We start from the raw sequence: 56,311 nt of genomic DNA on the forward strand, positions 1-56,311 counted from the left end.
CGGGTCGTCAAGCTAACCCACTGATACCACTCAACTTAGTTTCGGATCGGGCTCTAAGGTCCGCCGACAGGCCGTTGGGGAATGAGAGCGGCATGGCCGCGAGCAGCCCCATGACCTGGAGGTAGCGCTCGTCGATGAGGTCCCACCCGCACGCCTTGTAGACCGACTTCACCATGCGCTCGTTGACGTCGCCCTTGCCGAGCGGCGAGAGCGCGCCAACCCCGTAATAGACCTGCGCGAGCTTTCGGCCCTGCCGCATCTGTCCTTGCACATACTGCCACTCGTCGCGCTGCTCGGAGAGCTGGGGCAGGAACCTGGCCGAGCGGCTGTCGGCAAGGCTGGTCGTGCGCATGACCTTTAGCCCGGCGCGCGAGCTCGCCGCCTCCTCATCCTGGAAGACGAGGCCAAGTACGGTCATGACGTTGCAGCCGAAGCGCAGCTTGTCGTTGATGACGTCGCCGATGATCTTCTGAACGTCCCAGGGCGCCCATTGCTTGGGCAGGTTGCGGACCGAGAAGAAGCGCCAGTCGAACTTGTCGGGGACGACCTCGCCGATCACCGGCGCGCCGTCTTGGTTTTCGCCCGTCGGGCGGAACCGCTCGGTCTGAAGCACGATGCGATCGGGCGTGACCTGGGTCTCGAGGTCGTGGCGCACGCACTGGATGTTGATCGGATCGAGTTCGGAATAGTGCTCGGGCCGGTCGGCATTGTCGACCGCGGGGCAAAGGAAATCGTCGAGGAAGGCGATCAGTTCGACCGGGCCGACGTCGCGCGCCGGGATCGAGAGCGCCTGGAGCGTGCCGTGCAGGCTCTCGCGAACTGAGCCCAGCGCGTCGGCGCCGATTCCGCCGCTGAGCCGTGCGCCGACCGAGAGGATCACGCGGGTGTTGCGCAGGTAAAAGGGCGCATCGCGCGATATCGACATCCAGGCCGCCCGGCGCAGCCAGCGCGCGCGGTGGGTCGCGGCGCGGCCGTAGACGCCCTTGGCGACGACGCGGGGCATGACCCAGTCGGCGATACGTTCCCCGATCGAGGGGCTTTGCCAGTGGATCAGCTGGATTTCGCAGCCGGGGGGCACGGCGTCGGAAAGGAACTGGGTCAGGATCTCGCCGCTGCGCTCATCCGCCCCCATCATCGGCGCGAGTTCGAGGATGAACCCGAGCGATTCCGTGTTGATGAACATTCGGCTTTTCTTGTCGTAGCTGCGATAAGGCAGCCAGTTCGAAAGCATCGGCGCGCCGAGGACGGGCCGTGTCGCCTCGGGATGGGCACTTTCGCCGAACACCATGTCAAGGAACCGGTCCCAGAACCCGCGCGAAGCCATCGGCCCTACTCCCCGACCTTGGCTGGGAAAGCAGCGGGCCCGTTGACAGGCGCTGCGGTGACAGGAGCGGGTTTGACCGCGTCGGCAGGTACCGCACCTTGTGCCGCGTTAGGCGTCAGGGCGGCTACCGGCGTCACGGCACCAGGGGCCTTCGCCGTTTGCGCGAGGCGGCTTTGCACCTCGGCGCGGATCGCATCGATAGCGCTCCCTGCCTTCAGCGCTGCGCCCTTGGCCCGCGCGGCCTCTACGGCTTCGGGACTTGGCGGTCCAGCAGGTGCGGGCTTGGCCTCCGGCGCGGGTGACATGTCACTCGGCAGGATCGCCGCATCCGGCAAGGACGGCGGGGTGAAAGCCGCACTGGCAAGGCTCGCCGTGCGGCCCTCGATCTGGTCGATCGCCGTGGGTTCGCTGCCTGAGAGCTGCATCCAGGCCCCATCATCGACCACCGCATGCACGATCCGCGGCTCATGGAGATTGCCGCCGCCATCGACGAACGACGGGAACACCACGCGGAGAACCCGGCGTTCGCGGTGGGCCATGCCGCCCTGCGCCGGCGTGATGCGGCCCATTCCGGTCGGTACGTAGGCGGCGGTTGTTGGCCGCGCCGCAGTGGGCGAGCGCATATAGGGGCCCGCTGGCGATTGTCCTGGGGTCATCGGCCGCGCGTTCTGGATCACCGACAGCGCCTGGTCGTCGATCACTGTCGAGGGCGCGCAGGTGCCGTTCGGCGCGCTGCACGCGAAGCTGCCCTTGATGTTGCCGCCGAACAGGCTGGTGCAGGCCGCAAGCTGGGTGGCGGCGAGACCGAGCGCAGCGACCGATGCTGCCCGCGCGAGGCCGCCTGCCTTGCGCCGCTCGGCGAGCTTGCCGAGGCGCAAGGCGAGGCGCCAGAAGGCAAGGCCCGTTTCGAGGCTGAGGCTGGTTTCGCTAAGCGCTGCAAGCCCATGCGAGACCTGCCAGGCCCGGCGGCGGAGCCGATCGAGATCGTGCGCCGCAAGTAGCCGGCCTTCGGGCTTGCCGAAGCTCGATGCGACCTCGTGCCACAGCGCGATCGCCTCGGCCCGGTCGATCGCGACCGGCGGCAGCGCGACCTGCCCACGCGACTTGCGCGCCACCGCTCGCTCGAGGCTGCACAGCTGTTTCGGGGTCAGAGCGGTCACGAGCGGGCGCCCTTGAGCCACTGTTCGAGCACCTCGCGCGGACGGAAGCCCTCGATGACGGCCCCGTCCGAGCGGACGATCACCGGCGTGCCGGCGAGGCCCTGCTCGCGGGCGAAACGTTCATTGGCATCGAGCGGCGAGGTGTCGCAGGCATGGCTGTCGGTGATCGGCGCGCCCGCATAGGCAGCCTTGACCGCCTTGCGCCGGTCACGCGCGCAGAACACCTGGTTGGCAAGGTCGCGGCTGCCGAGCACCGAGATCGGGCGCTCGATAACCCGCACATTCATCGTCTCGAGAACGCCCGAGAGCGCGCGGCAATAGCCGCAGCGAAAATCGCTGAAGACGGTGACGGTCGGGCCCGAGCTTGCTCCCCAGACAATGCCGCCCGCCTCGGGCAGTGCGGCGAGCGACATCATCCGGGGGGCACCGCTCGCCGATGGCGTGCTGACGCCGCGGCGGGGGGTCTCGACTTCCTGGGCTTCCTGCCTGCTTCCGGCAGCTCCGCCGACCAGCAGGTCGGGGTTGACCTCGAGCAGCCGCACGGCGGTCAGGTCCTGGCGGGTCTGCATGTCGTAGACGCGCCCGATCAGGAGGTATCGCGCGGTCCTGTCGACGTAGAACAGCTGCGATCCCGCCGTAACCTCGCAGACTCCGTCAACCACCTGGCAATTGACCCTGCTCACCTGCGTGCGCGGCAGGCGCTCCTTGAGCGCGGCGGTCACCGCAAGATCGGTTTCCGATGGGGCGTTCGGCGCATTGGCATTGGCATTCGCCCAGACCAGCGAGCCCCCGCTGCCAAGCGCAATCGCCGCGAGCGGCATCGCCAGTTTGCGAAGGGCGCCGGGGCCCCAGTGCAGTGACTTCAAGCTCAGTGACTTCAACTTCATGATTTCCTCCTCATCCGTTGATGAACACGCCCTCGAGGAACACGATTTCGACATCGATCCCGGTCGGCATCTCGATCACGGGCTGGTACTGTTCGGCCCGCTCGATCAGGTATTTGGAGACGGTGTCGGCCGAGGTCGCGACGCCTTCGCCAAGCCCGCCCTGGAGGATCTCTCCGGCGCCAAGCTTCTGCCGCTGGCCGTTCACATTGACGTTGGTGCCCTGAAGGATCGAATTGGTGTTGGCCGAGAACCCGCGGCCGAACCCGCCAGCGAGCCCCGCAAGGAACGCCTGGCCGATGAGCGAGCCTTCGCGGCTCACCACGCGCCCCCTCACCCCGGTCTTGCCGCCAAAAGCGATGAAGCCCTTCACGTCCGAGACCGCGTAGCGGCCGTTCGGTTGCGGGCAGGTCATTCGCTGCAGCTTGACGTAGACCTTCTCGGAAGAAAGATCGCCGCGCGCCGCCCCGTTGACCAGGCATCCAGCAATATTGGTGGTGAGGAGGCGGCCATTGTCATAGACCGAGCGCGCCGGGCCGGTGATGCGCAGGACCACGGGAAGTGGATCGGTTTGGCTCTGCACGCCGGCGGCCGCATCGACCCCGACGATGACCTTGGCGACCGCGATCGAGTTCGGCGGCAGGTAGTTGGCGCTGTCGGTGTAGACCGTGTTGCCCTTGGGCACGGGACTGCCGGTCCCGCTCGCGCCCTCACTAAACGAGACGAGGCTGACCTCGCTGCTCCGCCCGCTCGGTAGGCCCGCAGCGGCCGCCGCGGCTTGCCCCGCCGGGGTTGCCTGCGCGCTCTGGTAGCTTGGCGGACTGGTGCGCCCGTACATGGCGTTGGGTCCGACCGGGGTCGCGCCCGGACCCACCACGGGTTGGCCCATGACCGGCGACTGCCGCGCCGCCGCGAGCGCCGCTTTCAGTTGCTCGTTCTCGTTCTGGTAGGCGGAGAGAACCCGCTCGGTGTCCGGCGACACCCCACTTCCTTGCGCTTGGCTCTGAGCCATTTGCGCTTCGAGCTGGTCGGCGCGCTGCGCGCGGGCAGCGAGAGCGCGCATGTTATTGTCCATTGCCATCATCTGTGCTTCGGACTGGGCGCGCCACTCCTTCTCGGCCATGTTCTTGTTGACCATCTCGTCGACCGAGACGTCGCCGACTTCCTTTTTGACGTGTGCGTCGCTGCTCTTGCCGTCGCCCGAGAAGATGTAGGTCGAGCCGATCAGCAGCGCGGCGAGCCCGCCAGCACCGAGCAGCAGCATCTGCTTCTTCTTGACCGCTTCGTTGGCGACGATCGCATCGCCGAGCGGCGAGGCATCACTTCCTTCCATGTCGCCGGCAGACCCATCGAGCGCCTTGGGCCCTTTGCGGAACGGGTTCTTCCAATCCATCAGCGGTCTCCATTCGACTGGATGAGGTAGACGGCGGCGGCTTGGCCCGGCGCGAGCTCGCTGACCGGGGTCATGAAGGCGACCGCGCCCTTGGCAGCGAGCATGTTCTCGTCGAGGGCCAGCGCGTCGCGGCCGGTGTTGCGGACGCGCAGGACCAGGCCCTTGAGGTCGGCGCCGCGGTATTCACCGACCTGCTGGACCTCGAGCTTTCCGACCGTCACCGGCTCGAGCACGTCCTGGCGCACCTCGAAGCCCTCGATGGTCTCGCTGCGGTACATCGCCTGGGCAAGGCGGACCGCGCTGTCCTCGGGCGAACTTCGCACTTCCCAGTCGCGTGCGGCTTCCGCCTTGATCGCGGTATTGGTGACGAAGACCTGCTCGGCGTCATTCCCGCGAACCTGGCAGACGAACTTGTAGACGTAGCCCTTGCGGGTCGTGCCGAAGAACGAGAGGTTGCTCCTCGCAAAGCCGTCGGGGACCGAGAGGTAGATGTCGCCGCGCACCGGCTCGTTGACGATCTTGAAGTCCTCGGCCGGGTTGCCCGTGCTGATCTTCGAGACTGCGGCGAACTGGTTGCCGGCAAGGCTGATCCGGGTCAAATCCTTCGCCGAGGCGACGCAGGCAACCGTGCCGTTGTCAGCGGCAGGAATGCTCTGGTCGGCCATGGCGGGAGCAGCAAGGCACAGCGCGCCAAGGCAGATGAGCGCCGCGCCCACCGGGCGCCCGGTAATCGCATAGGGCCTGCCGGCAAGCACTGCGCCCACCCCAATCGCGCCCCATCCAAGCTGGGCCATCACCCCTCTCCCCCATCGATTTTGTTGCTGGTCTTGCCGCTCTCGGCACCCGCGCCATCCTTGGTGACGCGCCCGAACCCGGCGAGCTTGAGGCTGACGCCCGAGTAGCTCCACACGAAGCGGAAGGTCCGCGCCTCGGCGGTCACTTCCTTGGAGCCGGCATCCGGATCGACGCTCAGCTGCTCGATGGTAAAATACTGCGAGACGCTCGAGCCGTTCTGCTCATTGAATATCTTCATGAGCTCGGCCTTCATCCGGCCGTGGGTCCTGGGATCGGTGATGGCGAGGATCGAATCCATCCAGTACTGGAGGTTGGACGGCGAGCGGTTGAGCGTGAGGAGCGCGGCATCGCGCGTCACCAGCTCGAGATAGTCCTTGTCGACGTGGCTGGAGGATAGCGTCAGCGGCTTTGCCAGCACCGGCTGCAGCACCACCTCGCGGTCGCGGTGCGCCGCGGTCAGGGTCAGCAGCACGCTCAGGCCGAACAGCCCAGTTGCCGTGATCGCCAAGAGGTTGCGCTGCTTCAAAAGCCGCTGCGCCTGGCCGTGGGAAATCGAGAGGTCCATATCAGCCCGCCATCAGTCGAAGATGGGAGGGCGGGGTCGCCTTGAGGCCCATGAAGGCACCAGGCAGGTACCAGTAGGCCGAATGAATGATCCACGAGACGGCGCGTCCCGCCTTCAACTTGCGCAATCCCCACCAGGCCAGCACGCTTGCTGAAATCCCAATCAGAATATGTTGAGACAGGATCCCCCACGCGAAGGGCAAGATCATCGCGAGAAACTCATCGAGCGTCCAAAAGCCGATGAGCTCGGGATCATCGAGATGCGCGGGAACCGTATAGCGATTCATGAGACGACACCGCCCTCCAGTTTGTCCGACCAGTCCTCGTTTCGAGAGCGAGGCCGGAGGGGGACCGCTTGGGGTCAGATCGTTGCGGTGACTGCGGCGGTGACGATCGGCACGCCGGTTCCCGCGCCGACACCGACACCGACCGGAATGGCGACCTGCGCCAGGCTGAAGCGGCCCGAAGCAAGGCCGACGATGCCGCCAGCAAGGCTGAGCACGGTGATGATCTTGCCGCCCGAGCCTTCGAGGAAGCCGGTGAAGGCGGTAAGCGCCGTGTTGAAGGTTGCGTCAGCGCCGGCCATCGCGACCTCGCTGCCGAAAACGGCCGCGACGGCGACGACCGCCGCGCCCTGGAGCAGGGTCTGCCCCTTCCCTTGTGTGGTGCGTTTCATCTCTCGTCCTTTTTCCAAAAGCCGCGTCATTCACGGCCTTCAGAATGAACAGAGGTGCGCAGATGGGAGCAATTAACAGGTGGTTGAGGCCGCCGTACGAATCGAAAGATTTCCGGAAGCGGCAATCAGGGGCCGTGTTTGTTTCCCTGTTGGGGAAACGGAATTCCCTTTGCGGGAACTGCTTTTCCCGCTGCGGGAATTGTTTTTGCCCGAGAAGGAATTGGAATTCCCGGTGGAGGAAACAAGCGCTGCGACTCGGTCCGCAGTCGCCGGATTCGCAAAATTTACGATTCCGGGCCATTATGCGGGGCAAGACATGTCCTGGATGATCCACCTATGGCCGCAGGCAACCGCAATGTCAGGATTCACCTGAGCCAGCAGTGCTTCGATCTGCTGGCCGATGTGATGTGCGCCTACTCCAAGCGGACCGGGCGCTTCCAGACGATGCGAATGACGGTGCAAAGGGCCTGTGAACGCCTTAAATCCCACGGGATTTCTAGGGAGGAGGTGGACCTCTTCCTCAGCGAATTCGCTATCGACGGCGACATCGCCGTGTGGCTTGAGGTCACGCCGAAGTGGTCGGCCGACTACGATGCACTGCGCGTTAAGGTGAAGAGGATCAGAGAGAAACAGGGCATTGATAAGATCCTCGTGCCATTCGCGGCTTACCTCGCCGAACGCCACAAACTGATCTAGGTAGAGCTCCGGAGCAAAGTTACGCGCTTCTTAAGACTCTTGACAGGCTATGCCATCCCATAGACGTTTTGCTTTGGGAGGGATGGAACATGCCTCACAGGAACTTGACGCCTGAGACGGTCTTTAAGCCGAGCACTGATCCGGAGACGGAACCGGTCTTTCTCTTTGCCAATCCGAACCCGGCGCTTGGGGAACAGGACCAATACAAGCAGTTGATCAACGCCGAACTCGCCCGGCAGGGCATTCCGCCCGCGCATCTTGCAGACCGGATGCGGATGCCTCGGCCCAGGCTGCACAAGATCCTGAAAAAGACCAATCCGCTTCCGGAAGGCTTGCGCGACCGGATATTCAACGAACTCGGGATGGATCACGTTAGAGCCAAGATCAGCGTAGCCTTGCTGCACGATCCTGACGCCTACGCCAACCAGGCCGTGTTCCTCGCCACCGAAAGTCTCAAGAGCTTCTATCTTGAGGTCATGACCTGCCGACGCGGCTCGATCGAGGTCGACCTGCGGCCGGCGATCATCCACGAGGCCGCTCGTCGTGCCTATGATCTGCTTCTTTCGCATCAGGAGCGGGTCATGCAAAACGACCAGACCCTGCAAGCCTGAGTGCGAATGACGCCAGAGACCATTCTTGCGTGGCAAAAGCTATACAGTGCCGTGGCCCTGCTCGCCGCGATCTGCTCGGCCTGTGCCGCGCTCAAGACGTGCTACGATGTTCGAACGGGGGTGCTCGCTCCACCGCGCAAGTCGGTAGCCGGGTGGATCCTATGGTCGCCGCGCGCGTGGTTGCACTTCCAGCTTGCGTACTTCCTGGGGTTTCCGAGTATTCTGGCGATCGCAGTGTTGTACGCTCATTATATCGGGTTTGCGGCATTCATTCCGCTGTAAATGGACAGATCGACCTCCCGGTACCCGGCCGTTCTCATCGCGAGAGTCGCGGCGCTGGCTCTGGCCTCTGCACTCATATCGACAGGCGTATCGGCAGCAAGCCTTGCCCAGTTCGTTGTTATCGTGCGCACGTAGCCCAGCGTTTCCGGGATTGCAGGAATGTAACCTGCATTGAGCGACTTCCGTTCAGGTCCCGCGTTGTAGGCCGCTAAAGCCAAGTCCATGCGTCCAAACCGGTCCTTCTGATCTCGCAGATAGCGAGCGCCAGCGCGAATGTTCGCGATTGGATCCCACGGATATACGAGCCCCAATGAACGGGCGGTACCGGGCATGATTTGCATCATGCCCATTGCACCCGCAGAGCTTATGGCTCTGGGGTTATATCCGGATTCCTGGGCGACGACGACGTCCAACAGGCGGGCCGGGAGGCCGAACTCACAAGCTATTGCGACTACGAACGGAAGATAGATAGCGCGGCGGCGCTCGGTTTTGGTGGAGAGCCAATATGTGGGCGTGTAGCTATAGTCCTCGCACGCATTCCCTGATGCGAAGAGAGGTGCAACCGATCGGTTCGATTCGACGGGAGTGCGGACTACATTTTCCATCTGCTGCACAATGGCGAGCGGGGGAACCCCCGGCATTTGTGGCTCCAGGCCGATAGGCGCATCTGGAAAGCGCAAGAGCTCAGCCTCTCGGGCCGAACTCTTCGACGAATCCAAGCAAAGCCCAATGGCGCAAATGGCAAGAATTGTGGTTCGCATCTCACGTCTCCCGTGACGTGCTTGGCGGTGTGAATTGCGCCTGATCAGGACATCAGAAGCGACTTCGGCTGTCAATCCGCCGTGTTGGTCCCGTTTCGGAAGAACCGCATCGCCTTGTCCGATAAAGCGCTCCAGCGCTCAGACTCGCGGTAGTTCCTTTAACGGACGGCTGGCATTGGCCAGATCTTCGGGCGCGATTGCCGCGTCTTCTTCAATCAGCTTGCCCTGCTTGATATAGAGCACCCAAAAGCTGCGCTGCGCCGGATCGCCGCGCAGCACCGTGGCATCATGACCCGATGACAGCCCGACGGTCTACAGCTTAAGGCCGTACCGGTTCGACCAGAACCACCGGTCGCTGAGGTGGTCCCGCCTTCTTGGACAGGTTTACGGCTAAGTTAAGCTAATCCCGGTTGTCGTACATGCCCCCAATTATCTAATTGCACGATCCGCCGATAGGCATCCAACTTATTAGACTGTGTGGCGGTGGAGAGGCGACCGGCATCGAACCTCATCTGATCCATAACTCATTGAATATTATGTTATAGTGATGAGTTCAAAACCCTGTTCGGCTGGTTGTTGGAGGTTGGAATGCGGCGCTGAGCAGCGTCAGATTTCGATCCATCAAGCGTTTCTAAATGCTAATGCTTCGCATTGACGGAGGCCCTGTCACCACTTAGCTGCGTAATTCATGAGAGCAGAAAGAATCAGATCGTGGGCATGGGCTCACAAGTGGAGCAGTCTCGTCTGCACACTGTTTCTGTTCCTACTATGCATCACCGGCCTGCCGTTGATTTTCCATGATGAAATCGATGCGCTGGGGGGTGAGCGAAAATTGGTCGGCGCCCCCTCTGCGCGGGCAGGCAAACCCATTGATGCCATGGTTGCGCACGCGCTGGATGATTATCGGCAGGCGGCAGGCGAGCAAGGTGTGCCGCTGTTCATCGGCTTCAGCCCGGACAACCCGGTGATAACCGTCACCGTCGGTCCACGCGCAGCCGCAACCTCTAACGAAATGCGGCTCTTCTCCTATGATCGGGCTACCGGACAAGCCGTGGGTGAAGTGCGCGACGATGGCGTGATGAGCCTGCTGCTGAAACTCCACACCGATATGCTGCTCGGCCTGCCGGGGATGCTGTTTCTAGGCCTGATGGGGCTGATCTTCATCGTCGCGATTGTCTCCGGAGTGGTCCTCTACGCGCCGTTCATGCGTCGGCTGGAATTCGGGACGCTACGGCGTGACCGCTCTGCACGCGTGCGCCTGCTGGATGAACACAACTTGCTGGGCGTGGTCACGCTTGGCTGGGCGTTTGCCATCGGCCTGACCGGTGCGATCAACGCGTTTGCCGATCCGCTCACCTTGATGTGGCGGCAGGGCGAACTGAGCCAAATGGTCGTGGGCTATCGCGGGCAGCCGCCGCTGGAGCCGTCTCGCTACGGCTCCAGCGACCGCGCGGTGGCGGTTGCACAGGCTACTGAGCCAGGCCTCATGCCCCAGTTCATCGGTTTCCCCGGTGGGGCGTGGTCATCTCCGCACCATTACGCGATTTTCTTTCAGGGCGACACGCCGCTGACAAAGCACATCCTGTCCCCCGTATTGGTTGATGCGTCGAGCGGGCAACTGACGCAGGTGGGCACGATGCCCTTGTTTATGCAGGCATTGATGCTGTCGCGCCCGCTGCACTTTGGCGACTACGGCGGATTGGGCCTCAAGCTGGCCTGGGCCTTACTCGATCTGGCAACGATCCGCGCGCTGTGGTCCGGCCTGGTGCTGTGGTGGGGCAAGCGCGGGAGGCGCGCATGAAGCGACAGCAACCACGCAGTGCGCTGTCTGTGCTGGCAAAGCCTCTGGCCCTTGCCGTGCTGTCCATCGCCGGACTGCTTCTGGGACTTACCGGCGATGGCTGGCGCGATGTGTTTGCCGTGCTGCTGCTCGCTCTGCCCCTGATCCTTTTTCTAACCCACTGGGCGCGCCGCTCATGACGCGCGCCTCTCGTGAGAAGGTGAAGATATGAAACGCTCTTTCCTCCTTGCAGCCACCGCGCTGGCGGGTGCTCCCTTCAGTTCGGCAATTGCCCAGACCGCACCGGGAGAGATCGTGGTGACAGCACAGCGCACCAACGCCACCGCCGTTACCGGCGAAGGCGACCTTGGCGCGCTCGGCAATCAGAAGGCCGAGAACGTGCCGTTCACGGTGCGCTCGTACAACGAGGCGATCATCCTCAACCAGCAGCCGCAGACGCTGGGACAAGTGCTGGAGAACGATCCCACCGTCCGCACCAGCTATGGCTTCGGCAATGCGGCGGAGCAGTTCGTGATTCGCGGCTTCGCACTTTACGGCGACGACGTCGGGTTGAACGGGCTTTATGGCATTGCACCGCGTCAGCTTATCGCGCCCGAACTGTTCGAGAGCGTCCAGGTACTCAACGGTGCTTCGGCTTTTCTCAATGGTGCCGCACCGGGCGGTTCATCGGTCGGTGGCGCCGTTAATCTGCAGCTCAAGCGGGCGCATGGCAAACCGCTCAACCGCGTCACCTTGGGCTATACGTCTGACGCGCATTTCGGCGGCAGCGTGGACATCTCGCGCCGCTTTGGTGAAGGCGACGCGTTTGGCGTTCGTATCAACGGTGCATTTCGCAGCGGAGACGTTTCGGTAGACGGCGAGTTTCGTCGGACTGCGGCTCTTGGTGCTGCATTCGACTGGCGCGATGACAACACCCGGCTGTTCCTGGATCTCGGCTACCAGAAAGTGGAGGTCAAGGGACTGCGCCCCAAGGTAACGCTCGGCACCACAACCAAACCCGCAGTTCCGGCTGCGGATGCCAATTATGCGCAACCCTGGACCTACACGACCTTGCGCGACGTGTTCGGCGTCGTCCGCTTCGAACAGGACCTTGGCGAGCATGCGATGTTCTACGCAACCGGCGGCGCGCGCGACGGCAGCGAAGAGGGAATCTATGGCGGCATCACCGTGACCAATGCGTCGACCGGTGCGGCTAATGGCAATGCGCTCTATGTGCCGCGCACCGACAACAATGAGGCCGTCGAGGCCGGCCTGCGCGTAAAGCTGGGCAGCGCGGTGACGCAGGAGATCAACTTCGGTGGCAGCGCGATCTGGCAGGTCAATCGTAATGCCTTCGACTTCCTCTACGGCCCCGGCTTCGCCGGATTTGCCACCAATCTCTACAATACGCCCTCTGCTGCCATTCCCAGTTCTGCGTTTGTTGGCGGCAATCTGAACAATCCCTTCCCGGTCAGTCGCACGCGCCTGCTTTCGGCTTTCGCGTCAGATACCATCGGTTTCTGGGACAATCGCGTTCTCATGACCGGCGGGCTCCGTCTGCAAGACATCCAGGTCAAGAGCTACAACTACTATAATGGCGGCGCGCTCGACGGGACCTACAGCAAGTCCGCTGCAACCCCGGTGGTCGGCCTGGTCGTAAAGCCCGTGCCGGGCTTTTCGCTGTTCGCCAACCGCATCGAGGCACTGCAACAGGGCCCAAGCGCGCCGATCGATGCGACCGTCGTCAATTCGGGTGCGGTCTTCGCGCCGATCAAATCGACCCAGTACGAAGTGGGCGGCAAGCTCCGCGTCGGCACTTTTGATATCGGCCTCTCGCTGTTCCGCATCGACCTGCCAGTGGGCTACTCGGTCGATATCGGGGGCGGTAAGAAGCGGTTCGGCCTGTTCGGCCAGCAGCGCAACGAAGGCGTCGAATTCACAATCAACGGCGAGCCGGTCAAGGGCGTGCGGTTGATCGGCGGCGCTTCCGTGGTTGATGCCAAGCTCAAGCGGACCAGCGGTGGCGTAAACGAGGGCAACCGCGCGGTTGGCGTGCCCGAATGGACGGCAAACGCTGGCCTGGAATGGGACGTTGCCGCCACTGGACTGACGCTGACCGGGCGTGTGATGCACACGGGCAAACAGGCGGTCAATGTCGCCAACACGCTGGAAATTCCGGGTTGGACCCGGTTCGACCTCGGCGCTCGCTATGTATTCGTGGCTGCGGACAAGCCGGTCACGTTGCGCTTCACTGTCGATAACGTCGCGAACAAGCGTTATTGGGCGTCGGCCTTTGATGTCTTTTCGGCAGCGCTGCTTCAAGGGCAGCCGCGTACCTTCAAGGCCAGTGCGTCTATCGATTTCTGATCACGAAGGTGCGGGCGGCCCTGCAACGGATCGTCCGCACTTTCCCTGTAGAAGCAACACAAAGCCCATTTGGCGCTCGACACGCGGCCGGCAGGACGCACAGCCTATACTTCGCCCCCCGTCGCATAGGGCTTGGGCGCTTCGCTCACGGGCGAATATCATCGCCAGGCCAGCTTGGGTATCGATGGCGATGCTTGGACCTATGATGGAGACTTATAGACGCTGAACCATGCGTCCATACCTGTTCAGAGAAGTGTCTGGCGGCGCTATTGCCTTCCTAACGCAGGAGTCATGACCGAGCAGCTCCTCGGCGGCACCTTGTCGGGTCGGGCCGCGCCGAATGGCAGTGCAATCGCGCAGCTTACCGACAATCTCCTCAGGCTTCCGCTTCCTCGCCATTCCATTCCTCATTCATGGCCAAATTTCAAACAGATTTTGGGCCACCAAGAAGGGGCAGATCAAATGCGTGCCTTCACACGCGCGGTTATTCAGGCCAATCGTCGTGCGCTTGGCGGAAAAAACGGCCAACCTGCTGGCGGCGCCAACCCCACAAGATCGGCTCGAAGCGCCATGCGAACACTGGTGACCGCACAGGCGAGTGGACCTTCCAAGCCGTGCGGAACCACCACCGATGTATAAATCGAAGCGGCGGCCGGCGCGAAGGTGAGCAAGAGCAGGACTGCACGTTCGTCGCAGGTGAACTCCTTGGAGCAGCAGCGTTTCGTTTGGAGCGGGCGGCCGATCGCTCCTTCCGTGAGCTGGAACAGGCTCGCCAGAACCACGGCCACTTGCGGAGTCGCCCCGAGTTCGCTTGCCAGGTCCACCATCAATGGCATGGCAGACAAATCCATGTCGCGACAAACCGTCCATCGCCGCAGCATGCGCACAATGACATATTCAGGCCATCCCGGAAACGAAGCCTGCCGTGGAATCTCGACCGCTATCATGGTGTTGCCGCCTGACTGAAAGGAGATCGTGGCCAGAACCGCAGTCGGCGGTCACGGCATCGGGGTCTCGGGCTTGCCTTCAATTTCATCGGCATCTGCCCCAGTTCGCACCGGAACAAGGCCGGCCAGCGCCATCGCCTGCCCCAGGCTGGCAATGCTAGCGAAGAGGTCACCGACGGCGTCCTCTTCGACTAGCAGGTCGAGCGTGCCACGCACGGGAATGCGGCCATTGCCTCGGCTCGCCGATACGAGCGCAATGATAATCGCTTCATGTTCGGAAACGTGGTTACACTGTAGGGCACAGAACTGAAAATTCTCCAGCCCATGCCGGTTGAACAGCGCCATCATGCGCAGAAATGGCTGGAGGCCGGCCACCATGTTCCATTTGTCGAACGCGCGCGCAATAGCGCTCGCTGGGCACTGGCGTTCGCCGACCGCCTTGACCCAGCTGCGCGTCGACCAGACGAGAAAGCGCCCGCCATGATCGAGACTGGTAACGGGACGGTCCAGATAGTCATACATGGCAGGCTCCTCTTCTGTATCGTTCGATCAAAGACGGCGGGTATTGTCGCCGATCAGCTTGCGGGCTTCACCGATGGCCTTGGCGGTCGTCGTCCGTTTGGCCTGAATGTCATCGGCCAGTTGCATCAGCCGGGCGCTGATCACCGTTCCGGTCTCGGCTTCCTCCTGGATGCCGATCCCGCCCTTCTCATTGGCGATGCGGTCCCATTCGGCGCGGACTGCCGCCCAGTAGTCCTTGGTGGCGGCCCAATAATCGTCGGCGGCCTTCACATTGTAGCCGTCGAACTTCGTATAGGTGTTGAGGACATATTCCTGGACGATCGGCGCGAGCGTGCCATCCTTGTGTCCGAGCTTGGTGTTGTCCTGCCAGTGAATCCAGCCATCCGGGCCGGTCTGATGTCGGTTGATCGACAGATAGCGGTCATAGACCGGATGCTGCACCGCATCGCGCCGGGCGAGCGGGCGCCAGGTCCAGTTGGAGCGCCAGCGCCGCACGCCGCCCTGTGTCTCGAACTGGCCCCAACCACCATATCGGGGAGAATCGTCGACCTGCCAGACCGTCTGCGACCAGCGACCGGTGCGCATCTTTTCGGGCACGTCCTCCCATTTCCAGGTGTTCGTGTCCGAATAGACGAGGACGCGAGCAGGCTCAAATTCCCAGTCCTGCCGCCAGTGCTTGATGATGCTGGTCTTGCCGTCCTGCTCGATCACGAGGAGGTGCTGGAGTTCAATTTTACGGTCGGTATCCTCGATCAACCGCACCACTTCGTTGCCGCCAGAAATCTTGCGATCAAGCGGCGTATAGGCGGCGTCCCAGCGGGTCGATTCCTGCATGTCGAAGCGGACCTTGAAGTTACCGGCCATGGCAAGGATGTTGGCGCGGTCCTGCTGGAAGCTGGCCGCTGCCTGTTCGGCTGCGATCGGCGGATTGGCGAGCGCGGGGCTGGCGGCGCAGGCGAGCGCCAGAAGGCTTGCACCGATGATGGTCTTGATATGGTTCATGGGTTTTCCCTCCCTGTTGAATCAGAAGCGGTAGCTGAACGAGACGATCGCGTTACGACCGGGCTGCGTCTAGGCGTCGGTCTCGGTCGAGGTGCCGGAGAGTCCGCGCACATCACTCCACCAGGCGTATTTCTTGGCGAGAATGTTGAAGATGCCGGCGCGCAGCGTCAGCCCGTCGATGACCTTGGCATAGGCGGTCAGATCGAGGATCGTGAACGTATCGGGTCGATAGCTGCCCGCGGCGGCGCGGCCCTCTTCCTTCTGCGCGGAATGGGTTAGCGTGAGCTGGCCGCCGAAGCGGTCGGCGCGGTCGCGATAGCCGATCCCGACGACGAGTTTGAGTGGATCGATGGTGGCGAGCGGCGTCGAGACGCCGTTGCGGACGCTGTCGCCCTTGGCATAGGAAATGGCGAGCTGGCCCGTCAGGCCATTGCCGGCGGCGAGTTCGAGCTTGCCTTCAACGCCTTCGATCTTCGCCTTGGCGAGGTTGATATACTGATAGATGATCGGATCGGCGGCCGATCCGGTGCCGCGAATGACTTCCTGGCTGATGACATTGCTGAAGCGCCCGGAGAAGCCCGTCACGCTCGCGACGACATGCTCGCTGGTCATTCGGACACCGCCCTCGATCGTCTTGCTGGTCTCGGGCTTGAGGTCGGGATTGGTGATCGTCCGGTAAGCCCCGAACGGCGAGGTCGGGTTTTCGAAGAACTGGATGACCTGGCTTGGTGCCGGCGCCTTGAAGCCATGGGCATAGTTAGCAAACACGCTGACCACCGGCGTCAGCTTCACCACCGCGCCGATCTTGGGCGAGAAGCGCGAACCGCTTTGCTTGGCGGCCACAAAGGTCGGCAGCAGCGGGTCATCCTTGGGGGTGAGGCTGGAATGGTCGAAGCGGATCGCGGGATAGATCTGCACCCGCCCATCGGCGATCTCGATCCGATCAGAGAGGTAACCGCCAGCCAGTGTGAAGTCGGTGACCGGGAAGGCGCGCGTAGGGAACACGTCGGGCGCGGTCGGCACTGTGCCGCTGCGCAGACCTTCCTGCCGCGTCACCGACGCATCCACACCCCAGGCCAGTTGATGACGGATTGCACCCGTTGAAAAATCGGACCGGAAATCGGCCGCACCGCCGAAGGCGCGGTTATTGAAGACATTGAGCCGGGTCCGGTCGAGGGCGGTATTGCGATCTTCCGCTGTAAACTGACGGTTCTCGCCATCCTGCCAGTAGCCTGTGAACTGAATGAAATCGATCGCGCCTTCGGCCTCCTCCTTCCAGTCGATCGCCAGACGCTTGCGGGTCGTGGTGTCGTGGGCCTTGAGCGCCAGCACGCTGGTCTCCGATGAGGCAACGGGTGCCACGCCGCTCAGCACATTGGTGTCGACCAGCCCTTTCTGATATTCGCCGGTCAGCCTCAGGCGGCTCGACGGACCGGTCTCAAGCGCGATCTTGCCGAGCAGCGCATCGGATCTTGTATCCTGCGGATTGGGTGTGGTGCGCGTCGAATTGGGCGCGTCGTTGGCGCCCTGATTGTCGAATTCGTGACCGTCGCGGCGGGTATAGGCGAACATGGCCGAGAGATCGCCACTGCGGCCCGCGACGATCGCCGTCCCGCTAAATTCATTGTCGGCAGAATCGTAACTGGCCCGGAGCCGCCCGCCGATATGGGCATCGCCCTTGAGCAGATCGGCCGGGTCGCTTGTCACGAAGGAGATCGCACCGGCCAGGCCGTCGCTGCCATAAAGTGCCGAAGCGGGACCGCGCAGGATTTCGACCGATTGGACGAGGCCGAGATCGACATAGTTGCCGCGTCCCGCCTATTGCGCGCCGAACTCGAACCCATCGGGAACCCGCACGCCATCAACCTGGATGAGAACGCGGTTGCCTTCGAGACCGCGGATGTTGAAGCCTTCCGCTCCGGCGCGACCGGTGGCGCCCAGCGCGGCGCCGAACCGGCTCGGCCCTTGGCGCACACTGATACCGGGCTCGAAGCGGACGAGATCTTTGATGTCCGAGACCATCTCGTCGGCCATCTGCTCGTCGGTCTTGACCGAAACGACAACCGGCACGTCCTGAATTTTCACCGGCGCTCGCGTCGCTGTCACGACGATCTGGTTCAGCCGGTCGAGCCAGTAATAGCCGTCATTGTCCTGCGCCTGTGCAGGAGCCGCCAGCATGGCAAGGGCCAACGCCAGCGACGCGCAGGCCGGGCGCGCGTGACGCCATGCCGCCTGATCGACAGGCCTTTGCCAGTGCGAGCAGCCCTTTGATACCAAATTTCCTACACGTCCGACTGCCCCCATTTTTACTTCCCTCACTTGCAGTTGCGACGCATTCGCATTAGCAAGTCTTCGCAGATAGAGAGTCGGACGGTCAAGCGGGAATTTTGGAAGGCAGGCGAATGACAGAAGAATGCGGCAGGAAGCTAATCGCCCCCTTAGCCTCTCATCCAATGCCCGCGCGTTCTTCGACCACGTCGCAATGTCGAGAATGCCACAGCAAGGGCATGCGCTCGACCATCACAGCTCTTGGTAATGGGCATTTTCACGCAGACGACCTGCGCGCGCATGGGGGTATGATGCGCGAAGGCAGACGCCAAGCACTCTTCCTCTCCCTGCTTTGCGGTCGGACGCGACTCATCATGTCGTCAGCTGTCTTGTTGCTGACCGCATGCGCGACACCTCAACCTTCGGCAGTGCCTATTGCAGCCATTCAGGGCGGCCGCATTGAGTTTCGCGGGCTGAACGTCCACGAGAGCGGAAAGGGCCTAGTCGTATCCGGCTTTGGCCGCGTGCGGGGCGTTCGATCGTACGCCTTTGGCAACGTCCTTCATATAACGGCATTTTGCGCAGACGGTGCCGCGCCCTATGAAACAGATGTTCGATACCGGATAGCCACCCTCCGCAATGCTGGATCCACCAGTTTCCGGGCAGTTCTTCCCGGCCTCGCTGCACGCGAAGTCTCGCGCGTAGAGGTCGAATACCGCACCATGGGACAGAAACAACCCTAAGAGCGGGGCGGGAACGTCCCTGAGATTTTTGCTACGAATCAACGACTTGAGCGCCGTTCATCTGCCCTCGAACTGAGGCGCGGTTTGCCGACATTGTCTATTGCGAGGCGTTTGCGATTGACGCATCATCCCGCCATGGACGCCACGATCAGCCTTAGATCACCCTGCGTAGCCGTCTGTCGGATCGGCTTGCGCTCGGGTTACTGTCTGGGATGCGGGCGAACGCGGGAGGAGATTACCGCCTGGCCCACCATGTCAGAGCAGGAACGGGACCACATTCTACCGCAGCTTGCCAAACGACTTCAGCGCATGAAGCCGACCTTTGGCAATACCATCCGGCGGCTCCTGTTCGACTGACGCAAAATCCTTATTGCGTCTCACTCGCAATAATGCAACTGTCGTCTCCGAAGTGTGGAGATTCGGATGATCGTCTGCAGTTGCAATTTCATTCGCGAACAACAAATCCGCGAGGCCGCCCGGGGAGGCGTAATGGATGTCGTCGACGTCTATGAAGCCCTTGGATGCACCCCGAATTGCTATCAGTGCCTGCCATTTGCAGAGCGGATCATCGAAGATGAGGTCTGCGCAGCGGCGTAGACACCTGTTAATTCTCAAGACCCGATGACATCCAGTTGCCGGATGGCTATAGTGTCTCGTGCACGCAAGCAGGAGACAAGAAATGAAGGGCGACACCAGGGTTATCGGCCTGCTTAACGAGGCGCTCAAGAACGAGCTGACCGCCATCAACCAGTATTTCCTGCATTATCGGATGCTCAAGCACTGGGGCATCGAACGGCTTGCCAGGTTCGAATATGGCGAATCGATTGACGAAATGAAGCATGCCGATCGCATCGCTGATCGCATTCTTTTCCTCGACGGCCTTCCCAACTTTCAGGATCTGGGTCGCTTGCGCCTTGGTGAAACAGTCGAGGAAATTCTCAAAGCAGATCTCGACCTTGAAATTGACGCAATTCCACAACTCAAGAGTGCGATCGCCCATTGCGAGCAGGTTAGCGACTATGTGACGCGCGACCTCTTCAAGGAAATCCTCGAAAGCGAGGAGGAGCATGTTGATACGATCGAGCGTCAGTTCGATATGATTGCCCGCATGGGAATCGAAAACTACATTCAGCTTCAGTCGAAACCTTCCGAGGAGTCGTGACGCCCCCTAGTCCTGGAAAATGGGCTGGAGCGTCTCTGGTGGCATCTGGCCAATAACAGGCAAGCGGCCGGTCCAGAAATCTAGCCTCAGGGCCAGAAATGTGTGCAAACCAGTTTCGCCGCTGCCATCCTCAAACGCAGGCCGACCCGATGCCAGCAATCGAATTGGGCTATTAACTGATAGGTTGCGCCGACGCCCAATCGAGTTGCTGCCTTGCCTTCAGTTACGTTCGCGACCTCACATTCTACTTCGATAACGACAAGCAACCGTGGTGTGATCTGACGGACGATAACGCCCCCGCACCGTCGATAACGTTGCCAGCGAGCGTTACTTGGCGCCGGCCTTCGATTTTTCGGCAGCGCTGCTGCAGGGGCAGCCTGCGTACCTTCAAGGCAGGTGCATCCATAGATTTTTGATCAAGTAGATGCGGGCGATTGACCTGCCCCCCGCTGGTCCCGCGGTCATAACGAGAGTCTGCCGGTTTGTGATCCGACACTGATCCGACACCATTCTCTGGACCACCGGCATGATCGGCCCCCACCGAGTGGTCCGGTTTGATTGTTAGTGCAAGAATTCATTGACCCTGTCCCTGATTTGCCACCGGTCAGAACGAGAGATCCGGCACTTCTGAGGGTCCCCCGGTTTCGTGTCCGGGTATTATGCGAGCCTCCGGCCTTCATCTGCCGGGGTTAACCCCGGCAGATGAAGCAAATTCGGCTGGCGTAAGCCAGCCCAGGGAGGTGTGAGGACGGCACTCGTTATACAACGCGGCGACGCAACGCCCACGGAACCGAAGTTCGGGAAGTTCTCTATCCATGGCATCCCTGGACCGGGCGTCAGGTCCACATTCATGAAGCCGTTGAGCGCGCGGGGGCGGAAGTTTTCCGCTGCAGCAAGGCGGGAGCAGTGGCAGATAGGTGGCTGGAGATTCCGGCGTGGATGTTCGACCACGCGGTTTGCGCCATCGTGGGCGTCGGTGCCGCGCCTCGTGTTGATATAGGTGCATTGAGCGCGCTGGCCAGGCTATTGCGGGCAGCGAAGCCGGTTTCGGCTTTATCACTTTCAAGCGCAGCATCGGGCCCTCACGACTCGTATTCGGGAGGCCTCAATGCCGAGCAAGTCCATGACGTTGCAGCTCGATCTGTTCCCCAGCCCGCGCGATCCGGGGATCGCGCATGCACCGCGATGGCAGACGCTGCCCTCGCAGACCCGTCAGACGCTGACACCGCTAATCGTGCGCCTTCTGCTCGACCACATCGACGGCGATCCCGTCGCCGAGCCGCGGGAGGCGCGCGATGATCTTTGAGAAAATCGGGCCGCAGCATCTTGAACGCAAGGCGATCCTGTATGTGCGGCAGTCCTCGGCCCATCAGGTCCTTCACAACCGCGAGAGCAGCGCCCTGCAATATGCCATGCGCGACCGTCTCATCGCGCTGGGCTGGTCGCGCATCGAGACGGTCGACGATGATCTCGGCCGATCGGCAGCAGGCGGCGTGGCGCGCGCTGGTTTCGACCGGATGGTCGCTGAGGTCTGCCTTGGCAAGGTCGGTGCGGTGGCGGCACGGGAAGTCTCGCGCTTCGCCCGCAACAGTCGTGACTGGCAGCAGCTTATCGAGATGTGCCGGGTCGTCGATACGGTGCTGATCGATCAGGAGACCGTTTACGCCCCGCGCCAAGGCAATGACCGGTTGCTGCTCGGCCTGAAGGGTAGCCTCAACGAGTATGAGCTGGATCTTCTGCGCCAGCGTTCGCTCTCTGCCCGCTACGAGAAGGCCCGGCGCGGTGAGCTCATCGTTGCGGCTCCGGTCGGGTTCGCGAAGGTCGGCGACCGGATCGAGAAGGATCCCGATCGCCGGGTTCAGGAAGCCATTGCCCTCGTATTTGACAAGGTGGCCGAACTCGGCAGTGCACGGCAGGCGCTACTCTGGTTCATCGAGCATGGACTGGATCTGCCCGCAAAGCGCAATAACGGCGATGTCGTATGGCGCCGGCCGAGCTATGCAACCATTCACCGGATGATCGAGAACCCGATTTACGGCGGCGCCTATGCTTATGGCAAAAGCCGCGCTGCGACCGGATATGATGGCACCGCCATGCGGTCGAGGAGTCTTCGCAAGTCACGGGACGAGTGGTTGGCACTTATTCCCGGCTCGCATGAAGGCTATGTCAGCTGGGAGCGATCGGAGGATATCCGCAAGATGGTGAGCGAGAACGCACCCACCAGTCAGCATCACGGAGCGCCCAAGCATGGCGATGCCCTGCTGGCTGGGCTCATCCGCTGCCGGCGGTGCGGACGCAAGTTGACCGTGCGCTACACGGGCGCCAAGCATGATATCCCGCGATATTCCTGCTGGCGGGGCCTGCTCGACAACGGTGAGCCGCGCTGTATCGCGTTCGGCGGATTGCGCGTTGACGATGCTATCGAGCAGGCGCTCATCCCGGTTATTGAACCTGGGGCGATCACCGCAGCAGTTGAGGCCGAAGCGCAGGCGGCCAGTCGTCGCGATCAGGTCCGCGACGCGCTGACGCGCGACCTCGAGGCCGCCCGTTACGAAGCCGATCGAGCCTTTCGTCAATATGATGCCGCCGATCCGCAGAACCGGTTGGTCGCAGCGGAACTGGAGGCGCGATGGAACCGGGCGCTCACGCGTGTCGGTGAGGTGGAAGCCAGGATCACCGCGCACGACAGCTCTACTCCGCGTCCAGAATCGACCTCGCTGAAGGATATCGATGGCCTTGCCGCCGGTCTCAAAGCCGTCTGGGATGACCCGCAGACCGATGCGCGCCTGAAGAAGCGCATCGTGCGCACCCTTATCCAGGAGGTGATCGCCGACATCGACGACGAAGCTTCCGAGGTCGCGCTGCTGATCCATTGGGCCGGTGGCGTCCACACCGAGTTGCGGCTGCCGAGGCGCCGCAAAGGGCAGCGCAACAGTACTTCCACCGACATCATTGCCGCCGTGCGGCAACTCGTACTCATTGCCGGTGACGATCTGATTGCAGGCATTCTCAACCGGAATGGGCTTCGGACAGGGCACGGCAACCGCTGGACCCGCGAACGGGTTACCGCGCTGAGATCGCACCACAGGATCCCGGTGTTCCGAGCGGCAACTGACGGCAATGCGCCATGGCTGAACCTGAGCCAGGCAGCCCGCATTATCGGTGTGGCCCCAAGGACCCTCCGGATCGCTGCCGAAGCCGGTGAGATCGAAGGCATCCGCCCTCTGGCAGAAGGCCCATGGATCTTTAGCCGGGGCGAACTGAGCGGATCAGCCGCCCATCAGATCGTAGATCGTGCGCGGCAAAATCCAAAATACCCCACAGGATCGCATCCCGATCAGCAAATCCTATTTACTTCAATGACATAGAGAGATGGGTGTTATGAAGCAGGATTGTAGTCCCGTCGCCACGCGTCGATCCTGCGTGATGCACTCCTACATAACAGCATAGGGCGTCCTGACCGGCGGTCCGTAGGACGGACACTCAAACCGACGCGGCTCCAAGATTCGTGAGTGGATAGAACCGCTACTGTGGAACGCATATTGCACTGTGCAGTCTGAGCGGTCCGGTGGCGTGCGTATGCAGCGCCAGTGCGACGATCAGGCCCTTGTCGAGCTGGAACAGCCTGAACTGCCACGGCTTCTCTCGTTCGTGCAGGGACTCGGCAAAGGCAACGCCAATGTCGTCCAGCCGGGAAAGGTCGAAGGCGGTGCCGCAAAGACCATCACCAAGGCTTGTTTCTCGGGCTTTGACAATGCTCTCTTTGAGCGCCCAGAGCCGCATGAACGCCTCGCCCCGCATTGCCGGCGACAGGGCTCGCAGCGCGCCTACTTCCGCATCCGGGAAGAACTGCTCGGCGACTTCCAGCGCGTCACGGCCCAACGCGCTCCGTTCGATGTCGATGCCGATTTCGGGACCGGCGCCGGTGACGGCACAGACGCTGACCCCGTCGGCATGGGAAAGACTGAACCACAGCGGCGATGACAGGACCGGCGCAATGATCGAGGGTTTGCCGCGACTACCCAGCCCAAACCGCCAGTCTTGGGGCCGGACCGGCGCATAGCGCGATAGGACATGGCGGCATAGTGCCCGCCCCACCAAGAAATTCCGTCGGCGGCGGTCATCGCGCAGGCAGGCCATGCGCTCGTGCTCGTCGGGAGACAGCAGTGCGAGCAGGGCCACGATTCGTTCGTCCCCCATGCCCGCGCCGTGATAGTGGCGCCACACATCGACATCGAGCGGACCAGGCGCGGGATGTGATCCTTGGCTGATCGTCGGGAGGTCCGTCAGGGCGGGCAACGTGTTCCTCATGACAGGATCATGGTGCCGTGGAAGCCGTCAGGTGGCCGACCTGCGCGGTCGGCGCAATTGGCGCCCGCTGGTGCGCCAGCGCGCCCGGCGTGACAGCCTCGCCCGGCCATCCGTACCAGGTGGACGATGAGGAACTGGAATCACCGGCAAGCACAAGCGTCCCCTCAAGCAGCGTGGACCGCTCGCCCACCGTGCTCATCATCATCACCCGCGAAGCCGTGCGCAGGCAGGCGCGCGGTCCGATCTCGATCGGCCCCATCATCCATTCCCCGCGCGTATTGAGGTGCGCGATCAGCACGGCCTGGTCGATGCGCGCGTCATCGCCAATGTTGAGGAAGTCCGGTTCTTCCATCATCGGGTCGGCGCCATTGGGGTAAAGGCAGACATTCGCCCCGATCCGCGCACCCTCAGCCCGGAAATACCACACGAGGAACGCCGAGCCTTCAAGGAACGCCAGCACGTCACGGTTACCGAACCAGCCGCTGGTAAGCGATGATATTACGCTGTGGATCTTCCAGCGCTGGCAGTACGAAGATTGCGTCCAGAAGTGCTCCCCGTCGGCCCGGTGGCCGATGATCAGCCACTTGGTCGCCACCAGGATCCCCAGCGCGCCGAAGGCGCTGGCAAGCTGTAGCGGCAGGTAGAAGCCCGCCAGCAAGAGCAGGATGTCGGCCGTGTGGCGCAGACCGGGCCCCTCGGCGATCAGCACCGCTCTGGTCAGGAGCAGCGCACCGATCATCGGGGCGGTGCGATAAAGCGCGCCCAGCGCGGCCCACGCAAAGTTGAAGGCAATGTGCGCGCCCAGCGGCCACACAGTATAGTTCGCCTCGTTCATGTACATGGCACGGCCATAGGGGCGCAGTGTCTCCGCCTGCACCCGGCGCGGCGTGGCGGCTTCGAGTTCGATGGGCGCGTCGCGGCCGTCCTGACCGATCCACGTTGAGCCAGCTGGGGCAACGAAGCCTTCGGGCGCGAAAGTGCCCGAGCCGAACACTGCGTTTCTCATAACGACCACACCTGGCGCCAGTACGCAGCGATCGGCGACGTTCGCGCCCGGCTCGATGCGGATCGGGCGCGTGCCGTCCACGCTGGTCATCAGATAGGTTGAGCGAGAACCGAACGTCACGTCATCACCGCATTCGAACAGGTCGTATTCGGTGATGACGTTGCCCGACCCGGGCCAGTAGATGCGCTTGCCGACCTTGGCGCCGAGCAGGCGGTAGATCACGCTGATCGCGGCGAAGTTCGAGCCGAGAAGCTGCGCGACGCCGCCGAACCGCCCATCGGGGAGCAGTTGCCACATCAGCCAGCGCTCGAACATCGGCCACGGGCGATGAACGTCGGTTTCGACACGGAAGCGCCCGATCACGATCCACTTCACCGCGATCACGCCGGCCAGATAGAGGAACGGAGTGACGAGTGTGGAAGTGACCAGTAGCGCCGCCGCGACGATCAAGCGTTGCGGATTGAACATGCGCACGAGCAAGTCGACCGGACCCGTGAGGTGCCCCGCGGTCACCATGATCCCGGTAAGGAAGTGGTGCATCACCAGTACCACCGGCACCCATGCAGCCAGCATCACGGCGCCCTTGATTGCTGTCCCCACCCCCTTGAGCCAAAGTGGCGGAGCGTAGAGCAGCGCGCGCGAAAGGCCGCGCGTGCCTTGATTGCGCGCCTTGGGATTGTCCGATGTGCCCAGTGGTGCGATCTCGGTATCGGCGGGTACCTCGCTGCCGGGCACGATCGTGGCGCGCGTCCCGACCGACACGTTCGCGCCAAGTGTGATCGGCTTCATGTCCATGGCACCGCCTTCGAGCACGAACGGGCGCACGATCGCGGATTCGTCGATGCAGGTATCGTCGCCGATGGCCAGCAGATCGAACTCGCCAAGATCTGCGCTGGGGGCAATGCGCGTGCGCCGCCCCACGCGGGCGCCCATCAAGCGACAGTAGAGCGCGGTGAGCGGGTAGGACATGGAGAACACGCCAAGGCCCATGGTGACCGCGATCTGGCGCACCAGCCACCATCGCAGGTAGCGATGGCCCCACAACGGCGCGGCGCCCGTGCGATAGCGCCCGACGAGCATCCACTTGATCGTGATCGCGACAAGCGGTCCCACAGTATTACGCAAGGCAACCGCCGTGACGAGCGCAGCGAACATGACCCAGGCGCCGCGCAGGCCCAGATCGGCGCGCATATACCACCACAGAAAGATCCAGCACGCGAACTGGCTGACGCGGACCACCGTTGGCAACACGGCGAGCGGCAGGAGTTGGATGACGAGCGTCGGCAACGCTGCCTGCGATTTTGCGGCTGGCCCCTCGTGTTCGACGCCCGCTGCCTCACTCGCGGCTTCGGTATCCGCGGCGAGCGTGGCCAACGCGGCGTGCACGGCTTTGGCCAGCTCGCGGATGGTGCGGTTGCGGAAGATCGAGGTTGGTGCCAGGGCAATGCCATAGTGCTTGCGCACATTGGCGATAATCCGCACCGCCGTGAGCGAATCCCCGCCAAGGTCGTCGAAGAAATCGCTGTCGAGAAAGACCTCGCGGTCCTGGCCAAGGCATTTGCGCCACTCGTCGAGAATGAAGGCCTCGACCTCGTCGGATGGCGCATCCGCGCCCTGCCAGGGGCTGTCCAGCAACGCCTGGATCTGCGCCATGTCGACATCGCCCGAGACCGGGTGCCGGGGCAAGGCGTCCAGCAGGACCATGGACCGCGGGACGAGGTAATCGTGCATGGCGTGATGAAGACAGGCCTTCAGGGCCGTTTCGTCGATGTTCGCGTCCGCTATCGCTGCGCGGATCGTGCCGCAGGCGCTGGAAATATGGATGGCCACGTCCGTCACGTCGGGACAGGCCGCACGGATGGCCGCCTGGATCTGCGCGGAAGATATCTCCACGCCGCCCGCCGCGATCGGCGTGGTGATGGGGGTTCCCTTGGGTGGGCATTGTGCCGTCAGGAGTCGGGATCGCGCCGGCGCCTTCTCATCGACTTCAAGGATGCCAAGGCGGGAAGCGAGGCGCACGCGCAGCAGCTTGCCTGCGGCATTCTTCGGCAGGTCGTCCATGTAGACGGCCAGAACCGGCCACTTCGCCGGCGAGAGGTGCCTCGACAGATGCGGGGCGAGCGCTTCGAGATCGACGCGCCGGCCCGATCGTGGAACGATCACGCATCCCACTGTTTCACCCAACAGGTGGTGCGGAACCGCAAAGGCCAGCGCAGCGAGGACATCGGGATGGCCGACCAGAACGTCCTCGATTTCCGCCGGTGCAATCGTTTCACCGCCGCGCTTGATCACGTCCTTGCCGCGACCGACGATATAGAGGAATCCGTCCTCGTCCAGACGACCGATATCGCCGGTGTCGAACCAGCCTGGCGGAATCGCAGGTTCGCCCGAAGCCGGTGTATCCTGGATGATGCGTGCAAGCGGTGCGCCGCGCAGCATGATGCGCCCGGCAACGCCCGGCTGAGCAGCCGCGCCCACATCGTCGAGTATGCTGACTTCCGGTCCGAGGATGCGCCCGCTGGCGCCCCTGCGCTCGAGCCGGTAGTCGAGCGGGGGACAGGCGATTGGCATACATTCGGTCATGCCATAGCCGGGCAGGATCGTGGCTTCAAACCGCGCGCGCAGTTTCTCGGCCGTTGATGGCAGCAGGTCGCCTGCGGCGTTGCAGATGAACCGCAACTTGTGCGCCGAATCCGGGCGCCCCTCGCCTTCCAGCAGGATGCTGTCATGCATTGTCGGCGATGCGTAGTACCAATTGAAGCCCGCCCCGCTGTCCAGTCTGTCCCAGAACATCGCCGCGTCGAAGCCGTCGGAATTGATCATCCCGCTGCCCGCCAGCAGGGGGGCGTAGAGATTGCGGATGATGCCGCCGACGTGGAATAGCGGCATCATGTTATAGCCGCGGTCCTCTGGCCCCAGTTCCAGCGCGGCCGCGATACAGGCCGCGCCCACGCACAGGTCGCGCAGGCGGACAGGCACAAGCTTCTTGCGCCCTGACGTTCCCGACGTGAACAGTTCCAGCGCGATGTCGTCCGGGCCGTTGAACCGTCTGCCATTGCCGATGCCGCAAAGCGCATCGCCGCCAAGTTGGAACAAGCCGGTCTCTTCCGGATGCCGGGCAAGGTCGATGATGGCGGCGCCGCACGCGCGCGCCGCACGCCTTATGTGGTCGAAATCCTCACCCACCGGCACGATCACCGCTTTTGCGCCGGTTTCGGAAAGGTCGGCAGCGATTTCACCCTCGGGGTTCCATGGGTTCATCGGCACCACAGTGCAGCGCATACCGATCGCCAGAAGGCATACCGCCAGTTCCGGCCCCTCCGGAATCGCAATCGCGCAGCGGTCGCCCGGGCGCAGCGTCAGATTCCGGAATGGCGCCCCGTCGTCCAGGAAATCGTAGAGCCGAGCGAACGACAGCGAATGCAGGCCACGCCCAGTCGTCCCCGCCAGCGCGCGCAGGGAACCGCAATTGGGCAGGATGTCCAGCAGCGTGGAGAACTCCAGTTCGCGCTCGATCCGCTGGCCAAGTGCCTCGCCGCGCTTCCAGGCCTCGGTCCACCCCCGGAGCCTGTCTGCCAACGGCGGTTCGGCATAGGTCGGGTGCGTGATTTTGGTCTGATACACGCTATCTGTCCTTCAATTCGCTGGGCGCCGAGGCGCTAGTTGATCCGGAATTGTGTGGGCGATCGTCAGAAGGTCTTGCGGATACTGAACCGGATGGTCCGGCCCAGTGGGTCAAGCAGCGCCGACTGGTAGACGTAGGGCGTCGCGCCCAGCGCGTTGGCGACGCGGGGCCGGGCGTTGAAGATGTTCTCGACCGTCGCGGTCAGCTTTACCCCCTCCAGCCACGCGTGCGTGCGCGCCAGCGCCTGCTGCTGGCCGAGATTGGCGAACAGCCGCAGGTTGACCCTCGTGAGGGCGGAGAACGAGAGGCCCGTCCCACTAACGCCCGACACACCCCTTACCGTGGTCGCGCCGCGCCAGTCGGCCGATAGCCGCAGGCCGATCCCGTTGCTGGCAAAGCCCGCCTGCGCCTCGATTTCGTGGCGCGGATCACCCCCGGTCATCGCCATGGTATCGCCGTTGAGGAGATCGAGCACCGGCAGGCCATCGCGCAGCAGCACGTCGTGTCGCAGGTGCCAGGTATGGTAGAACGCGAACGACAGGCGGTTCGCGTTCTTCCGCAGTCCCGGCACGCCGCCGCCCGACTGGCCGGCGACGCCGAGGACTTTCAGCCAGTTGACGCCCCAGCGCAGTTCCTCGCGGGTGTCGCTCCTGACATTCACCGGGCGGACATCGAAACGGATCAGGTTGCCGCCCGCGTCGCGCACGAAGCGGTCGGGGAACGCGGCTTCGAGCGCCGGCGTGACCGCGAGCGAGGCGATGGCGTTCCGCATCCGGGCGTGGACGTAGTTGGCCGTGAGCGACAACCCCTTGCCCCAGCCCGGCTTCCAAGTGGCGCCGAACTTGAGCACGCGGCGGTTATCGCCGACGAGCGACGCATTGCCGCCCTCAATGCGCGACGCCTCGACTGTTTCGCCCTGCACGAAATCAAAGGTGCGGGCATCGGGAGTCGTCAGGGTGGGCGCGCCGATCTGCACCAGTGAGGGCGCGCCGTCCTCATCGACCATCGAGGCGATAATCCTGAGCGGCGGGACCGGCGACCAGACCAAGCCATAACCGAAGGTCGTCTGCGCGCCGAAATCCGAAAGCCGGTGGACGGCCAGGTTGCCGTTCAGCGACAAATTTCCCAGCGCCGCAAGCACATGGTTGCGGCGGCTGGCGATCGGGATGTCGATGCTGAGATGCCCGCTCACGTCGCTGCGCGAGGCCGCGCTGCCCCGCGACACCCCGGAGCGAACCGATTGCCCGCTTACCGCCGACCATTTCGCACCCACGCGCAGGCTGGCCAGCATCTTGCCAGCGGGAAGATGTAGCGGCGAGCCGTTCAGCAGCGCATCGAACCCACCCGCATTGCTTGTGAGGTGGGTGGTATCCGCTTGCTTCGCTATCAGGAGATTGCCGCCGAACGCACCGAAAGGGTTCACCGTCGGATCGTGGGCCTGCAGCGCGGCGTCGATGGCCGTCTGGTCGATCCCGCCTTCGGTCCGGGTCCGTTGCTCGACGTGATCGTAGGCTCCCGAGAACGACCACTGCCATGAACCGGAATGGCTGTTCAGCAGCAGGCCAAGATGCCCGTCCAGGTCTTTGGTGTACCGGATGAGCGGCGCGGTGCTGTCGGCATAGCGATAGACGGCGACATCGGTCACGAACGGCGAGAAGGGGGAACCGGCGGGCAGGGCCAGCTTCACTTTCGGCAGGCCTAGCAGCGACACGTCGTTGCTCACCTCCAGCCGGCCATTGATCGTGGCGGCGACACCACCGAAGACGTTGCGGCTGTAGGACGCATTGATCGAGCCGCGTTCGTCAGACGGCAGCAGCGTACGAAACGGCGTCGTGTCGGTCACGTTCGCCCTGTTGGCGCCAGCAACAAGGTCGCCCAGCACAAGCGGGCGACTAGCGGCGAAGGCGGGTGCCCCGGCGATGGTCACAGTCTGCCCGGCCAGCGCACTAAGTGCGGGATCAATCTCGCCCGACGGGGTAAGTGCGGTGATGTTGCCTACCATGTCATAAGGGCGGCGCGGCGCGAATGCACCCAGATGCCGTTCGTTTTCCAGCAGATCGTCAGCGTGCTGATACTGCAGGGCAATGTTCACCCGGCGGTCATGGTCGATTTCAAGATAAGTCAGGCTCGGATCGACGGCGTTTCTTCCTCCATCGGTGGAAAAGCGGTCACCCACCTCACCGATCAGCGCGTGGAAGCGCCTGCGCAGCACGATGTTGACCACGCGCTGATCGGCCGGATAGCCGTACTTGAGCGCGACTTCCTCGGGCAGGATTTCGGCGCGGGAAATGGCCTCGGCGGGAATGTCCCGCACTTCGGCATATCCCGAGGTGCGGCGTCCGTTGAGCAGAATGACGGTCGGCTCTCCGCCCCTGCCCTGCGAACTGCGGATCTGCGGCGCAAGCTCCTGCAGCAATTCCGGCACCGAATTGATGCCCAGCGCGCGAATGGTCGCACGGGAGAACTGCACGTCGGGCAGGACGTCACCGACCGCGGCTCCGCGCGGGGCCTGATGGCCGGTCACGACAATATCGGATTCCTCACCTTCGCTGGTGTCATCATCTTGCGGCGATGGCGCATCGCTCCGTGCCGCCGGAAGGTCAGGCGGCGCACTGCCGTGCTCGTCCTGTTGGGCCAGCAGGGGCTGAGGCACCGCTCCTGCGAGGAGCGGGACTGCAATCAACCAATGTTTCATTTCAATTCCGAACGGGCGCGTCACTGTCGGCGGACCTCTTTGCGACACCAGGTGTCATTGAACGCCCCTTTGACCAGCATTGACTGCTCACTGCTGGCGACAACCGAACCCAACAAAAACTCGACGATTTGAGCCATTCGACGCCCGATCAGGCATTCTGACTGCTTGTTGGTTAGCACCGTAGCCGATCTTGCTGATGACACGCTGACGGCTCGAAACTTCGACATCGGCCGACGTTACCGACGATTGGCACGTCATGTCCGAAAATGAGGTGCAATGGCGGGGTTGGTCACCGAGCGCCATCCGGATGGCGGTCGAGAGTGCAATCGGTAACCGCTAACCTGATTGATGTGGCAAGGGCGTCGATGCCCTCGACTTACGTGAACCAGTGCGCAAGTTGCCACTCATCGCTCTGCTCAAGCAGAACGAGGTAGATGATGCGTGTGCTGCTGTCCTCGTTGCAGAACATTCCGACGAAATCGGCGCGGTACTTCCTGCGCGCTCGTCTTATCCCCGAATGCGACCATTCAGCCAAGTCAGCACATCATGATCGACCGCGCACGCAGGAGCCCTTCCCAACGGCCCAGACCTTACTTGCATGACGAACCGGCAAGGCTCAGGATCATTCGCGTCCCGCCGCCTGGCCGTTCCTCCGTGTGTACGCTGCCGTCATGCAACTGAGCGATACGCCGCACCAAGGCCAAGCCCACCCCGGTGCCGGTGCCCGACTGACGATCCATCCGCCAGAACCGTTCGAACACATGGTCTCGATGTTCCGGGGGAATGCCTGGCCCGCAATCGTCAACGACCACCAACGGCCCCGGCTCGATCGCAACGGAAACCAGGGTCCTGGATGGGGCATATTTGATGGCGTTGCCAATCAGATTGCGGATCGCGATTTTGAGCAGCGAATTGTTGCCGGATACGATCAGGGACTCAATCGTGCTGTTCAGCTCAAGCATCTGCCGTTTGGCAAGCGCTTCGGGGACCGCCTCTTCCACTACCTTCCGCGTGACCGCCACTATGTCGAGCTTGCCAACCTCGCTCGCCATCACGTCTTCAGCTTGTGCAAAGCGCAGCAGTTCATCGACCAGATGACTGAGCTCCTTCAGGTCGGTTTTGACCCGGTCGCGCGCCGCTCCTGGCGGCAACTGGGATATTTCGAGCAGCAGAACTGCCAGCGGCGTCCTCAACTCATGTGCGACGTCCGACGTGAATTGCTTCTGCAATTGGAGCGAGTGATCGAGTTTCGCCAATATTGTGTTGATCGTAGCAGCCACGCTGGCGAATTCCTTGGCCATCCCACTTTCAGGCACGGGAACAAGTGCCTGCCCGCGAGCCACGGCCGTACCGATGTGATCCGCGCTGTCGGACAGTCGGCGCAGTGGGCGTAGAGCAGCGCTAGTAGTCAGGAAGATCGCCAAGGTCAGGGCCGGAATGATGAACAGCGCGGGGATCAGGATTTGTTTGACAAGATCATCGAAAATCACGCCGATGAAGGCAAAGGCCGGATCACCGATCATATAGGTCTGCACCCAATAGTGCCGATCAGCGAAGGCGACACGCCGAGTCAACAAGGCGATAGCGGATGCGCTACGACCGTGGTCTGGGTGCGCGCGAACCAGCGAGAAACCTTCGACCAGTGTCGTGCTTCCCGTAATGGAATCGCGTACGTCGTCTGGGTCGTCGGCGCTCGCCATTGGCGATTGGACGGCAGGGAACCAGCGGGTGTTCGCCGACGCCAGAACATGGCGTTTTGCAAGCGTGCGATGATCGAAAACCCGAAACCCGTAGGCCTTGGGATAATCGCGATACGGACGGAGAAGCGCTGGATTGTTGCCACTGTCCAAGGTCGCGGCGATGGCAACTGCGTTTGCGTTCAGCGTGGCTTCGCGAAGGTGCCGATCATTGACCATCTCCTGAATAGAAAATGCCAACGCGAGCAACAGAAGCACTGCCACGGACGTAGCAGCCATGCGGCGTGCCAGAATGCGCGACAACGAATCGTTTGCGGATTCTAGCACGCTGCACGCTCGGTGAGCACATACCCGATGCCTCGCATCGCTACGATTTCGATGGTTGCCGCCAATGAATCCAATCTGCGCCGCAGGCGCGAAATCGTCGCCTCGATCGCATTGTCGGTTACTTCATCATCAAAGGCGTAGATGGCCTGTTCGAGCTTCTCCCGGCGCAATACGCGTCCCTGACATTTCATGAGCGCTGATAGCGCGCTCAGCTCGCGCGGCGAAATGGAAACCAGGCGGCCTCCGACCGTCAGCGTGAGCGACACCTGGTCCAAGCAGACATTGCCGAATGTCAGCTGCTCGGATTGGATCTGTCGCGCGCGACGGCTCAACGCTCGAACGCGAGCGATGAGTTCATCTCCGTCCACGGGTTTGACAATATAGTCATCAGCACCGGCGTCGAGGGCCTGGACACGACTGAAGACATCGCCTCGAGCGGTCGCGACAAGTACAAGCGCATTGTGCTTGTTTTGTCGTAAGTTGTCGAGAACCTCCCGACCGTCCCCATCGGGCAGTGACAGATCAAGTATCACCACATCGTACTCTACGGTCTTGATCGAGGTGTGCGCCATATCCAGGTTTTCCGCAACATCTACGACATGCCCGCTGTCCGTCAGAATCTTGGCCATGAGCGCCGCCAGGCGTTCGCTATCCTCGATAATCAATAATCGCATAGCTCACGATGACCATTTTTCGGGCAAACCGCACGCACTCGATGGCGCCCTATAGCGCCCAATGCCGGATCAAGCCACAATGTGCAGCCACCGCCCTGCAATTAACGACGCTGATCCGGCGTCAATATCCGTGTCGCGTGTTGATGCCCCTTGGTTGGTAGGGTGATTTTCTGACTTTTCTCGGCGCAGCGCTTCATCGGTCGCGTGCCAGGCCTCTGAATGTGGCTATTGACGGCACAGGCCGGTATATAGTTCGAATGGCATGCTACTCCTTAGCGCATGCCGTCATGGCTCGGATCAGGATCATACGATGCAGGGCGAAGGGGGCATCCACCGCATCAGTTCAGTTGGCCCACCGCCATTGACTGCCAGAGGTCTGTCAGCGCGAGGCCTTTGGATCGCCTGATGCGATGTGTCCGATTTCCCCAGACAACTCGAGGGCGGCCTTCGCGCGCTCATATTCTGCGGTGCCCGGCTCAAGCTTTATAAGCCGCGGCGGCGCGTAGACCATTCTCCCGAGTTTAGCCGAGGGTTCCGCTTCGACTGCACTGGTCACAATCTTTTTCGACATCTACGAACTTTCAGACACTGGCATCGACCTTTGGATCTGAGCCTTGGCAAAGGTTGCAGGAGGTATTGCAACAGCCGCATCAGAACGGGCGAAGGCATCCTAGGTCAACGGTGACCGCACATCACATGCCACCGTCATACAAAAATTCTGAAATTCCAAGATTTTATTCCCGATCTGGTGGTCTGACTACTTGTTAAGGAGCACCATAGTCGAAGTTGCTGACGAGACGCTGACGGAATGAAACTTCAACATTAATCGACATAGTGGGTGATTGATGTCGGCGCTGGCATAAGGATATAGGCGATGACGTCGCGCGCCTGCGCCAAAGTGGCCGAAATTTCCGGCGTCACCAGCGCTTCGTCTCCCGGCCCCAGCCCGGCGAGGCAATCCAGCCTCCGGTGGTACCAATGCTCACAGTCGCCTCCCGTTAACGCCGTCTGCGCATTAACAGGCAGCCGGTTTTCGAGGGCGAGGCATCCCTCTGCCCTACCCCACGCCCGATCTCATCGGCATCACGGCAGTTGCTTTGATGGTGTGGACGGCGCTCTGTTTGGCGGTTGATTCGGAATAACCGCCTGCCAGTCTGCTGTCGTTGTCGAGGCGATCAGCGCAGGAGCACCGTCCATGGGTAAAGTAGCCATTGATCTTTCGTCTGTCACCACGGTTAGCCTCGACCTGGCCAAGCACGTGTTCTTCATCCACGCGGTTGATGATGAGGGCAAGGTGCTGGTGACCAGAGAGGTTCGCCGCCGCGACCTTCTTGCCTTCTTCGCAGCGCTACCAGCCTGCCGGGTCGGGGTGGAAGCGTGCAGCTCGGCACATCACTGGGGCCGCGAACTTACGGCGCTGGGACACGATGTCCGGCTGATGCGGCGGCAATCTGCAAGGCGGTGACGCGTCCCTCGATGCGATTCGTGAAGATCCGCTCGGTCGACAACCAGGCGGTGCTGATGCACCACAAGGTGCGCGAGACGCTGGTCCGCCAGCGCACTCAGATCCTCAACAGCCTGCGTGGTCACCTGGCCGAGATAGGGATCATCGCCGCACAGGGGCCAAGCCATGCCCACGCACTCGCGAACCTCTTGCGCGAACGCGATGCATCCATTCCGCCGGCAGTAGCTGCAGCGCTGTTGCCGCTGGTGAACCAACTCGACCGGCTCGATGCCGAAATCAAGCTGGCGGATACCACCATAGCCAAACTGGCCAAGGCCGATCCGGTTGCGAGCACGCTGACGTCGATCCCGGGGATTGGTCCGGTCACGGCATCGGCATTGGTCGCCAGCGTGGGCGATCCCTCCGACTTCTCAGGACCACGGCAGTTCGCCGCTTTCCTCGGGCTCGTCCCGCGCCAGAACTCATCGGGCGGCAAACCCCGACTCGGCCGTGTCTCCAAGATGGGCAATGGCTATCTGAGAAAGCTGCTGGTCGTGGGGGCACACGCCGTACTCTACCATCGCGCACGGCATGCCGATCCACTGCGGTGCTGGGCGGACAAACTGATGGCGGCCAAGCCGTTCAAACTGGTCGCCATAGCGGTCGCCAACAAGCTTGCCCGCATCGCCTATGCGGTCATGACAACCAATGCAGCCTATCGCAATGCCGCCGCCTAAACGACCACGGACCAGGTGATAGCAACGCTCAGAAATCTCGGGTGACCACGAGGTGATGCGACACAACCGGACATAATCTGCCAAGCCTGTGGTGCTGTCTGCGCCAATGAGCGCGATGCTTTGATCGGGGCCAGCAGATCAGCGGATAACCATCAGGGCCAGTGGGTAATCACCCACACGCAAAGGCCGGTGACATGACCGCACCCGATGACGTCAGATTACCAAATATCATCCTTGATCGCAGGGCGCCGTCCAGACATGACAGCGCCTCTCAAGGTGACCGACGGGAAACTGGCGCTGCACCAGTTCCAATACACCGGCCAAATCCCACCAGTTCGTCAGCTTCAGCGCAAAGCCACGCGGCCGTCCGGCCAAGCTGGCTTCGGCGTAGAGTTCCGAGAAAGCCGCCTCAATCGTTGCGATATTGCCGCCGTGACCATTCAGGAAATAAATGCGCTCAAGGCCGTGATGGGTAAGCGAACGCACCCAGTCACCGATCGCGCCCATGAAGGTTGATGGCCCGCGAACGCTCCAGAAAGGCTTCGATTTCAGGCCAGGACGACAATTGCAGCAGCATGGAAATTCTCGAACTTGGGGGTGTCAGGCGATAGATGCGGAACGAGCGTCCATCACCCTCTGGCGATAAGCTCGGCGTCCGACCAGGCGTCTTCGACCGCCTGCGCCATCAGAAAATGATCTGGCGATTTCACGCAGGCCGGATCGGTGGCAGCGGCATCGCCGGCGAGCGCAAAGGCCTGGCAGCGACATCCGCCCCAATCGATCTCGCGCCGGTCGCAGCTCCGGCAAAGGTCGGGCATCCAGTCGGTGCCGCGAAAGCGGTTGAATGCGTCCGAGCTTGTCCAGATGTCCGCAAGCGACCGGCTTTTGATCGACGGAAAATCGATGCCCGGAAGCGTTTCCGCGGCATGGCAGGGCAGCACCTTGCCCGAGGGCGTTATATTGAGGAACCGGCTGGCCCAGCCGCCCATGCAGGCCTTGGGGCGTGCGGCAAAATAGTCGGGCACGACATAGTCAATGATAAGCGAACCCTTGAGGCGGAGCCGCGCGGCTTCGACAGTTTCGGTCGCGCGATCGAGCTGCTCACGGCTGGGCAGCAGCGCCGCCCGGTTGCGCAAGCCCCAGCCATAATATTGTGTATGGGCGATTTCGACGCGTGCCGACCCCAGAGTTTCGGCCATCGCGATCATTGCCCCGACGCGATCGGCATTGTGGCGATGAATCACGAAATTGGTCGTGAGCGGCAGCCCGGCCGCTTTGATCCGCTGTGCGGCGGCGAGCTTCTTGGCATGACCACCGGCATATCCCCCGATCCGCTCGGCCGTCACAGGATCCGCGTCCTGAAAGCTGAGCTGGATATGATCGACCCCTGCATCCAGCAGCGCAGCCATCGCCTCGTCAGTCAGCAGCACGCCCGAGGTGATGATATTGGTGTAGAGTTGCAGCCGGGCGGCATGGGCAATCAGCACAGGTAGGTCGCGTCGCGCCATTGGCTCGCCGCCGGAAAAATGCACCTGGAGGATGCCGAGCGTCGCCGCCTCGTCGAGCACGCGCACCCAGTCCCCGGTCTCAAGCTCCGCGCTCGCGCGTTCGAGTTCCAACGGGTTGGAACAATAGGGGCATTTGAGCGGACAACGATGGGTCAGCTCGGCGAGGAGTGCCATGGGCGGCTGAGGCGTGACCATGCTCACTGTCTTATGACGCCCTTGTCGGCAAGGTCCTGCAGCACGGTCACGACATCGGCCGCTATGAGGTCGCGCGGCGCCGCGAACCGGGCCGCGAGCGTGTCGGCGATGGCACCAATGGCGCAAACGCCATCGATCAGCTTCAGGATTTCGACTGCGGTTTCATCGGGCTGAAACAGCCTTTCGGGCGCCAGCAAAACCCACGCACCGCGCACCTTGTCGAACCGGAATTTCACGCCGGCACCAAAGCACGGAACTGTATCTTCCGCGATCACGGGCCGGCGCCTTCGGGAATGAAGGCGCCGGGCGGGATCAGGCCGGGGGTGACATAGGCGAAGTACAAGGCATCGAGCTGCGACCACAGCACATCGCACTTGAAGCGAAGCGCCGCCAGCACCTGTTGCTGGCGTTCGACCGTATCGGCATTCGCTCTGACATAGGCTAGGGCGAATGCGCTGTCCTGCGGCGCCTGGGTGAGACGCGGCGTGAAATAGGCGAGCGTATCCGCGGTGATCCAGTCATAGTTGGCGAGCATGCCCGACACGCGCTCGGCGATGATGGTCGGCGAGAACATCTCGGTCAGCGAAGAGGCGACGGCCTCAAGCAGCGAGCTATCACGAACGAAATGGACATAGGCATCGACCGCGAAACGGGTCGCGGGCAGGATCGCGCTGACGCTTTCGACGAGTGCGGAATCAAGGCCGACGCCCTCGGCCAGCTTGAGCCAGCGGGCCACGCCGCCCGGAGCCGAGCCATCGCCGTCATGATCCATGAGCCGCCGGCGCCACTCGCGGCGCAGTTCGGCGGTGGGCAGCCGCGCGAGCAGCGTCGCGTCCTTCGCTGGTATCCGGCTCTGATAATAGAAGCGGTTGAGCGCCCATGCCTGCACTTGGCCGCGATTGAGCTTGCCGTCGTGGAGCAGGCGGTGGAACGGATGGAGATTATGATAGCGCGTCGCCCCGATCTGGCGGAGTTCCGCTTCCAGCTCATCGGGGGTGAGCAGCGGCGCGGTCACAGCGCGATTTCCATGCCGTCATGGGCGACTTCCCAACCGGCGGCTGCGGCTTCGGCACGTTCGGGCGAATCGTCGAGCAGGATTGGGTTCGAGTTGTTCATATGGATGAATATCTTGCGGCGGACATCGAGATCGCGAAAGGCCGCCATCACCCCCTCAGGCCCACTGACGCTCATATGTCCCATACGGTGACCGGTCTTGGGGCCAAGCCCGGCGCGGACCATCTCATCGTCTTGCCACAGCGTGCCGTCGAAGAAGACGAGATCGGCACCGCGCAAACGCTCGGCCAAAGCGGGTGTCATCGTCGCGCAGCCGGGAATGAAAAACAGGCTCCGCCGTCCGTCCGAAACCGCGGCGGCAACGGTCGTCTCGCCGATCTCGATCGGCGGCGCATCGCTACCATCCTCGAGATAGAGTGGCACCTTGCCGGGAACGGCGAACAGCTCAAGCGTCAGACCGGTGTCGAGAGCGACCGGCTGGCCGAGCGGGACGACTTGCCGCGATACGATATCGCGCGCGAGCACCTCGAAGATGGGGTTGGCGTCGAGCACGCCATGAATGCGATCGGTGGCCAGAAGCGTGAAGGGATGGCGTTCGCGCAGTGTCAGCAGGCCAGCAATCACATCGACATCGCCGCCGGTCAGAACAACGCCGGCGATCGGAGAGGACCGCAACCCTTCGCGCGGGTGCAGGCACAGCGTTTGCTCGATCTGCTGGCGCAGGTCGGGCGCCGCGTTCAGCAGGAACCAGCGTTCGCCGTCGCCACTGACGGCGAGGCTGGCCTGGGTGCGGGATTGTGCCGAAGGATCATGCGCGCGGGCTCTGCGACAGGGCGCCGCGTTGGAATTCCATTGCGGAAAACCGCCGCCCGCCGCCGCCCCCAGGACGACGGCTTGCATGGAAGGTCAGGCCTTGATTTCAGCGCAGGCGTAGCAATTGATCTCGCAACCCAGCGCGATTTCGACGATCTTCGGGGTCGTCCAAGTCATGCATCTCTTCCTTTTTCGTGTCTGCGACGCGGGCCTTCCCGCTGCCGTAACTGGTTCTGCCTTGTGAAGCTGTAAGCGGCGCGCCCAATCTTGGCAATGGTCCTTTCGACCGCCAGCGGACGTGAATCCCACGCTGCGCGTTTCGGTTGTCATGCAGGGCATCGCCGCTTAACCGGCACAGATGAATTCGCGCCCAACCGATGAACAGATCGAGGACGGCTTGCCGCTCCCGCGGCGCTATCTGGCGATATTCGCCATATCGGCGGGGACGGCGCTTGCCGTCATCGACGGGACGATCGCCAATGTCGCGCTGCCGACGATTGCGGGCGCACTCCATGTTCCGGCAAGTGAGGCCGCGCACGTCGTTACGCTCTACCAGCTTGTTCTCGTCATGGCGTTGCTACCTTTTTCAGCGCTGGGCGACAGGATTGGGCAGAAGCGGCTATACCAATCCGGGCAGATGGTCTTCGTCGCCGCCACGCTCGGATGCATCTTTGCGACCAGCCTGCCCCAGTTGCTGCTTGCGCGCGCCTTGCAGGCCCTAGGCGCGGCGGGCGCGCTCAGCGTGTCATCCGCATTGATCAGGTCGACCTATCCGGCGCGCCAGCTTGGACGGGCCCTGGGCATCAACAGCATGATCGTGGCCGGTGCGGGGGCGCTGTCGCCCACGCTCGGGGGCCTCATTCTCGGCGCGGCAACCTGGCAGTGGGTGTTTGCCGCAGCGGTTCCCTTCGCGCTCCTGTCGCTTGTAGCGGGCTCGATAGCCTTGCCGAGGTCAAAGGGCCTCGCCTCCTCACCCTACGATCATGTCGGCGCGTTGCTCAGCGCGGCCACATTCGCGCTGCTCATTTTGGGCCTGCAAGGCCTGGCATATGGCAGGCAAATCAGGTTAGGAATCTTGGAGGTGGCGGCAGGCGTCGTGGCGTCAGTTATGCTCATCCATCAGCAATCGCAGAGTGCGCGGCCGATCCTTCCGCTCGATCTGCTCCGCCAGGGGCGTCTCGCCAGCCCGATCGTGGGCCTGTTGCTGGCGTTCATGGCGCAAATGATCCTGCTGGTGTCCCTGCCATTCCGGCTGCAGCACCATTTCGGTTTCTCGCCGGTCGAGGTGGGCGCGACCCTGTCGCTCTGGCCGCTCACGCTGATCATTGTCTCGCCGCTCGCGGGAATATTGTCTGATCACATATCCACCCGTCTTCTGGGCGGTTTGGGCATGGCAATCACCACAGCCGGATTCGCGTCAGTCGCGCTCCTACCGGATCACGCCTCCCAACTCGACGCGAGCTTGAGAATGGCGATCTGCGGCCTTGGCTTCGGGCTGTTCCTGTCGCCCAACGCCCGCATGATCATTGGTGCGGCACCGCGAACGCGCGCAGCGGCGGCCGGCGGACTGATGGCAACAACCAGGCTGACAGGTCAGGCGTTGGGAGCTTCGATCGCCGGAGGACTGCTGGCTCTCGGGGCAGGCGACGGGGCGTTCCCAGCAGGCCTGGCGGCGTTTATGACTTTGTTGATTGGGCTAATCAGCACGGGTAGCGCAAGCCCTGCTCTACGAAGAACGCCGTAATTGGCAAAATTGCCGACTCGCCTTCGCGGACAGCCGTTCATCCTTTAGGCTTGAGCACCAAAGGAAGGCCGGCAAACGTCATGACAACCTCGTCAACCGCTGCAGCCATCTCCTGATTGATCCTGCCCGCAGCATCGCGGAATTTTCTGGCAAGAGCGTTGTCTGGTACAATGCCCAGCCCCACTTCATTGGCGACCAGAATGACGGGGCCCCGCGCGCGCGAAACCGCGCGAACCAGCCCTTCCGTGGCCGCATCGGTATCGCGCTCCGCCAGGATCAGGTTCGACGCCCAGAGCGTCAGGCAATCCACCAGCACCACCGTCCCAAGCGTGCTGCATGCCGTGATAGTCTCCGCCAGTTCCAACGGCGCCTCGACGGTTGACCAGCGCGTGCCGCGATCGGCGCGGTGCAGGGCAATCCGCTCGCCCATCTCCTGATCGAAGGCTTGGGCTGTGGCCAGATAGACCAACTCACCCGTTAGGGCTTCCGCCCGGACTTGAGCATAGCGGCTCTTGCCCGAACGCGCGCCGCCCAGAATCAGCAAGTGGGAAGATGCCCCGCTCATGCCCTGCCCCCCGCTGGGCCGGAAACGGATCGCTCTGCCCTGGCCAGCGCTACCAGTGCGTCGATATCGAGATGCTCCTCCAGCGCGGCTGCGATCTCGTTCAGCGCCGCCTCGACAGAGAAGCCATAGTTCATGCCTCCGGCTTTTACGTCCATGCGCGACAACAGCGCGCGGCGCTGCTCCGCATCGGCGAGCAGACCGTGGACATAGGAACCAAACACCGTCCCCGCCGCATTTATCGCGCCATCGCAGCGTCCATCAGAGAGCATGGCAAAGGGCCGCTGCGTACCCGGTCCGCTGGTTCGCCCCATATGCATTTCATACCCGTGAAAAGGCGCACCCATCGCGATCCCGCTGACCGAGCGCAGCGCCTTGTGCGCGTGCAAGGTCGTTTCGACATCAAGCAGACCAAGACCGCGTGTGGTGCTGGCGGGGCCTTCCAGCCCATCGGGATCCGCGATTCCCCTGCCGAGCATCTGATAACCCCCGCAAATCCCCAGGATCATCCCGCCACGCCGGTGATGCGCCAGAACATCAATGTCCCAGCCCTCCGCCCGCAGCGCCGCCAGATCGGCGATGGTCGCCTTCGATCCGGGCAGGATAACAAGCGCGGCCTCTGCCGGGATCGGCTGGCCGGGCGGAACCATGTGCAGTTCGACACCATCTTCAAGTTTCAGCGGATCAAGGTCATCGAAATTGGATATGCGCGGCAGGATCGGACAGGCGATCTGCTTGCGGTCCCCAGCGCGCGCCTTGCCGTGCTCCAGCACCACGGCGTCCTCGCTGGGGAGCCGCGCGGTCGCGGCCAGCCAGGGAACCACGCCAAATCCCCGCCAGCCCGACAGGCTCTCGATCTGGCGATAGCCATCGGCGAACAAGGCAGGATCGCCCCGGAACTTGTTGATGATGAAGCCCTCGATCATCACCGCGTCGGCCGGATCGATGATCGTTCTGGTGCCGACGATGGCGGCGATGACCCCGCCGCGATCGATATCGCCCACCAGCACGACCGGCACGCCCGCCGCGCGGGCAAAACCCATGTTGGCGATGTCCCCGGCGCGCAGGTTGATTTCCGCCGGAGAGCCAGCGCCCTCGACCACGACAATATCGCAAGCCTGGCGGAGCCGGTTATAGCTGGCAAGGACTTCGCCAAGCAGCTCCCCGCGTGCCTGCCGGAAATTGCCCGCGCCCAAGGTGCCACGCACCTGACCATGCACGATCAGTTGCGACGTGCGGTCGGCCTGCGGCTTCAACAGCACGGGGTTCATGTCGGTATGCGGTGCAACCCCGCAGGCGATCGCCTGCAAAGCCTGCGCCCGCCCGATCTCGCCGCCGTCGCTGGTGACAGCCGCATTGTTGGACATGTTCTGCGGCTTGAACGGCAAGACCCGAAGTCCGCGTTTCACCAGTACCCGGCACAGACCCGCCACCAGCACGGATTTGCCCACGTCGGAGCCCGTGCCCTGAAGCATTACAGCGCCCATGCCACTCCCCCCGCCATGAACCACAGACATAGGCAAGCCCGGCGATAGATGCTCAGCCCGCGCCGAATATCCGCTGCCCGGGCGGAGCGATCACCCTCGCCGATCCAGGGCTTGTGTGAAAGGATGCCGTCATAGGCGATTGGCCCCGCCAATCGCAGCCCAAGCACACCGGCCATCGCCGCCTCTGGCCAACCCGCATTGGGCGAAGCGTGGTTGGAGGCATCGCGCCATAGGATCCGCCAACCACCCTTGCCGCACAGGCAGATCAGCAATCCGGCGAGGCGTGCCGGTGCAAGATTCGTCGCATCGTCGCTGCGCGCCGCGGCCCAACCGAAAGCGCGCCATCGCTCCTCGCGATGCCCGATCATGCTATCCGCGGTGTTGATCGCCTTATAGGCCCAGATGCCGGGCAGGCCGAGAACAAGAAGCCAGCACAGCGGTGCCACCACACCATCGCAAAAGCTTTCCGCCAGGCTCTCGATGGCCGCGCGCGCGACGCCCGCTTCATCAAGATCCGCCGTATCGCGGCCCACGACCATGCCGACCGCGGCGCGCGCGCCAGTGATGTCCTGCCGCTCCAGCGCCTCGGCAACGGGGCGGACATGGTCGTGAAGGCTGCGCTGCGCCAGACCCGGCCAGGCCAGGAGCGCGATCAAGGGCCAGGCCCAAGGCCCGGCAAAAGCCACGAGTTGGTTCTGCAGAACCCAGCCCGCTCCACCCGCGATAGCCAGGAGGATCAGCACGGTGACCACCCCGGCCATTCGCCGCTGTCCATCGGAACGCGCGGGATCGTTCCAGCGCCTCTCCGCCAAGCCGATGATCTGGGCAAAGACGCCCACCGGATGACCGATCCGGCGATACAGCGACTGCGGCCATCCCACCGCCGCATCGAGCGCCAGAGCCAGTAAGGCGACCGGCTCAGCCATCGGTCAGCGCCCGATCGAGGCGGTCCAGCGCCTCGCGGTTGGCGGGCAGACCCAGCCGGAGCCAGCAGGGATCATAGTCGAACGGCCGCGTCAGGATCGCATGCCGTGCGAGGCGTTCGAACAGGGCGGCGGCATCGGCGGTCTCGATCAGCCGGAACAGGGGACAGGCGCCGATCGCCTTGAAGCCCCGCCGCGCCAGAACCGCATCCAGTGCGCTTGCCTGCTCGCGCAAGGCGATCCGCATTGTGCCGATCCAGTCTGCATCCCGATAGGCTACCGTTCCAATGGCCAGCGCCGCCGCCGAGAGCGGCCAACTGCCGAGCCTATGGCGATATTGCGCGATCACTGCTCGCGGCCCCAGCACAAAGCCTAAACGCACCCCGGCGAGCCCGAAGAATTTGCCGAAAGAGCGAAAGACGATCAGCCGCTGCTCGTCATGCACATGGGCGCCAAGACCGATCTCTGGAGAGGCATCGGCAAAGGCTTCATCCACCACGAGCCAGGACGCGCTACCTTGCCGTGCCTCCAGCCAACCCCGCAATGTAGCGGTCGGAGTGATCCGTCCATCAGGGTTGTTGGGGTTGGCCAAAACGATGGTCGCCCCCTCAACCGTCGTCAGATCATTGATATCCATGGGACGGCTATGGGGTATCATCTCGCCATGGGTGCGATAGCTGGGCCAGGCATGGATGGCTGGTCCCGGCAGAATGTCGCCGAGCATTCGCAGACCGATCTCGGTGCCGGGGACGGCGCAGACATGGGCAGGGTCGGCGCCGAAACAGGCAGCGGCAGCGGCTTCCAGATCGTCCAGCGCGCCGGGATCGGGAAGCGCGTGCCAGTCCATCGCCAGATCGCCGATGCCCGGCCAGCCATGCGGATTTATGCCCGTCGAAAGGTCGATCCAGGGCGCGTTGCCCATGCCGAAATGCGCCTTGGCATCGGCAAGTCTACCACCATGAAAGCTGAAGCTGGTCATGAGCCAGAGATCCATGAAGCGGTGACCACGAAGGTCAGCAGCAGCGCGGTTTCGATCAGTTCGATGCCCGCGCCGTGGCCATCCCCGGAAATCCCGCCGATCGTCCGGCGCACCTGCCAGCCCCACCACAGGATCAGCAATGGCGTGACCAGAAGCGCCGGATAGAAACATGACGCCGCCAGCAGCGCGGCGGCCCACACCACAATCTCTGTTGGACCGATAGCTGCATTGAATTTTGCAGCCAGTCCATGATGCAGCGGCTCAAGCCGCCAGGTCCAAACAAGCGGCCCGATCCGCGCGGCGAAAGGCACAAGCACGAGCCAGACGAACGCACGCGCCTCGACCAGCATATCCAGCAGCACGAACTTGCTCAGGAGCTGCAAAACGATCGCTACAACGCCGAAACTGCCGACGTGCGGGTCGGCTAGGACAGCCAGCAGCCGCTCGCGCGCGCGCCCTTCGGCCTTGTGCGCCGCTCCAGTGGCATCGGCCAGGTCGGACAAGCCATCGAGGTGCAGCGCGCCGGTCACGGCCACCCAGACAATCAGTGCGGCCAGCGCACCGAGCCGGCTATCGACCAGCCCTCCGGCCCATGCGGCGCCCGCGACCAGCATACCGATCACCAGCCCCGCGGCAGGAAACCAGCGCATGGACCGGGCAAACGCGGCATCATCGACGACGATCGCGGGTGTCGGCAGGCGCGTCAGGAATTGCAGGGCGATGATGAAACCCTTCACGGATAGAGCCCCGCGATCTGTGCCGTGGGCCGCTGGCCAAGTCCGTCCCCGGACCAAACGCGCAGCGACAGCAGGCAGTTGTAGGGCAGATCGATCGCCCAGGTCTGGCGAACGTCGAACCCGCACAGCGCTGCCAGCGCCGCCCGCATCGCACCGGCGTGCGTGACAATCAGTGTGGGCCTCGCCGCCAGATCGCCAATGGCGCCCGAAACACGACGCACCAGTTCCGACCAGCATTCTCCTCCCGGCGGCGCATGAACCTCGGGATCGTCCCAGAACCGCGCGAAGGCCGGACCTTCGAGGTCCCCGGGCGCCAGCCCGTCCCATGCCCCGAAGTCCAGCTCGCGCCAGCGCGGATCGATGGACAGCGGCACGCCCATCACAAGGCCGATCGCCTCACCCGCCAACCGCGCGCGGGATAGATCGGAGGCGATCAGCACCTCCGGCCCCAGATCCCGCGCCTGGTCGACGCAAGCCGCGATACCAGCGGCCAAGGGCAGGGCGTCGGTACGGCCGATCAGCCGCCCCGCGCCTTCCGGCTCGCCATGACGCAGGAGATGAAGCGCAAAACCGCTCACAGGCTGTCTGCCACCCCAGCCTCGGCGAATGTCGCCATGCCGTTGTGCGCGGCCAGCGCTGCGCGGATCACCGACACGGCCACCGCCGCGCCGCTGCCTTCCCCCAAGCGCATGCCGAGCGAAAGCAAGGGGTCAAGGCCCAAATGCCCCAGCAGGCGGATATGCCCCGGCTCGGCGGAACAATGGCCCGCCAGGCAATGCTCGGTGATCGGCGGAACGGCTGCGGCCAAGGGTGCGATGGCGGAGCAACTGATGAAACCGTCGAGCACCACAGGCACGCGCTGGCGGCGGGCCTCCAGCACGGCTCCGGCGATCGCCGCGGTCTCCCGGCCGCCCAGCCGCCGCAGGGTTTCAAAAGGCGTGCGCGGCGCGGCGTCATGAATGGCCAGGGCCCGTTCCACCACCGCCACCTTGCGCGCGATGCCGTCCGCATCGACCCCCGTTCCCGGCCCCACCCATTGCGCGGGCGTCCCGCCATAGCTGCGCGCGCAGAGCGCGGCGGCGGCGGTCGAATTGCCGATGCCCATTTCACCCACGACCAGCAGATCGAGGCCAGGCCTGACTACCGCAGCCCCGGCGGACAGCGCGGAAAGGCACTCCACTTCGTCCATGGCCGGGGCGATGGTGAAGTCCGCCGTGGGCCGATCGAGATCGAGCGAGACCACCTCGAGGTCGAGCCCGGCGGCCGCTGCCAGCGCGTTGATCGCCGCGCCGCCCGCGGAAAAATTGCCGACCATGGCCGCCGTCACGCTGGCCGGAAAGGCGCTGACGCCGTGGACGACGAAGCCGTGATTTCCCGCGAAGATCGCCGCGCGTGCCTGCTCGATCACGGGCCGCGGAGTGTCCTGCCACCCGGCAAGAAAGACGGCGATATCCTCTAGCCGACCGAGCGACCCCGCCGGTTTGGTCAACTCACCCTGCCGCGCGCGGGCGGCGGCAATCGCATTTGCGTCCGCCGCCGGAAGCGCCGCGAGCGCCGCCTCGAAGGCGGCAACGGTCGCAAAAGCGCTCACTCGGCCACATAGCCCGGCGGCGGGGTGCGGGTGATAAAATGGCCTTTCACACCTTGCGGCCATTGCTTGAACGGCACCCGGCCATGCTCGCTCGCCGCATAGTGAACGGCATAATCGAGAATGGCCGTGGCAGCCTCCTCATCCGGCGTGAACCGGCCCAGCACATAACCGACCTTGCCCGGTGCGCGGAGGTGGATGGTGCAGAAGTCGGTACAGGCGAACAGGCAGGGCATTTCCTGCACGGCGACTCCGGCATAGCGGGCATCGCTCTCCTGGACCGAGCGCAACGCCGCCACCAGTTGCGCACCGCCGCGCATCCCGGTGTCATCCTCCCGCTCGTCCGCGCTGTGGCGGCAGGTATTGCAGGCCACGATGGCGGGGCCATCCTCCACTTGTTTCAGCATGGTCTTCCTGTCCTTCGGTAGAGGGTCATCGCTCGAACACCCGGTCATTCCACGGTTCGCGGGACTGCCAGCCGCGCCGTTCCAGTTCGGGTGTGTCGGATTCTTCGGCCGGGTAGCCGATGCACAGCAGCGCGATCAGCGACCATTCGGCGGGCACGTCCAGCAGGGCCTGGACGGTCCGCGGATCGAGGATCGACACCCAGCCGAGGCCAATGCCCCGCAGCCGCGCAGCCAGCCACAGATTGTGGATCGCCAGCACACAGGAGTAGCGGAGCATCTCGGGCATGGTGGCAATGCCGAGGCCGTGCCCGGCGCCAGTTCGTTCGTCACAGAACACCGCCAGCAGTTCGGGAGCCTCGCGCAAACCGTGCAGCTTGAGCGAAACATAGTGATCGTACCGGGCCTGCCCGGCGTAGCGCTCCGCAGCGCGCGCGCCCTGCGTATCGACATGGGCGGCGAGCGCATCGCGAATACCGGGCGAGCGCAGGCGCACGAAGCGCCACGGCTGCGCATTGCCGACCGACGGCGCGAAAGAGGCGCAGGCCAGCAGCGCGCGCATGTCCTCCTCCGCCACGGTGCGGCAATCGAAATGCCGGACATCGCGGCGCCAGCGCAGCAATTGCGTGAAACCCGCCGCGAATTCCGCGTCGAACAGAGGGGGGGCCTCGCTCAGAACTCGATCCCCTTCTGCGCCTTGACCCCGGAGCGGAAGGGGTGCTTGACCATCGTCATCTCGGTGACGAGGTCGGCCGCCTCGATCAGCGCTTCTGGCGCGTTGCGGCCGGTAACGATGACATGCTTCATCTCGTCGCGCACGGTCAGCACGCCGAGAACTTCGTCGAGCGGCAGATACTCATAGCGCAGGGCGATATTCAGCTCATCGGCCAGCACCATGTGGTAGGCCGGGTCCGCAATCATGCGCCGGACCTCATCGAGCGCGGCGCGCGCCGCCGCGATGTCACGCGCACGATCCTGTGTGTCCCAGGTGAAGCCCTCGCCCATCGGCTTGAATTCGACATTGTCGGGAAAGGCCTCGAACACGGCTTTCTCGCCCGTCGACATCGCGCCCTTGACGAATTGGACCACGCCCACCTTCATGCCGTGGCCGATCGCGCGTATCACCATGCCGAGCGCCGCGCTGGTCTTGCCCTTGCCCTTGCCGGTGTGGACGATCAGCAGGCCCTGTTCGCGGGTCTTGTTGGCCATGATCTTGGCCTGCGCCGCTTGTTTCTTCCGCATCTTTTCGGCGTGGCGGGCATCGCCGGCCAACGCTGCCACTTCGCTGTCAGCTTCCATCGATTTGCTCCCTTCGCATGAGATAGACATCCATGATCCAGCCATGGCGCACGCGCAGTTCGGCCCGGTGCGCGGCGATCCTGGGGCCGGCTTCGGCCAGCGGCCCCTGGTCCAGCGCTTCCTGAGCCATGCCAAGATAGGCGCCCCACCAGATGGTGATGCCCTCCGGCTCCAGCACCTCGAAGGCGCAGCCGCTGTCGAGCATGACGACGAGCGTGTCCGCTCCATCGGGCCAGCCATGCGCGCGCAGCATCCGTCCGGTGGTGACCGTCACCGGCCCGGCCAGCGGGTTCAATGGTATGGCATGGGCCGCGGTCAGCGCCTGGATACTGGTGATGCCCGGCACGACCCGGACCCGAATATCCATGCCTCCGTCCTTCAGCCGTCCGGCGATCCGCAAGCTGCTGTCGTAGAGCGAGGGATCGCCCCAGACGAGCAGCGCCAGCCTGCCGCCATCCGGCAGATGCATGGCGATCTGCGTGGCCCAGGCGGCGGCTATGGCCGCGTGCCAGTCATTGACGGCATCCAGATAGACCGCATCCGCATCACGAACGGGCAGATCAAACTCGACGATCCGGACGGGGCCGGTCAGCACCTCCGCACAGATGGCGCGGCGCAGGTCGATCAGGTCGGACTTGGCGCGACCCTTGCGCGGCAGCAAGATGAGGTCGGCGCTGTTCATCGCCCGAATCGCCTCGGCCGTCAGGTGGTCGGGGTTGCCCGTGCCGATGCCAATGAGGTGCAGGTCGATCATTGAGACTCTCCCCTCGAAACGGGGGCGATCAGGTGGAAATAGGTTCCGGTCACATGGCCGCGATGCGATCCGGTTTCGGCGACCTCCATGCCGTCGGCATCGGTCACGCGGGCAAGCGGCGCGTCGGTTTGTTCGACAATGGTCGAATAGTGGAACTCGTGGCCGCGCAGCCTTGTCCCGGCGGCAAGGCCCGATACCGGCGCCAGCAGCTCGGCATGACGATAGCCGAGATGCATCCGGCGCTGGGCATGGCTGGTGACAAGCCCGAGCAGGCCCGCCATGCGGTGCCGCTCGCCGTTCTTGTCGACCAACGCTTCGCCCAGCACCATATAACCGCCGCACTCGCCATGGACGGGCCGCGTCTCGGCATGATGGCGCAGGCCGGACAGGAAGTTCTCCGCGGCGGCGATGGTCCCGGCGTGGAGTTCCGGATAGCCGCCCGGCAGCCAGACCAGATCGGCGTCACGGCAGGGCGCTTCATCCGCCAGCGGCGAAAACGGCAATATCTCCGCCCCGGCTCGGCGCCAGCCTTCGAGCAGATGTGGATAGACGAAAGAAAAGGCGGCATCGCGGGCAATGGCGATGCGCTGGGCTGGAGGGAGAGGGAGCCGCCCGCCGCCGGGCAAGACCGCCGGCGCACTCCCGCCGGCCGCGCTGCGGATCGCATCGAGATCGGCATAGGCGCGAAGGAACGCGGCATAGTCGGCAATCGCGCGGTCGAGGTGCGGATGTTCGACCGCCTGCACCAGCCCCAGATGCCGCTCGGGCAAGGTCAGATCTCCCCGCCTGGGCAGCGCACCCAGCACGGGGATACCGGCCGTCTCCAGCCCCTTGCGCACCAGCCGCTCATGGCGCGGACTGGCTACGCGGTTGAGGATCACCCCCGCGAACGGCACGTGCGGATCGAGGCTCCTGAACCCCAGCGCGGTGGCGGCGACGGACTGCGCCTGGCCCGACACGTCCAGCACAAGCACCACTGGCCAGCCCATGCGGCGAGCCATGTCGGCGCTGGCGCCATTGCCCGAGGCGCCCATGCTGGCGACGCCATCGTAGAGCCCCATCGACCCTTCGGCGAGCACCATGTCCGCTCCTGCCGCCTCGGCTACGATAGCGTCGAGCAGCCCGCCGTCCATCGCCCAGCTGTCGAGGTTGAACGAAGCCCGGCCGCAGGCGGCACGGTGAAAGGCCGGATCGATATAGTCCGGCCCACTCTTGAACGGCTGCACCGTCAATCCGTCCTCGCTCAGCGCGCGGAGCAGGCCCAGCATCACGGTGGTCTTGCCTGTCCCCGATGCCGGGGCGGCAATGATCAAGCCCAAAGTCGAATTGTGCACGCTCATTCGGAGACCTCCGAAAAGCGTGAAGTGGCGTCCTGGGGCCGGAAGCGGCGGTCATAGCCGGGTGCGTAGAGGCTGCTTTCGGCAAAATCCTGGGCCGCCAGCACGCGCCCGACAAGGATCAGGGCGGTGCGCTCCATGCTGCCCGCGACGGCCTGCTCGCAGGTTTCGAGTGTGGCGCGGACGATCCGCTGGTCGGGCCAGCTTGCCCGCCAGACCACGGCGACGGGGCAATCCGCGCCATAGGCCGGGGTCAGGTCCGCCACCACGCGCGCGAGGTTGTGGATCGAGAGGTGAATGGCCAGCGTCGCGCCGGTCACCGCGAAATTGGCGAGGCTTTCGGCCGGCGGCATGGTGCTTGCGCGGCCAGGTGTACGGGTGAGCACCAGCGATTGCGCCAGTTCGGGCAGGGTAAGTTCCGCCTCCAGCGCGGCGGCGGCGGCGGCGAAGGCGGGAACGCCGGGCGTGATCGTGAAAGGAATATCCATCGCGCGCAAGCGGCGCAATTGTTCGCCCATCGCCGACCAGACCGAAAGGTCGCCCGAATGGAGCCGCGCCACATCCTGGCCCGCGGCGTTAGCCGCGGCGATCTCAGCCATGATCTCGTCCAGTTCCAGCGGTGCGGTGTTGACGATCCGGGCACCGGACGGACAATGATCGAGCACTGCCGCCGGGATCAGCGATCCGGCATAAAGACACACCGGGCTACCCGCGATCAGATCGCGCCCGCGCAGGGTCAGAAGGTCGGGCGCGCCGGGGCCGGCGCCAATAAAATGGACAGTCATGTCGGAGATCCTTGGGCAATGGCGCAGGTCGCCATGCGATCGGGGGAGATGTGGCGCGGCCCCAGCAGGCGCGCCCCCGCGCCAGCGCCCGCCAGGGCGGACGCTTCCGCGACGCTGCCGACATCGCGCGCCGCCAGACTGGCGACCGAGCGCGTGGCGGTCGAGACGGCAATCAATACCTCGGGCGCCACGCCGGTCAGCGGCAAGCCCAGCGCTTCGGCGAGCGGAACCAGCGCCGCGACCTTGTCCTGCACCGTGGCAAGATGCGTGACCGGAGGTTGGCCCTGCTGCGCCCTGGCGAGAGCCCCACGCAGCGAGGACAGGCCGGCGCCCGACCGAAAGCCGAAACCCGCGACGATCACAGCACCGCGCTCCATTGCACCACGGGATAGCGCGCGCGCCAGCCGTGCCGGCTCCCCAGCGGCGCGGCGTCGGCCAGTTCGATGCGGAGGAGACTGCCTCCTTTTTGACCATGCCAACGCGTCAGCAAGGCTTCCGATTCCAGCGTCACTGCATTGGCGACCAGCCGCGTTCCGGCGGGCAACCGCGCCCACAGCGTTTCCAGCAAGGCATCCGATAGTCCACCGCCGATGAACACGGCATCGGGCAGCGGCACTCCCGGCAAGACATCCGGGGCGATCCCGACGACGACCTCCAGCCGATCAACGCCCAACGCGGCGGCGTTGGCGCACGCGTGATCAGCGCGCACCGGATCGGCCTCGACCGCGCAGGCCCGGTTAGCCGGATGGGCCAGCAGCCATTCGATCCCGACCGACCCCGACCCCGCGCCAATGTCCCACAGCAGTTCGCCCGGACGCGGGGCGAGCGCCGCCAGCGTGAGTGCACGGACCGGGCGCTTGGTGATCTGCCCGTCGGAGGCGAACCAATCGTCGGGTAGCCCCGCCGTGACGGGCAATGTTCTGCCCTGTCCGGCGCAGTCGATCCCGACCGCTACCGGATGGACGATGTCGGTCAATGCCAGCGCGTCAGCGGATACACCGCGCACGCGTTCGCGCGGACCACCCAGCGCCTCCATCGCATGCAGCGTCGAGGGGCCGAAGCCCTCCCGCACCAGATAATGCGCTAGCGCGGTGACCGCCTCGCCGTCACGCAGCAGTGCCAGCACACGCCGACCCGGTACGAGATGGGGCCTCAACCGTTCCAGCGGTGCGGCATGGAGCCCGAGGCAGGGCGTCTCCTGCAGGGGCCAACCCAGTCGCGCGGCGGCCAGGGCGAAAGTCGACGACGCGGGATACGCCAGCCACTCGTCTGAATCGAGAAGCTGCGTCACGCTGGTCCCCGCGCCGAACCAGAAGGGATCTCCCGAAGCCAGCATCGCCACGCGCCGCCCGCGATGTTCCATCAGGCGCGCAATCCCGTCAGCAAAGGGCACTGGCCATTCGATCGTGGGGCAGGTAATCGCGGGCAGCAGCGAGAGGTGCCGGGCCGATCCCACGACCAGTTCGGCCTGCGCCAGCGCGGCACGTGCCGCGAGGCCGAGGCCATCCGCCCCGTCCTCGCCGATGCCGATGATCGTCAACCACGGTATGTGCCGAAACTGGGGAGCCGCGTCAGCCATGCCGAATGTCCTTCTGCTGGGCGGCACGACCGAGGCGAGCGCCCTCGCCCGCCTGCTCGCGGCACAGGGCGTCGCGGCGACGCTCAGCTATGCGGGCCGCACCGAGACTCCCCGCGCGCAGCCGGTGCCGGTGCGTGTCGGAGGCTTCGGCGGCGTTACGGGGTTGGCCGATTATCTGCGCAACCATCGAGTGACCCATCTGGTGGACGCGACACATCCCTTCGCCGCGACGATGAGCGCTCATGCCGTGGATGCGGCCCGGCAGGCCGGCGTCGCCCATGTCGCGCTGACCCGTCCGGCCTGGGAGCCGATCCCCGGAGACTGCTGGACCCGCGTTCCGGACATCGACGGCGCGGTCGCGGCGCTGAACGGGCCGGGCCGCCACGTCATGCTGGCGCTGGGGCGGATGCATGTGGAAATGTTCGCTGCCCAGCCGCAGCATCATTATCTGCTGCGCTTCGTGGACACTCCGGAACGCCCGCCCGCTCTGCCCCATCATAGCCTGATCGTCGATCGCGGCCCCTTTACGGTCGCCGGGGACAGCAGCCTGATGCAGCGCCATGCCATCGACCTGGTGGTGTGCAAGAACGCTGGCGGTCAAGGCGCCGAGGCCAAACTGCTCGCCGCGCGGCAACTCGGCTTGCCGGTGCTGATGATCGACCGCCCCGCCATTCCAGACCGGACAGAGGTCTCTCGCCCCGCGGATGTCCTCGCATGGTTGGTCCATGGCCTCGGTCACGATGCCAGCCCGGACGCCGAACGCGGCGTATAGAGGATCGGGCCGATCGCCCGTTCGATCACGCGGGTCAGGCTCGACCCGACGATGACCATGGTGCGCATGTCGGCCATGTCGGCAGTGGCCTGGCCCAAGGGCACGATCCGCAATTGCTCTTCCGGCGTGGACACGGCGCGGGCGAACAGGACCGGGCGATCATCGCCACACACCGCGCGCAGCAGGTCCAGCACCCGCGCGAAACCCTCCGGCCGGGCCTTCGATCTCGGGTTGTAGAAGGCCATGGCGAAATCGGCCTCCACCGCCAGTCGCACCCGCTTTTCGATCAGTGACCACGGCTTGAGATTGTCCGACAGGTTGATGGCGCAGAAATCATGCCCCAGGGGCGCACCCGCCCGGGCGCTGGCCGCCAGCATGGCGGTAATGCCGGGCAGCACCCGGATGTCGATATCGCGCCAATTGGTCGGGCCGGCCTCCAGCGCCTCGAATAGGGCGGCGGCCATCGCGAAAACACCTGGGTCGCCGGAGGACACGACGACCACGCGCCGCCCCCGCGCCGCCAGTTCGAGCGCATGGGCCGCCCGGTCCAGTTCCACGCGATTGTCGGACGGGTGAAGCATCAGCCCTTCGCGCGGAGCAACGCGGGCGACATAGGGGATATAGCCGATGACATCGCTCGCCGCGGCCAGAGCGGCGGTGACTTCGGGCGTGACCAGCGCCTCGTCCCCCGGCCCCAGACCGGCGATGGCGATCCAGCCGCTCATGGTCTGCGTCCCTGGCCATGGATCAGCAGGATCGAGAAATAAGGCGTGACGCTTGTCGCCTCGACGAGCCGGGTGACACGCTGGCCGGGCATGGCGGCATGTTCGACCAGCCAGGCCGCGTCCTCGCGTCCTGCCGCCGCCACTGCGCGGCGCAGTTTGGGCAGGTTGCGGCCGATCTTCATCACCACCAGCGCATCGGTGTCACGGATGCGCCGGGCCAGTTCCTCCTCGGGAAGGGTAGCCATCGCCACCGTCAGCACGTCGTCGCCCCAAGTAATGGGGACACCCGTCGCGTTCCAGGCTCCGGCCATGCCGGTGATGCCCGGCACCACCGCCACCGGGACCATGCCCGCCAAACGGGCATGAAGATGCATGAACGAGCCGTAGAAGAACGGATCGCCTTCGCACAGGACGACGACATCCTCGCCGGCCTGCGCCAGCTCGGCCAATCGATCCGTGCATTCGGCGTAAAAGGCGGACAGACAGGCATTGTAGCGCGGATCGGAAAGCGGGATCTCGGTGGTCACCGGGTATTCCATCGGGATTTCGATCGCGTCGGCGCGCAGCATTCCTTCGGCAATGCGCCGGGCCTGTCCCGGGCGCCCCACCTTGCGGAAATAGGCGACATGACGGGCGCCGCGCACCAGCCGGTC

The 56,311-nt window shown here is 63.9% G+C and carries 54 protein-coding genes and 3 pseudogenes (1 of these 57 cut by a window edge); 14 read left to right on the forward strand and 43 right to left on the reverse strand.

The features are described from left to right. Nucleotides 1–7 precede the first annotated feature (7 nt). The 8 genes from AX703_RS16415 to AX703_RS16450 form a co-directional block, all read right to left on the reverse strand. Nucleotides 8–1,324, reverse strand: coding sequence for a DUF5934 domain-containing protein (locus AX703_RS16415; protein ID WP_231735579.1), 1,317 nt, complete (start codon nucleotides 1,322–1,324; stop codon nucleotides 8–10). 5 nt (nucleotides 1,325–1,329) lie between these two features. Continuing rightward, on the reverse strand, nucleotides 1,330–2,484 hold the full coding sequence (locus AX703_RS16420) for a hypothetical protein (RefSeq protein ID WP_062345689.1): 1,155 nt from the start codon (nucleotides 2,482–2,484) through the stop codon (nucleotides 1,330–1,332). Further along, nucleotides 2,481–3,371: a DsbC family protein gene (locus tag AX703_RS16425; RefSeq protein WP_197423743.1), complete on the reverse strand. Its 891-nt coding sequence runs from the start codon at nucleotides 3,369–3,371 to the stop codon at nucleotides 2,481–2,483. The genes AX703_RS16420 and AX703_RS16425 overlap by 4 nt, the downstream gene beginning before the upstream one ends. Before the next feature lie 10 nt (nucleotides 3,372–3,381). Beyond that, nucleotides 3,382–4,761 (reverse strand): TraB/VirB10 family protein, encoded by a 1,380-nt coding sequence (locus tag AX703_RS16430; RefSeq protein ID WP_062345583.1) that lies wholly within the window; start codon nucleotides 4,759–4,761, stop codon nucleotides 3,382–3,384. Then, nucleotides 4,761–5,555: a type-F conjugative transfer system secretin TraK gene (locus tag AX703_RS16435; RefSeq protein ID WP_062345585.1), complete on the reverse strand. Its 795-nt coding sequence runs from the start codon at nucleotides 5,553–5,555 to the stop codon at nucleotides 4,761–4,763. Before AX703_RS16435 ends, AX703_RS16430 begins: the two co-directional genes overlap by 1 nt. Continuing rightward, the gene (locus AX703_RS16440) at nucleotides 5,555–6,121 is read right to left on the reverse strand and encodes a type IV conjugative transfer system protein TraE (protein WP_062345587.1); all 567 of its coding nucleotides are present in this window, start codon (nucleotides 6,119–6,121) and stop codon (nucleotides 5,555–5,557) included. The genes AX703_RS16435 and AX703_RS16440 overlap by 1 nt, the downstream gene beginning before the upstream one ends. A 1-nt stretch (nucleotide 6,122) precedes the next feature. After that, nucleotides 6,123–6,407 (reverse strand): type IV conjugative transfer system protein TraL, encoded by a 285-nt coding sequence (traL, locus tag AX703_RS16445; RefSeq protein ID WP_062345589.1) that lies wholly within the window; start codon nucleotides 6,405–6,407, stop codon nucleotides 6,123–6,125. 74 nt (nucleotides 6,408–6,481) lie between these two features. After that, nucleotides 6,482–6,796, reverse strand: a complete 315-nt coding sequence (locus AX703_RS16450; protein WP_062345592.1) for a hypothetical protein — start codon at nucleotides 6,794–6,796, stop codon at nucleotides 6,482–6,484. A 336-nt stretch (nucleotides 6,797–7,132) separates the two neighbouring features. On the opposite strand from AX703_RS16450, the gene AX703_RS16455 reads away from it, so the two are divergent. Continuing rightward, nucleotides 7,133–7,492, forward strand: coding sequence for a hypothetical protein (locus AX703_RS16455; protein ID WP_062345594.1), 360 nt, complete (start codon nucleotides 7,133–7,135; stop codon nucleotides 7,490–7,492). 104 nt (nucleotides 7,493–7,596) lie between these two features. After that, complete coding sequence (locus tag AX703_RS16460; protein ID WP_231735580.1) at nucleotides 7,597–8,103, forward strand: hypothetical protein; 507 nt, start codon at nucleotides 7,597–7,599, stop codon at nucleotides 8,101–8,103. 248 nt (nucleotides 8,104–8,351) lie between these two features. Here the strand turns inward: AX703_RS16460 and AX703_RS16465 are convergent, their stop codons facing one another. Both AX703_RS16465 and AX703_RS26775 read right to left on the reverse strand, forming a co-directional pair. Beyond that, on the reverse strand, nucleotides 8,352–9,146 hold the full coding sequence (locus AX703_RS16465) for a lytic transglycosylase domain-containing protein (protein WP_062345598.1): 795 nt from the start codon (nucleotides 9,144–9,146) through the stop codon (nucleotides 8,352–8,354). A gap of 138 nt (nucleotides 9,147–9,284) precedes the next feature. Then, nucleotides 9,285–9,494 (reverse strand): annotated as a pseudogene (locus AX703_RS26775) (oxidoreductase C-terminal domain-containing protein); the annotation flags it as partial. Between the two features lie 340 nt (nucleotides 9,495–9,834). Here AX703_RS26775 and AX703_RS16470 point away from each other — a divergent pair. The 3 genes from AX703_RS16470 to AX703_RS16480 are packed head-to-tail and all read left to right on the forward strand — an operon-like array spanning nucleotide 9,835 to nucleotide 13,293. Further along, the gene (locus AX703_RS16470; RefSeq protein WP_062345605.1) at nucleotides 9,835–10,947 is read left to right on the forward strand and encodes a PepSY domain-containing protein; all 1,113 of its coding nucleotides are present in this window, start codon (nucleotides 9,835–9,837) and stop codon (nucleotides 10,945–10,947) included. Beyond that, entirely contained in the window at nucleotides 10,944–11,126 is a 183-nt protein-coding gene (locus AX703_RS16475; protein ID WP_062345606.1) for a hypothetical protein, read from the forward strand. The genes AX703_RS16470 and AX703_RS16475 overlap by 4 nt, the downstream gene beginning before the upstream one ends. A gap of 28 nt (nucleotides 11,127–11,154) precedes the next feature. After that, nucleotides 11,155–13,293: a TonB-dependent siderophore receptor gene (locus tag AX703_RS16480; protein WP_062345609.1), complete on the forward strand. Its 2,139-nt coding sequence runs from the start codon at nucleotides 11,155–11,157 to the stop codon at nucleotides 13,291–13,293. A gap of 488 nt (nucleotides 13,294–13,781) precedes the next feature. On the opposite strand, the gene AX703_RS16485 is transcribed toward AX703_RS16480, so the two are convergent. The 5 genes and pseudogenes from AX703_RS16485 to AX703_RS28700 form a co-directional block, all read right to left on the reverse strand. Continuing rightward, on the reverse strand, nucleotides 13,782–14,240 hold the full coding sequence (locus tag AX703_RS16485; RefSeq protein WP_062345610.1) for a hypothetical protein: 459 nt from the start codon (nucleotides 14,238–14,240) through the stop codon (nucleotides 13,782–13,784). A gap of 51 nt (nucleotides 14,241–14,291) precedes the next feature. After that, nucleotides 14,292–14,762, reverse strand: coding sequence for a hypothetical protein (locus AX703_RS16490; RefSeq protein ID WP_062345612.1), 471 nt, complete (start codon nucleotides 14,760–14,762; stop codon nucleotides 14,292–14,294). Between the two features lie 27 nt (nucleotides 14,763–14,789). Then, nucleotides 14,790–15,764, reverse strand: coding sequence for a DUF6607 family protein (locus tag AX703_RS16495; RefSeq protein ID WP_062345614.1), 975 nt, complete (start codon nucleotides 15,762–15,764; stop codon nucleotides 14,790–14,792). A gap of 69 nt (nucleotides 15,765–15,833) precedes the next feature. After that, nucleotides 15,834–17,471, reverse strand: a complete 1,638-nt coding sequence (locus tag AX703_RS16500) for a TonB-dependent receptor domain-containing protein (RefSeq protein WP_231735584.1) — start codon at nucleotides 17,469–17,471, stop codon at nucleotides 15,834–15,836. Nucleotides 17,472–17,492: 21 nt separating this feature from the next. After that, nucleotides 17,493–18,068, reverse strand: a pseudogene (locus AX703_RS28700) (TonB-dependent receptor plug domain-containing protein); the annotation flags it as partial. Between the two features lie 203 nt (nucleotides 18,069–18,271). On the opposite strand from AX703_RS28700, the gene AX703_RS27470 reads away from it, so the two are divergent. From AX703_RS27470 to AX703_RS16525, 6 genes are all read left to right on the forward strand, one after another. Beyond that, a complete protein-coding gene (locus AX703_RS27470) occupies nucleotides 18,272–18,775 on the forward strand; it encodes a hypothetical protein (RefSeq protein ID WP_156452098.1) in 504 nt (167 codons plus the stop codon). 135 nt (nucleotides 18,776–18,910) lie between these two features. Further along, on the forward strand, nucleotides 18,911–19,132 hold the full coding sequence (locus AX703_RS16505; RefSeq protein WP_062345615.1) for a DUF1289 domain-containing protein: 222 nt from the start codon (nucleotides 18,911–18,913) through the stop codon (nucleotides 19,130–19,132). A gap of 66 nt (nucleotides 19,133–19,198) precedes the next feature. Further along, nucleotides 19,199–19,372: a bacterioferritin-associated ferredoxin gene (locus AX703_RS16510; RefSeq protein WP_062345617.1), complete on the forward strand. Its 174-nt coding sequence runs from the start codon at nucleotides 19,199–19,201 to the stop codon at nucleotides 19,370–19,372. Nucleotides 19,373–19,454: 82 nt separating this feature from the next. Continuing rightward, nucleotides 19,455–19,937, forward strand: a complete 483-nt coding sequence (gene bfr, locus AX703_RS16515) for a bacterioferritin (protein WP_062345619.1) — start codon at nucleotides 19,455–19,457, stop codon at nucleotides 19,935–19,937. A 1,108-nt stretch (nucleotides 19,938–21,045) separates the two neighbouring features. After that, complete coding sequence (locus AX703_RS16520; RefSeq protein WP_062345622.1) at nucleotides 21,046–21,243, forward strand: hypothetical protein; 198 nt, start codon at nucleotides 21,046–21,048, stop codon at nucleotides 21,241–21,243. Then, the gene (locus AX703_RS16525; protein ID WP_062345623.1) at nucleotides 21,233–23,305 is read left to right on the forward strand and encodes a recombinase family protein; all 2,073 of its coding nucleotides are present in this window, start codon (nucleotides 21,233–21,235) and stop codon (nucleotides 23,303–23,305) included. The genes AX703_RS16520 and AX703_RS16525 overlap by 11 nt, the downstream gene beginning before the upstream one ends. Before the next feature lie 157 nt (nucleotides 23,306–23,462). Here AX703_RS16525 and AX703_RS16530 read toward each other — a convergent pair whose 3' ends face one another. The 5 genes from AX703_RS16530 to AX703_RS16550 form a co-directional block, all read right to left on the reverse strand. Beyond that, nucleotides 23,463–24,248 carry a 4'-phosphopantetheinyl transferase superfamily protein gene (locus AX703_RS16530; RefSeq protein WP_062345625.1) on the reverse strand — a complete coding sequence of 262 codons (786 nt, stop codon included), beginning with the start codon at nucleotides 24,246–24,248 and terminating at the stop codon, nucleotides 23,463–23,465. A 7-nt stretch (nucleotides 24,249–24,255) separates the two neighbouring features. Continuing rightward, entirely contained in the window at nucleotides 24,256–28,878 is a 4,623-nt protein-coding gene (locus tag AX703_RS16535; RefSeq protein ID WP_062345627.1) for an AMP-binding protein, read from the reverse strand. A gap of 65 nt (nucleotides 28,879–28,943) precedes the next feature. Further along, nucleotides 28,944–31,532, reverse strand: coding sequence for a TonB-dependent receptor (locus tag AX703_RS16540; protein ID WP_156452099.1), 2,589 nt, complete (start codon nucleotides 31,530–31,532; stop codon nucleotides 28,944–28,946). Between the two features lie 632 nt (nucleotides 31,533–32,164). Beyond that, on the reverse strand, nucleotides 32,165–33,535 hold the full coding sequence (locus tag AX703_RS16545) for a HAMP domain-containing sensor histidine kinase (protein ID WP_197423744.1): 1,371 nt from the start codon (nucleotides 33,533–33,535) through the stop codon (nucleotides 32,165–32,167). 56 nt (nucleotides 33,536–33,591) lie between these two features. After that, a complete protein-coding gene (locus AX703_RS16550) occupies nucleotides 33,592–34,272 on the reverse strand; it encodes a response regulator transcription factor (protein ID WP_082734651.1) in 681 nt (226 codons plus the stop codon). A 1,258-nt stretch (nucleotides 34,273–35,530) separates the two neighbouring features. On the opposite strand from AX703_RS16550, the pseudogene AX703_RS16560 reads away from it, so the two are divergent. Then, nucleotides 35,531–36,453 (forward strand): annotated as a pseudogene (locus tag AX703_RS16560) (IS110 family transposase). 228 nt (nucleotides 36,454–36,681) lie between these two features. Here AX703_RS16560 and AX703_RS16565 read toward each other — a convergent pair. The 6 genes from AX703_RS16565 to pqqA all read right to left on the reverse strand — a co-directional run bounded on the left by AX703_RS16565 (nucleotide 36,682) and on the right by pqqA (nucleotide 40,322). Further along, a complete protein-coding gene (locus AX703_RS16565) occupies nucleotides 36,682–36,960 on the reverse strand; it encodes a creatininase family protein (RefSeq protein WP_062345638.1) in 279 nt (92 codons plus the stop codon). Between the two features lie 122 nt (nucleotides 36,961–37,082). Beyond that, nucleotides 37,083–38,156, reverse strand: a complete 1,074-nt coding sequence (gene pqqE / locus AX703_RS16570; protein ID WP_082734652.1) for a pyrroloquinoline quinone biosynthesis protein PqqE — start codon at nucleotides 38,154–38,156, stop codon at nucleotides 37,083–37,085. Between the two features lie 2 nt (nucleotides 38,157–38,158). Further along, nucleotides 38,159–38,431 (reverse strand): pyrroloquinoline quinone biosynthesis peptide chaperone PqqD, encoded by a 273-nt coding sequence (gene pqqD / locus AX703_RS16575; RefSeq protein ID WP_062345640.1) that lies wholly within the window; start codon nucleotides 38,429–38,431, stop codon nucleotides 38,159–38,161. After that, complete coding sequence (gene pqqC / locus AX703_RS16580) at nucleotides 38,428–39,171, reverse strand: pyrroloquinoline-quinone synthase PqqC (protein ID WP_062345642.1); 744 nt, start codon at nucleotides 39,169–39,171, stop codon at nucleotides 38,428–38,430. Before pqqC ends, pqqD begins: the two co-directional genes overlap by 4 nt. Beyond that, a complete protein-coding gene (gene pqqB / locus AX703_RS16585; protein WP_062345644.1) occupies nucleotides 39,168–40,070 on the reverse strand; it encodes a pyrroloquinoline quinone biosynthesis protein PqqB in 903 nt (300 codons plus the stop codon). Before pqqB ends, pqqC begins: the two co-directional genes overlap by 4 nt. A 6-nt stretch (nucleotides 40,071–40,076) precedes the next feature. After that, nucleotides 40,077–40,322: a pyrroloquinoline quinone precursor peptide PqqA gene (gene pqqA, locus AX703_RS28955; protein WP_082734653.1), complete on the reverse strand. Its 246-nt coding sequence runs from the start codon at nucleotides 40,320–40,322 to the stop codon at nucleotides 40,077–40,079. Nucleotides 40,323–40,341: 19 nt separating this feature from the next. Here pqqA and AX703_RS16595 point away from each other — a divergent pair, with 19 nt between their 5' ends. Continuing rightward, nucleotides 40,342–41,727 (forward strand): MFS transporter, encoded by a 1,386-nt coding sequence (locus AX703_RS16595; RefSeq protein WP_156452101.1) that lies wholly within the window; start codon nucleotides 40,342–40,344, stop codon nucleotides 41,725–41,727. A 37-nt stretch (nucleotides 41,728–41,764) separates the two neighbouring features. Here AX703_RS16595 and cobU read toward each other — a convergent pair whose 3' ends face one another. Genes cobU through AX703_RS16670 form a run of 15 tightly spaced genes read right to left on the reverse strand, consistent with a single transcriptional unit; the run spans nucleotide 41,765 to nucleotide 54,161 of the window. Continuing rightward, nucleotides 41,765–42,292 carry a bifunctional adenosylcobinamide kinase/adenosylcobinamide-phosphate guanylyltransferase gene (gene cobU, locus AX703_RS16600; RefSeq protein ID WP_062345649.1) on the reverse strand — a complete coding sequence of 176 codons (528 nt, stop codon included), beginning with the start codon at nucleotides 42,290–42,292 and terminating at the stop codon, nucleotides 41,765–41,767. Further along, complete coding sequence (locus AX703_RS16605; RefSeq protein WP_062345651.1) at nucleotides 42,289–43,776, reverse strand: cobyric acid synthase; 1,488 nt, start codon at nucleotides 43,774–43,776, stop codon at nucleotides 42,289–42,291. The genes cobU and AX703_RS16605 overlap by 4 nt, the downstream gene beginning before the upstream one ends. Next, entirely contained in the window at nucleotides 43,764–44,702 is a 939-nt protein-coding gene (gene cbiB, locus AX703_RS16610; RefSeq protein WP_062345653.1) for an adenosylcobinamide-phosphate synthase CbiB, read from the reverse strand. Before cbiB ends, AX703_RS16605 begins: the two co-directional genes overlap by 13 nt. Continuing rightward, a complete protein-coding gene (locus AX703_RS16615) occupies nucleotides 44,695–45,678 on the reverse strand; it encodes a threonine-phosphate decarboxylase (RefSeq protein ID WP_062345693.1) in 984 nt (327 codons plus the stop codon). Before AX703_RS16615 ends, cbiB begins: the two co-directional genes overlap by 8 nt. Next, entirely contained in the window at nucleotides 45,675–46,415 is a 741-nt protein-coding gene (locus AX703_RS16620) for an adenosylcobinamide-GDP ribazoletransferase (protein ID WP_062345655.1), read from the reverse strand. Before AX703_RS16620 ends, AX703_RS16615 begins: the two co-directional genes overlap by 4 nt. Beyond that, on the reverse strand, nucleotides 46,412–46,993 hold the full coding sequence (locus tag AX703_RS16625) for a histidine phosphatase family protein (protein WP_062345658.1): 582 nt from the start codon (nucleotides 46,991–46,993) through the stop codon (nucleotides 46,412–46,414). Before AX703_RS16625 ends, AX703_RS16620 begins: the two co-directional genes overlap by 4 nt. After that, complete coding sequence (cobT, locus tag AX703_RS16630; protein ID WP_062345660.1) at nucleotides 46,990–48,006, reverse strand: nicotinate-nucleotide--dimethylbenzimidazole phosphoribosyltransferase; 1,017 nt, start codon at nucleotides 48,004–48,006, stop codon at nucleotides 46,990–46,992. The genes AX703_RS16625 and cobT overlap by 4 nt, the downstream gene beginning before the upstream one ends. Next, nucleotides 48,003–48,410, reverse strand: coding sequence for a DUF1636 domain-containing protein (locus tag AX703_RS16635; RefSeq protein WP_062345662.1), 408 nt, complete (start codon nucleotides 48,408–48,410; stop codon nucleotides 48,003–48,005). The genes cobT and AX703_RS16635 overlap by 4 nt, the downstream gene beginning before the upstream one ends. A 25-nt stretch (nucleotides 48,411–48,435) precedes the next feature. Beyond that, on the reverse strand, nucleotides 48,436–49,083 hold the full coding sequence (gene bluB / locus AX703_RS16640; protein WP_082635093.1) for a 5,6-dimethylbenzimidazole synthase: 648 nt from the start codon (nucleotides 49,081–49,083) through the stop codon (nucleotides 48,436–48,438). Next, complete coding sequence (gene cobO, locus AX703_RS16645) at nucleotides 49,080–49,706, reverse strand: cob(I)yrinic acid a,c-diamide adenosyltransferase (protein WP_062345664.1); 627 nt, start codon at nucleotides 49,704–49,706, stop codon at nucleotides 49,080–49,082. Before cobO ends, bluB begins: the two co-directional genes overlap by 4 nt. Further along, entirely contained in the window at nucleotides 49,696–50,460 is a 765-nt protein-coding gene (gene cobF, locus AX703_RS16650; RefSeq protein ID WP_062345666.1) for a precorrin-6A synthase (deacetylating), read from the reverse strand. Before cobF ends, cobO begins: the two co-directional genes overlap by 11 nt. After that, a complete protein-coding gene (locus tag AX703_RS16655; RefSeq protein ID WP_062345668.1) occupies nucleotides 50,457–51,800 on the reverse strand; it encodes a cobyrinate a,c-diamide synthase in 1,344 nt (447 codons plus the stop codon). Before AX703_RS16655 ends, cobF begins: the two co-directional genes overlap by 4 nt. Beyond that, the gene (cobM, locus tag AX703_RS16660) at nucleotides 51,797–52,582 is read right to left on the reverse strand and encodes a precorrin-4 C(11)-methyltransferase (RefSeq protein WP_062345670.1); all 786 of its coding nucleotides are present in this window, start codon (nucleotides 52,580–52,582) and stop codon (nucleotides 51,797–51,799) included. Before cobM ends, AX703_RS16655 begins: the two co-directional genes overlap by 4 nt. Beyond that, the gene (locus AX703_RS16665; protein WP_231735583.1) at nucleotides 52,579–52,959 is read right to left on the reverse strand and encodes a cobalamin biosynthesis protein; all 381 of its coding nucleotides are present in this window, start codon (nucleotides 52,957–52,959) and stop codon (nucleotides 52,579–52,581) included. Before AX703_RS16665 ends, cobM begins: the two co-directional genes overlap by 4 nt. Further along, complete coding sequence (locus tag AX703_RS16670; RefSeq protein ID WP_062345673.1) at nucleotides 52,941–54,161, reverse strand: bifunctional cobalt-precorrin-7 (C(5))-methyltransferase/cobalt-precorrin-6B (C(15))-methyltransferase; 1,221 nt, start codon at nucleotides 54,159–54,161, stop codon at nucleotides 52,941–52,943. Before AX703_RS16670 ends, AX703_RS16665 begins: the two co-directional genes overlap by 19 nt. On the opposite strand from AX703_RS16670, the gene AX703_RS16675 reads away from it, so the two are divergent. Continuing rightward, complete coding sequence (locus tag AX703_RS16675) at nucleotides 54,160–54,933, forward strand: cobalt-precorrin-6A reductase (protein ID WP_062345675.1); 774 nt, start codon at nucleotides 54,160–54,162, stop codon at nucleotides 54,931–54,933. The two genes, AX703_RS16670 and AX703_RS16675, sit on opposite strands and share 2 nt — an antisense overlap. Here the strand turns inward: AX703_RS16675 and cobJ are convergent. Both cobJ and cobI read right to left on the reverse strand, forming a co-directional pair. Continuing rightward, on the reverse strand, nucleotides 54,897–55,658 hold the full coding sequence (gene cobJ / locus AX703_RS16680; RefSeq protein ID WP_062345677.1) for a precorrin-3B C(17)-methyltransferase: 762 nt from the start codon (nucleotides 55,656–55,658) through the stop codon (nucleotides 54,897–54,899). The genes AX703_RS16675 and cobJ overlap by 37 nt on opposite strands. Next, nucleotides 55,655–56,311: the 3' portion of a precorrin-2 C(20)-methyltransferase gene (gene cobI / locus AX703_RS16685; RefSeq protein ID WP_062345679.1), read on the reverse strand. It continues 81 nt past the right edge of the window; the window shows 657 of its 738 coding nt (coding positions 82–738); its start codon lies beyond the right edge, outside the window; its stop codon occupies nucleotides 55,655–55,657. The genes cobJ and cobI overlap by 4 nt, the downstream gene beginning before the upstream one ends.

The sequence above is a fragment of the Novosphingobium sp. CCH12-A3 genome, assembly GCF_001556015.1.
Taxonomy (GTDB): domain Bacteria; phylum Pseudomonadota; class Alphaproteobacteria; order Sphingomonadales; family Sphingomonadaceae; genus Novosphingobium; species Novosphingobium subterraneum.

Coding starts and splice junctions, on each gene's coding strand:
- cobF (WP_062345666.1), bottom strand. CDS start 50,460: ATGATCGACCTGCACCTCATTGGCATCGGCACGGGCAACCCCGACCAC.
- AX703_RS16450 (WP_062345592.1), bottom strand. CDS start 6,796: ATGAAACGCACCACACAAGGGAAGGGGCAGACCCTGCTCCAGGGCGCG.
- AX703_RS16670 (WP_062345673.1), bottom strand. CDS start 54,161: ATGGCTGACGCGGCTCCCCAGTTTCGGCACATACCGTGGTTGACGATC.
- AX703_RS16425 (WP_197423743.1), bottom strand. CDS start 3,371: ATGAAGTTGAAGTCACTGAGCTTGAAGTCACTGCACTGGGGCCCCGGC.
- pqqE (WP_082734652.1), bottom strand. CDS start 38,156: ATGGTCACGCCTCAGCCGCCCATGGCACTCCTCGCCGAGCTGACCCAT.
- AX703_RS16480 (WP_062345609.1), top strand. CDS start 11,155: ATGAAACGCTCTTTCCTCCTTGCAGCCACCGCGCTGGCGGGTGCTCCC.
- AX703_RS16470 (WP_062345605.1), top strand. CDS start 9,835: ATGAGAGCAGAAAGAATCAGATCGTGGGCATGGGCTCACAAGTGGAGC.
- AX703_RS16485 (WP_062345610.1), bottom strand. CDS start 14,240: ATGATAGCGGTCGAGATTCCACGGCAGGCTTCGTTTCCGGGATGGCCT.
- AX703_RS16505 (WP_062345615.1), top strand. CDS start 18,911: ATGGACGCCACGATCAGCCTTAGATCACCCTGCGTAGCCGTCTGTCGG.
- bfr (WP_062345619.1), top strand. CDS start 19,455: ATGAAGGGCGACACCAGGGTTATCGGCCTGCTTAACGAGGCGCTCAAG.
- cobO (WP_062345664.1), bottom strand. CDS start 49,706: ATGGAAGCTGACAGCGAAGTGGCAGCGTTGGCCGGCGATGCCCGCCAC.
- AX703_RS16675 (WP_062345675.1), top strand. CDS start 54,160: ATGCCGAATGTCCTTCTGCTGGGCGGCACGACCGAGGCGAGCGCCCTC.
- traL (WP_062345589.1), bottom strand. CDS start 6,407: ATGAATCGCTATACGGTTCCCGCGCATCTCGATGATCCCGAGCTCATC.
- AX703_RS16475 (WP_062345606.1), top strand. CDS start 10,944: ATGAAGCGACAGCAACCACGCAGTGCGCTGTCTGTGCTGGCAAAGCCT.
- AX703_RS27470 (WP_156452098.1), top strand. CDS start 18,272: ATGCGCTCGACCATCACAGCTCTTGGTAATGGGCATTTTCACGCAGAC.
- AX703_RS16495 (WP_062345614.1), bottom strand. CDS start 15,764: ATGAACCATATCAAGACCATCATCGGTGCAAGCCTTCTGGCGCTCGCC.
- AX703_RS16525 (WP_062345623.1), top strand. CDS start 21,233: ATGATCTTTGAGAAAATCGGGCCGCAGCATCTTGAACGCAAGGCGATC.
- AX703_RS16595 (WP_156452101.1), top strand. CDS start 40,342: ATGAATTCGCGCCCAACCGATGAACAGATCGAGGACGGCTTGCCGCTC.
- AX703_RS16435 (WP_062345585.1), bottom strand. CDS start 5,555: ATGGCCCAGCTTGGATGGGGCGCGATTGGGGTGGGCGCAGTGCTTGCC.
- AX703_RS16655 (WP_062345668.1), bottom strand. CDS start 51,800: ATGAGCGTGCACAATTCGACTTTGGGCTTGATCATTGCCGCCCCGGCA.
- AX703_RS16490 (WP_062345612.1), bottom strand. CDS start 14,762: ATGTATGACTATCTGGACCGTCCCGTTACCAGTCTCGATCATGGCGGG.
- AX703_RS16455 (WP_062345594.1), top strand. CDS start 7,133: ATGGCCGCAGGCAACCGCAATGTCAGGATTCACCTGAGCCAGCAGTGC.
- pqqA (WP_082734653.1), bottom strand. CDS start 40,322: ATGCCCTGCATGACAACCGAAACGCGCAGCGTGGGATTCACGTCCGCT.
- AX703_RS16440 (WP_062345587.1), bottom strand. CDS start 6,121: ATGGACCTCTCGATTTCCCACGGCCAGGCGCAGCGGCTTTTGAAGCAG.
- AX703_RS16605 (WP_062345651.1), bottom strand. CDS start 43,776: ATGGGCGCTGTAATGCTTCAGGGCACGGGCTCCGACGTGGGCAAATCC.
- AX703_RS16635 (WP_062345662.1), bottom strand. CDS start 48,410: ATGCTGAAACAAGTGGAGGATGGCCCCGCCATCGTGGCCTGCAATACC.
- pqqB (WP_062345644.1), bottom strand. CDS start 40,070: ATGCAAGCCGTCGTCCTGGGGGCGGCGGCGGGCGGCGGTTTTCCGCAA.
- cobM (WP_062345670.1), bottom strand. CDS start 52,582: ATGACTGTCCATTTTATTGGCGCCGGCCCCGGCGCGCCCGACCTTCTG.
- AX703_RS16415 (WP_231735579.1), bottom strand. CDS start 1,324: ATGGCTTCGCGCGGGTTCTGGGACCGGTTCCTTGACATGGTGTTCGGC.
- cbiB (WP_062345653.1), bottom strand. CDS start 44,702: ATGGCTGAGCCGGTCGCCTTACTGGCTCTGGCGCTCGATGCGGCGGTG.
- cobU (WP_062345649.1), bottom strand. CDS start 42,292: ATGAGCGGGGCATCTTCCCACTTGCTGATTCTGGGCGGCGCGCGTTCG.
- AX703_RS16520 (WP_062345622.1), top strand. CDS start 21,046: ATGCCGAGCAAGTCCATGACGTTGCAGCTCGATCTGTTCCCCAGCCCG.
- AX703_RS16665 (WP_231735583.1), bottom strand. CDS start 52,959: ATGGAGCGCGGTGCTGTGATCGTCGCGGGTTTCGGCTTTCGGTCGGGC.
- AX703_RS16430 (WP_062345583.1), bottom strand. CDS start 4,761: ATGGATTGGAAGAACCCGTTCCGCAAAGGGCCCAAGGCGCTCGATGGG.
- AX703_RS16550 (WP_082734651.1), bottom strand. CDS start 34,272: ATGCGATTATTGATTATCGAGGATAGCGAACGCCTGGCGGCGCTCATG.
- cobJ (WP_062345677.1), bottom strand. CDS start 55,658: ATGAGCGGCTGGATCGCCATCGCCGGTCTGGGGCCGGGGGACGAGGCG.
- AX703_RS16530 (WP_062345625.1), bottom strand. CDS start 24,248: ATGAGGAACACGTTGCCCGCCCTGACGGACCTCCCGACGATCAGCCAA.
- AX703_RS16565 (WP_062345638.1), bottom strand. CDS start 36,960: ATGGGCGCGATCGGTGACTGGGTGCGTTCGCTTACCCATCACGGCCTT.
- AX703_RS16510 (WP_062345617.1), top strand. CDS start 19,199: ATGATCGTCTGCAGTTGCAATTTCATTCGCGAACAACAAATCCGCGAG.
- AX703_RS16615 (WP_062345693.1), bottom strand. CDS start 45,678: ATGACCAGCTTCAGCTTTCATGGTGGTAGACTTGCCGATGCCAAGGCG.
- AX703_RS16465 (WP_062345598.1), bottom strand. CDS start 9,146: ATGCGAACCACAATTCTTGCCATTTGCGCCATTGGGCTTTGCTTGGAT.